At 63.5% G+C, this 57,671-nt stretch carries 49 protein-coding genes (1 of these 49 only partly in view); 30 read left to right on the top strand and 19 right to left on the bottom strand.

Annotated features, from left to right (window positions below; translation table 11 throughout):
* Together ASG39_RS20600 and ASG39_RS20595 are read left to right on the top strand one after the other, a co-directional pair.
* A protein-coding gene (locus tag ASG39_RS20600) for a MupA/Atu3671 family FMN-dependent luciferase-like monooxygenase (RefSeq protein ID WP_062596829.1) crosses the window boundary here: on the top strand, positions 1-3,267 show its 3' portion. The gene continues 1,380 nt to the left of window position 1, outside the view; the window shows 3,267 of its 4,647 coding nt (coding positions 1,381-4,647); the start codon falls outside the window, past its left edge; it ends in the stop codon at positions 3,265-3,267.
* A complete protein-coding gene (locus ASG39_RS20595) occupies positions 3,260-3,919 on the top strand; it encodes a 4'-phosphopantetheinyl transferase superfamily protein (RefSeq protein WP_062596828.1) in 660 nt (219 codons plus the stop codon). The genes ASG39_RS20600 and ASG39_RS20595 overlap by 8 nt, the downstream gene beginning before the upstream one ends.
* A 47-nt stretch (positions 3,920-3,966) precedes the next feature.
* Here ASG39_RS20595 and ASG39_RS20590 read toward each other — a convergent pair whose 3' ends face one another.
* Positions 3,967-4,761: a WecB/TagA/CpsF family glycosyltransferase gene (locus ASG39_RS20590; RefSeq protein ID WP_062596827.1), complete on the bottom strand. Its 795-nt coding sequence runs from the start codon at positions 4,759-4,761 to the stop codon at positions 3,967-3,969.
* Positions 4,762-5,070: 309 nt separating this feature from the next.
* Here ASG39_RS20590 and ASG39_RS20585 point away from each other — a divergent pair, with 309 nt between their 5' ends.
* From ASG39_RS20585 to ASG39_RS20575, 3 genes are all read left to right on the top strand, one after another.
* A complete protein-coding gene (locus ASG39_RS20585) occupies positions 5,071-6,273 on the top strand; it encodes a glycosyltransferase family 2 protein (protein WP_062596826.1) in 1,203 nt (400 codons plus the stop codon).
* A 176-nt stretch (positions 6,274-6,449) separates the two neighbouring features.
* Positions 6,450-7,877 carry an undecaprenyl-phosphate glucose phosphotransferase gene (locus ASG39_RS20580; protein WP_062597051.1) on the top strand — a complete coding sequence of 476 codons (1,428 nt, stop codon included), beginning with the start codon at positions 6,450-6,452 and terminating at the stop codon, positions 7,875-7,877.
* 75 nt (positions 7,878-7,952) lie between these two features.
* The gene (locus ASG39_RS20575; protein ID WP_156468224.1) at positions 7,953-8,879 is read left to right on the top strand and encodes a hypothetical protein; all 927 of its coding nucleotides are present in this window, start codon (positions 7,953-7,955) and stop codon (positions 8,877-8,879) included.
* A 51-nt stretch (positions 8,880-8,930) separates the two neighbouring features.
* Here ASG39_RS20575 and ASG39_RS20570 read toward each other — a convergent pair whose 3' ends face one another.
* Positions 8,931-10,022: a glycosyltransferase gene (locus ASG39_RS20570; protein ID WP_082477399.1), complete on the bottom strand. Its 1,092-nt coding sequence runs from the start codon at positions 10,020-10,022 to the stop codon at positions 8,931-8,933.
* A 12-nt stretch (positions 10,023-10,034) separates the two neighbouring features.
* Positions 10,035-11,573, bottom strand: a complete 1,539-nt coding sequence (locus tag ASG39_RS20565) for a hypothetical protein (RefSeq protein ID WP_244481283.1) — start codon at positions 11,571-11,573, stop codon at positions 10,035-10,037.
* A gap of 249 nt (positions 11,574-11,822) precedes the next feature.
* Here ASG39_RS20565 and ASG39_RS20560 point away from each other — a divergent pair, with 249 nt between their 5' ends.
* Entirely contained in the window at positions 11,823-13,079 is a 1,257-nt protein-coding gene (locus ASG39_RS20560) for a glycosyltransferase (protein ID WP_082477398.1), read from the top strand.
* Positions 13,080-13,104: 25 nt separating this feature from the next.
* Here the strand turns inward: ASG39_RS20560 and ASG39_RS20555 are convergent, their stop codons facing one another.
* The 5 genes from ASG39_RS20555 to ASG39_RS20535 all read right to left on the bottom strand — a co-directional run bounded on the left by ASG39_RS20555 (position 13,105) and on the right by ASG39_RS20535 (position 18,690).
* A complete protein-coding gene (locus tag ASG39_RS20555) occupies positions 13,105-14,091 on the bottom strand; it encodes a glycosyltransferase family 2 protein (RefSeq protein ID WP_062596825.1) in 987 nt (328 codons plus the stop codon).
* Positions 14,092-14,105: 14 nt separating this feature from the next.
* Positions 14,106-14,969, bottom strand: coding sequence for an AAA family ATPase (locus ASG39_RS20550; RefSeq protein ID WP_062596824.1), 864 nt, complete (start codon positions 14,967-14,969; stop codon positions 14,106-14,108).
* Positions 14,970-15,041: 72 nt separating this feature from the next.
* A complete protein-coding gene (locus ASG39_RS20545) occupies positions 15,042-15,842 on the bottom strand; it encodes a hypothetical protein (RefSeq protein ID WP_062596823.1) in 801 nt (266 codons plus the stop codon).
* Between the two features lie 76 nt (positions 15,843-15,918).
* Positions 15,919-17,370 (bottom strand): hypothetical protein, encoded by a 1,452-nt coding sequence (locus ASG39_RS20540; RefSeq protein WP_156468223.1) that lies wholly within the window; start codon positions 17,368-17,370, stop codon positions 15,919-15,921.
* A 66-nt stretch (positions 17,371-17,436) separates the two neighbouring features.
* Positions 17,437-18,690: a polysaccharide biosynthesis/export family protein gene (locus ASG39_RS20535; protein WP_062596821.1), complete on the bottom strand. Its 1,254-nt coding sequence runs from the start codon at positions 18,688-18,690 to the stop codon at positions 17,437-17,439.
* Between the two features lie 202 nt (positions 18,691-18,892).
* Between ASG39_RS20535 and ASG39_RS20530 the strand changes: the two genes are divergently transcribed.
* Positions 18,893-20,164 (top strand): glycosyltransferase, encoded by a 1,272-nt coding sequence (locus tag ASG39_RS20530; protein WP_162242464.1) that lies wholly within the window; start codon positions 18,893-18,895, stop codon positions 20,162-20,164.
* Between the two features lie 77 nt (positions 20,165-20,241).
* Here ASG39_RS20530 and ASG39_RS20525 read toward each other — a convergent pair whose 3' ends face one another.
* The 3 genes from ASG39_RS20525 to ASG39_RS20515 form a co-directional block, all read right to left on the bottom strand.
* Positions 20,242-21,054 carry an SDR family oxidoreductase gene (locus ASG39_RS20525; protein WP_062596819.1) on the bottom strand — a complete coding sequence of 271 codons (813 nt, stop codon included), beginning with the start codon at positions 21,052-21,054 and terminating at the stop codon, positions 20,242-20,244.
* Positions 21,055-21,166: 112 nt separating this feature from the next.
* Positions 21,167-22,759, bottom strand: coding sequence for a GMC family oxidoreductase (locus ASG39_RS20520; protein ID WP_062596818.1), 1,593 nt, complete (start codon positions 22,757-22,759; stop codon positions 21,167-21,169).
* Positions 22,756-24,894: an acyltransferase family protein gene (locus tag ASG39_RS20515; protein ID WP_277995977.1), complete on the bottom strand. Its 2,139-nt coding sequence runs from the start codon at positions 24,892-24,894 to the stop codon at positions 22,756-22,758. Before ASG39_RS20515 ends, ASG39_RS20520 begins: the two co-directional genes overlap by 4 nt.
* A gap of 1,137 nt (positions 24,895-26,031) precedes the next feature.
* Here ASG39_RS20515 and ASG39_RS20510 point away from each other — a divergent pair.
* From ASG39_RS20510 to ASG39_RS20450, 13 genes are all read left to right on the top strand, one after another.
* Positions 26,032-27,900, top strand: a complete 1,869-nt coding sequence (locus tag ASG39_RS20510; protein ID WP_062596817.1) for a TRAP transporter large permease subunit — start codon at positions 26,032-26,034, stop codon at positions 27,898-27,900.
* A gap of 41 nt (positions 27,901-27,941) precedes the next feature.
* Positions 27,942-28,952, top strand: coding sequence for a TRAP transporter substrate-binding protein (locus tag ASG39_RS20505; RefSeq protein ID WP_062597046.1), 1,011 nt, complete (start codon positions 27,942-27,944; stop codon positions 28,950-28,952).
* 135 nt (positions 28,953-29,087) lie between these two features.
* Positions 29,088-29,954: an SDR family oxidoreductase gene (locus tag ASG39_RS20500; protein WP_062596816.1), complete on the top strand. Its 867-nt coding sequence runs from the start codon at positions 29,088-29,090 to the stop codon at positions 29,952-29,954.
* Between the two features lie 3 nt (positions 29,955-29,957).
* A complete protein-coding gene (locus ASG39_RS20495) occupies positions 29,958-30,824 on the top strand; it encodes an IclR family transcriptional regulator (protein WP_062596815.1) in 867 nt (288 codons plus the stop codon).
* Complete coding sequence (locus ASG39_RS20490) at positions 30,821-31,990, top strand: acetyl-CoA acetyltransferase (protein WP_062596814.1); 1,170 nt, start codon at positions 30,821-30,823, stop codon at positions 31,988-31,990. The genes ASG39_RS20495 and ASG39_RS20490 overlap by 4 nt, the downstream gene beginning before the upstream one ends.
* Positions 31,987-33,648 (top strand): acyl-CoA synthetase, encoded by a 1,662-nt coding sequence (locus ASG39_RS20485; RefSeq protein WP_062596813.1) that lies wholly within the window; start codon positions 31,987-31,989, stop codon positions 33,646-33,648. Before ASG39_RS20490 ends, ASG39_RS20485 begins: the two co-directional genes overlap by 4 nt.
* Positions 33,645-34,403 (top strand): SDR family oxidoreductase, encoded by a 759-nt coding sequence (locus tag ASG39_RS20480; protein ID WP_062596812.1) that lies wholly within the window; start codon positions 33,645-33,647, stop codon positions 34,401-34,403. Before ASG39_RS20485 ends, ASG39_RS20480 begins: the two co-directional genes overlap by 4 nt.
* A gap of 2 nt (positions 34,404-34,405) precedes the next feature.
* Positions 34,406-35,266, top strand: a complete 861-nt coding sequence (locus tag ASG39_RS20475; protein ID WP_062596811.1) for a DUF296 domain-containing protein — start codon at positions 34,406-34,408, stop codon at positions 35,264-35,266.
* Positions 35,267-35,338: 72 nt separating this feature from the next.
* Positions 35,339-36,199, top strand: coding sequence for an alpha/beta hydrolase (locus ASG39_RS20470; protein ID WP_062596810.1), 861 nt, complete (start codon positions 35,339-35,341; stop codon positions 36,197-36,199).
* A gap of 474 nt (positions 36,200-36,673) precedes the next feature.
* A complete protein-coding gene (locus ASG39_RS20465) occupies positions 36,674-36,874 on the top strand; it encodes a type II toxin-antitoxin system VapB family antitoxin (RefSeq protein WP_062597045.1) in 201 nt (66 codons plus the stop codon).
* A complete protein-coding gene (locus ASG39_RS20460) occupies positions 36,871-37,254 on the top strand; it encodes a type II toxin-antitoxin system VapC family toxin (RefSeq protein WP_062596809.1) in 384 nt (127 codons plus the stop codon). The genes ASG39_RS20465 and ASG39_RS20460 overlap by 4 nt, the downstream gene beginning before the upstream one ends.
* 296 nt (positions 37,255-37,550) lie before the next feature.
* Positions 37,551-39,923 carry a methyl-accepting chemotaxis protein gene (locus ASG39_RS20455; RefSeq protein ID WP_062596808.1) on the top strand — a complete coding sequence of 791 codons (2,373 nt, stop codon included), beginning with the start codon at positions 37,551-37,553 and terminating at the stop codon, positions 39,921-39,923.
* A gap of 161 nt (positions 39,924-40,084) precedes the next feature.
* The gene (locus ASG39_RS20450; RefSeq protein ID WP_062596807.1) at positions 40,085-40,465 is read left to right on the top strand and encodes a DUF6180 family protein; all 381 of its coding nucleotides are present in this window, start codon (positions 40,085-40,087) and stop codon (positions 40,463-40,465) included.
* 297 nt (positions 40,466-40,762) lie between these two features.
* On the opposite strand, the gene ASG39_RS20445 is transcribed toward ASG39_RS20450, so the two are convergent.
* Positions 40,763-41,548, bottom strand: coding sequence for an alpha/beta hydrolase (locus ASG39_RS20445; RefSeq protein ID WP_062597044.1), 786 nt, complete (start codon positions 41,546-41,548; stop codon positions 40,763-40,765).
* Between the two features lie 142 nt (positions 41,549-41,690).
* Here ASG39_RS20445 and ASG39_RS20440 point away from each other — a divergent pair, with 142 nt between their 5' ends.
* Positions 41,691-42,158, top strand: a complete 468-nt coding sequence (locus tag ASG39_RS20440) for a MarR family transcriptional regulator (protein WP_062596806.1) — start codon at positions 41,691-41,693, stop codon at positions 42,156-42,158.
* Positions 42,159-42,214: 56 nt separating this feature from the next.
* On the opposite strand, the gene ASG39_RS20435 is transcribed toward ASG39_RS20440, so the two are convergent.
* A complete protein-coding gene (locus tag ASG39_RS20435; RefSeq protein ID WP_062596805.1) occupies positions 42,215-43,225 on the bottom strand; it encodes an AraC family transcriptional regulator in 1,011 nt (336 codons plus the stop codon).
* A gap of 218 nt (positions 43,226-43,443) precedes the next feature.
* On the opposite strand from ASG39_RS20435, the gene ASG39_RS20430 reads away from it, so the two are divergent.
* From ASG39_RS20430 to ASG39_RS20410, 5 genes are all read left to right on the top strand, one after another.
* Positions 43,444-44,535, top strand: coding sequence for a zinc-binding dehydrogenase (locus ASG39_RS20430; protein ID WP_082477397.1), 1,092 nt, complete (start codon positions 43,444-43,446; stop codon positions 44,533-44,535).
* A 72-nt stretch (positions 44,536-44,607) separates the two neighbouring features.
* On the top strand, positions 44,608-45,147 hold the full coding sequence (locus tag ASG39_RS20425; RefSeq protein WP_062596804.1) for a 2,4'-dihydroxyacetophenone dioxygenase family protein: 540 nt from the start codon (positions 44,608-44,610) through the stop codon (positions 45,145-45,147).
* 140 nt (positions 45,148-45,287) lie between these two features.
* Positions 45,288-46,355 carry an alpha/beta hydrolase gene (locus tag ASG39_RS20420; protein ID WP_062596803.1) on the top strand — a complete coding sequence of 356 codons (1,068 nt, stop codon included), beginning with the start codon at positions 45,288-45,290 and terminating at the stop codon, positions 46,353-46,355.
* 97 nt (positions 46,356-46,452) lie between these two features.
* Entirely contained in the window at positions 46,453-48,048 is a 1,596-nt protein-coding gene (locus ASG39_RS20415) for a long-chain-fatty-acid--CoA ligase (RefSeq protein WP_062596802.1), read from the top strand.
* 245 nt (positions 48,049-48,293) lie between these two features.
* Complete coding sequence (locus tag ASG39_RS20410) at positions 48,294-49,148, top strand: transporter (RefSeq protein WP_162242463.1); 855 nt, start codon at positions 48,294-48,296, stop codon at positions 49,146-49,148.
* A gap of 59 nt (positions 49,149-49,207) precedes the next feature.
* On the opposite strand, the gene ASG39_RS20405 is transcribed toward ASG39_RS20410, so the two are convergent.
* Positions 49,208-49,996 carry a WYL domain-containing protein gene (locus ASG39_RS20405; protein WP_244481282.1) on the bottom strand — a complete coding sequence of 263 codons (789 nt, stop codon included), beginning with the start codon at positions 49,994-49,996 and terminating at the stop codon, positions 49,208-49,210.
* Between the two features lie 14 nt (positions 49,997-50,010).
* Between ASG39_RS20405 and ASG39_RS20400 the strand changes: the two genes are divergently transcribed.
* Positions 50,011-50,451, top strand: a complete 441-nt coding sequence (locus ASG39_RS20400) for a RidA family protein (RefSeq protein ID WP_062596799.1) — start codon at positions 50,011-50,013, stop codon at positions 50,449-50,451.
* Between the two features lie 110 nt (positions 50,452-50,561).
* Here the strand turns inward: ASG39_RS20400 and ASG39_RS20395 are convergent, their stop codons facing one another.
* The gene (locus tag ASG39_RS20395; RefSeq protein ID WP_062596798.1) at positions 50,562-51,107 is read right to left on the bottom strand and encodes a helix-turn-helix transcriptional regulator; all 546 of its coding nucleotides are present in this window, start codon (positions 51,105-51,107) and stop codon (positions 50,562-50,564) included.
* Between the two features lie 109 nt (positions 51,108-51,216).
* On the opposite strand from ASG39_RS20395, the gene ASG39_RS20390 reads away from it, so the two are divergent.
* Both ASG39_RS20390 and ASG39_RS20385 read left to right on the top strand, forming a co-directional pair.
* Positions 51,217-51,939 carry a CoA transferase subunit A gene (locus tag ASG39_RS20390; protein ID WP_062596797.1) on the top strand — a complete coding sequence of 241 codons (723 nt, stop codon included), beginning with the start codon at positions 51,217-51,219 and terminating at the stop codon, positions 51,937-51,939.
* A complete protein-coding gene (locus tag ASG39_RS20385) occupies positions 51,939-52,583 on the top strand; it encodes a 3-oxoacid CoA-transferase subunit B (RefSeq protein ID WP_062596796.1) in 645 nt (214 codons plus the stop codon). Before ASG39_RS20390 ends, ASG39_RS20385 begins: the two co-directional genes overlap by 1 nt.
* A gap of 62 nt (positions 52,584-52,645) precedes the next feature.
* Here the strand turns inward: ASG39_RS20385 and ASG39_RS20380 are convergent, their stop codons facing one another.
* The 4 genes from ASG39_RS20380 to ASG39_RS20365 all read right to left on the bottom strand — a co-directional run bounded on the left by ASG39_RS20380 (position 52,646) and on the right by ASG39_RS20365 (position 56,003).
* Positions 52,646-54,007 (bottom strand): MATE family efflux transporter, encoded by a 1,362-nt coding sequence (locus ASG39_RS20380; RefSeq protein ID WP_062597042.1) that lies wholly within the window; start codon positions 54,005-54,007, stop codon positions 52,646-52,648.
* A gap of 8 nt (positions 54,008-54,015) precedes the next feature.
* Positions 54,016-54,498, bottom strand: a complete 483-nt coding sequence (locus ASG39_RS20375) for a helix-turn-helix domain-containing protein (RefSeq protein ID WP_062596795.1) — start codon at positions 54,496-54,498, stop codon at positions 54,016-54,018.
* A gap of 214 nt (positions 54,499-54,712) precedes the next feature.
* Positions 54,713-55,420 (bottom strand): L,D-transpeptidase, encoded by a 708-nt coding sequence (locus ASG39_RS20370; RefSeq protein ID WP_062596794.1) that lies wholly within the window; start codon positions 55,418-55,420, stop codon positions 54,713-54,715.
* A 133-nt stretch (positions 55,421-55,553) separates the two neighbouring features.
* A complete protein-coding gene (locus ASG39_RS20365; RefSeq protein ID WP_062596793.1) occupies positions 55,554-56,003 on the bottom strand; it encodes a response regulator in 450 nt (149 codons plus the stop codon).
* 314 nt (positions 56,004-56,317) lie between these two features.
* Here ASG39_RS20365 and ugpB point away from each other — a divergent pair, with 314 nt between their 5' ends.
* A complete protein-coding gene (gene ugpB / locus ASG39_RS20360) occupies positions 56,318-57,640 on the top strand; it encodes a sn-glycerol-3-phosphate ABC transporter substrate-binding protein UgpB (RefSeq protein WP_062596792.1) in 1,323 nt (440 codons plus the stop codon).
* Positions 57,641-57,671: the final 31 nt, after the last annotated feature.

Raw genomic sequence — 57,671 nt, 5'->3', positions numbered from 1 at the left:
GAGATCGAGCCGGCAGCGGCCGTGACACCGATCGAGGCCTGCGCGGTCACCTTCGTCGTCTCCGAAGGCACGCTGCGGCTGCTGCACGACCGCAACCGCGTGAGCGATGCCACCGCGGCGCAGCTCGCCGCGCGGTTTGCGATCTTCGCCGAAGCCTTTGAGGGCAGCACCGGCCCCGTAGGCGCGTTGCCGCTGATGTCGAAAGAGGAACAGCACGAGATCGTGACGCGCTGGAACCGGACAGAGCGCGATTACGACCGGGATGTCTGCGTTCACCACCTGATCGAACGGCAGGTCGATGCGCAGCCGGACGCGGAAGCGATCGCATTTCGCGGCCGGTCGCTCACGTTCCGCCAGATGGATCAACGCGCAAACCGCATCGCGCATGCGCTCGCCGCCTGTGGCGTCGGGCCGGACGTTCTGGTCGGCCTCCATGTTTCACGCTCGCTCGATCTCGTGGTCGCGGCCCTTGCCGTGCTCAAGGCCGGCGGCGCCTACGTCCCGCTCGACCCGGATTTCCCGATCGAGCGCCTGGCCGATATGGTGGAAGACAGCAAGGCGAAGGTCATTCTGACAGAGCGAAGCGTTGCCGGCACCTTCTCGGACGCCCTCACCCCGGAGCGCCACAAGACGCTGTTCATCGAGGATTGCCTGGCCGAACGGCAGGAGACAGGCGACGACGGACGGCTCGCGTCCGGGGTCACGGCAGGCGACCTTGCCTATGTGATTTATACCTCCGGTTCGACAGGCAAGCCCAAGGGGGTCATGGTCGAGCATCGCAACGTCGTCAACTTCTTTGCCGGCATGGACGATGTCATCCCGCGGTCGGGACGCGACCGCGACGTCTGGCTCGCGGTCACGAGCCTGTCCTTCGACATTTCCGTGCTGGAACTCTTCTGGACGCTGGCGACCGGCTTCAAGGTGGTCGTGCATGCGAACCGTCGACAAAAGGGCACGGCCGCGAAGACGCGGCGTTCGCGCGCCGGCCGGCCGCTGGATTTCGGCCTGTTCTACTGGGGCCACGATGCCGGCGTGGACGGAGAGCGCTACCGGCTGCTGCTGGAGGGCTCCAAATTTGCCGACCGAAACGGCTTTCAGTCGGTCTGGACGCCGGAGCGGCATTTTCATGCCTTCGGCGGCTCGTATCCGAACCCGGCCGTGACGGGCGCGGCCGTGGCCGCCGTGACGGAAAACCTGTCCATCCGGGCGGGAAGCTGCGTCTTTCCGCTGCATCACCCCGCCCGCATCGCCGAGGATTGGGCCGTCGTGGACAATCTCAGCCGGGGACGGGTTGCACTCGCCGCGGCTTCGGGATGGATGCCGGAGGATTTCGTTCTGCGCCCCGAGAACGCGCCGCCGCACAACAAGGCCGCGCTGCTGCGCAGCATCGACGAGGTCCGCCGGCTCTGGCGCGGCGAGAGCGTCGAATTCCCCCTTGGTGACACGAAAGTTGCCGTCACGACGCATCCGAGACCGTTGCAGAAGGAGCTGCCGGTGTGGCTGACGACTGCCGGCAATCCGGAAAGCTACCGCGAGGCAGCGCGTGTCGGCGCGAATGTCCTGACCCATCTTCTCGGCCAGACGGTGGAGGAACTGGCGGACAAGATCGTCATCTATCGCGAGGAGCTGGTCAAATCCGGCCGTAATCCCGACGATTACAAGGTCACCCTCATGCTTCACACGCTTCTCGGCGAAGACCGGGAAGAGGTCCGGGCGCAGGCGCGCCAACCGATGAAGGACTATCTGCGAAGTGCGGCGGCGCTGATCAAGCAGTATGCCTGGGCGTTCCCGGCCTTCAAGAAGCCGCAGGGCGTTTCGCAGCCGGCCGATATCGACCTGCAATCGGTGTCGCCGGACGAACTCGACGCCATTCTTGAGTTTGCCTTCCTCCGATATTTCGAGGACAGCGGCCTCTTCGGCACCGTGGACGATGCCCTGCTGCGCATCGATCAACTGCTTGCCATCGGCGTGGACGACATTGCATGCCTTGTGGATTTCGGGGTCGAGCAGCAGGTCGTGCTCGACCGGCTGCAGCCCTTGGCGGCGCTGGTCTCGATCGTTCGCGGCGCGGCACAGGAAGACGACATCGGCGAGGGATTTGCCGCGGAGATCGCGGCGCATGCGGTAACCCACATGCAGTGCACCCCGTCGATGGCGCGGATGTTCCTGATGAGCGAGGAGGATCGCACGGCCTTCGCCAGCCTTCGCCATCTCTTCATCGGCGGCGAGGCGCTGAAGGGATCGCTGCTCAGAGACCTGGCGGCCGAGACCGACGCGCCGGTGATCAACATGTACGGACCGACGGAAACGACGATCTGGTCCTCCACCTTCCCCGCCGCCGCGACGCAGGAAACCGTTCCGCTCGGCCATCCGATCGCAAACACCCAGCTCTACGTTCTCGATGCCGCCCGCCAGCCCGTGCCGGCAGGAACCGCCGGCGAACTCTATATCGGCGGCGATGGCGTCACACGCGGCTATCTCAACCGCGAGGCGCTCACAGGCGAGCGCTTCCTGTCGAACCCGTTCGAAAAGGGACGTATCTACCGGACGGGCGATCTCGTCCGCTTCGCAGAGGACGGCGTGCTGCACTTCATCGGCCGCGTCGATCATCAGGTCAAGGTTCGGGGCTACCGCATCGAGCTTGGCGAGATCGAGGCCCAGATCGGGCTTTTCCCCGGCGTGCTGGAAACGGTGGTCGTCACGCGGGAGGATACCGCCGACGATGTGCGCATCGTCGCCTACATGCGGACCTCGGTGCCGATTGCCGATGCCGCGCTACGCGCGCATCTGGCCCGGACACAGCCGGACTACATGATCCCCGCGCATTTCGTGACCCTGGACGCCTTTCCGCTGACGCCCAACGCCAAGATCGACCGCAAGCGCCTGCCGAAGCCCGATATAGCCCAGACCCCGGCCATCGCCGACCGGTTCGTTCCCCCGGCTGACGGGTTGCAGCAGGCGATCGCGGAGATCTTCCGGCGGGCGCTGAATATCGAGCGGGTCGGGACCACGGACAGCTTCTTCAAGCTCGGCGGGCATTCGCTGCTGGCGATCAAGGTTCATCGCGAGCTCAAGGCCGGCGTCGCGCCGGATCTGACGATCACCGATCTCTTCCGGTTTCCGACCGTCGCGGCCCTTGCCGAACATATCGGCGATCGGGGCGAGAAGACCAACGAGCGCCTCGGGGAGGCCGCCAGCCGGGCGGCCCGCCGGCGGATGGCCTTCGGCGGCGCGGCGGGCCGGAGCCACGTGAGGGATCTTGTCTGAACCGTTCTTCCGCAGTCTCTTCGACCCCCGGATCGCGACGTCCGAGGGTCTGATCGGCGAATACTCTTTCGGGGATTTTCCCGAGGAGGCCGCTCTCATGCGCAACGCCGCGCCGAAACGCCGGGCGGAGTTCTTTGCAGGCCGAGCCTGTGCGCGACATGCTCTCGGGCAGCTCGGACTTCGCCCGGTCGCCATCCCCTCAGACGCGGACCGGGCACCGGTCTGGCCGGACGGGATCGTCGGAAGCCTCAGCCATTCGCAGACCCTTGCCGGCGTCGCGCTCGCCTCAAAGGCCGACGGCTTTCGCTCGATCGGCCTCGACATCGAGGAGGCGACCCCGCTCGATGAATCCTATGCTGAGGAGATCTGCATCGCGAGCGAGCGCGACTGGCTCGCGCGCATGCCGGCGGAGCGCCGGGGCCTGTTGCTCAAGGTGATCTTCAGCGCCAAGGAATGCGCCTACAAATGCCAGTACCCCCTCACCCGGACGTTTCTCGGGTTCGAGGCATTTCGTATCGATCTGGATTGTGACAACGGAAGCTTCGTGGCGGAAACGACGGCCGCTGTCGGGCCGTTTCCAGACGGTTACAGACTGGCTGGACGCTTCCTGATCGCGCGCGATCACATCGCCACGGCCATCACGCTCCGCTGAAGCTGGAACTGCGATGGCCGATATCGGGCAAGTGCGTCGATGGCGCGTCAGTTCCGCGTCGGCAGTCGGCCTGAGACTTCGCCCCAGAACAGCCCGGCCAGCGGCACGACGGCATAGACGTAGCGGCGCCACAGACGCTTCGGATCGGAGGCCATGCGGTGGAGCCATTCCAGGCCCGCCCGCTGCATCCAGAGGGGAGCGCGCCTTTTCCGCCCGACGAGAAATTCCAGTGCCGCGCCGACACAGAACCCGATTCCCATTGCCTCGCTCCGGCTGGCCAAAGCGTGCGCGATCTTCTCGGACTGGGGTGAGCCGATGGCGATGAACACGAACCGCGCATCTCCGGCAGCGACGAAATCGACGCAGGCATCGAGCGCGGCGGTATCCGTCCAGACGTCCGGCGGCGGCACGAGCGAACGAAAACGCACGTTGGGATAGGCCGCCGCGAGATCGACCATGATGGCCTCGTTGGCGGCTATGACCGAGATGAGATCGCCTGGCTCGATGACGGACTTGAACAGGTGCACCGTCAGATCCGAACCGGTCATCAGGGGCAGCTTCAGAAAGGTTGCGTGCGCCATGGCCTGGATCGGCCTGCTATCGCACAGAGACAACCATGCCTGATCGTAAAACGACCCGAGCGCCCTTTCGCGGTTCAATCGCACGACATGATCGACATTGGGCGTAACCACATAGCGAAATCTGGAGGTGGGATCTGCGCTGCGGATGAGATCCAGGATCCTGTCGCGGGGCACGAGATCGAACGGCGCGCCAAGAAACCGGCATCGTCGTCCCAGAGGGCCGCGCAAGGGTCTTAGCTCCGTATGCTCCACGATTGCCATGCCTTACTCCTCCCAGAGATCGAGGGCTCGACGCTCCCTTTAGAGGATGTCACCGATAAAACCCTGTTATCGTTAGCTTTTGAATGTGCGCGGAAAATTACAGGCATAGCAATTGATCGCTCGGCATCCCTAGGGTGTATGGCCGGCCCTCCGGGTGGTCTTATGGTTACGAAAGGATTAACGGGCGCCTATCCGAAGGCGGTAGACGGCGACATTGAGCATTTTCGAGATCCGACCCTAGTCTTGCAGACGTCATCGGAGGCCAGGGTGAACCCACGGGCCGGGGTGATTCTACGGGGAGGACCGTCCATGCTGCACTATCCGTTCTGGTCGGCGGCCATGTTCATGGCGGCGCTCGCCTGCGTGCCGGCCGTGATCTTCGCGGTGGAATGCATCACGGGCAGCCTTCGCCCGGCGCGCAAACGCGCACCGGGCGAACAGGAGGCCGGCAAGAGAGAGGTCGCCCTCGCGGTCCTCGTTCCCGCGCATGACGAGGAAGACGGCCTGGCCGCTACGCTTGCCAGCATCGGCCGGCAGCTTCAGGCCGGCGACCGGCTCGTGGTCGTCGCGGACAATTGCACCGACAGGACCGCCGCCATTGCGCAGCAGGCCGGCGCCGAGGTGGTCGAGCGGCACGATGCGACGCGGCGTGGAAAGGGCTATGCGCTCAGTGCGGGCATCGCCCACCTCTCCGCCGCACCGCCGCCGGTCGTCATCATCGTCGATGCGGATTGCACGCTTGCCCCGCATGCTCTCGATCGGCTTGCAGAGGCGGCCGCGACGTCTGGAGGACCGATACAGGGCCGCTACCTCATGCAGGCACCCGTCCTCGGCAAACTCGATCTGGCCGTCTCCGAATTCGCTTTCACCGTCAAGAACCACGTCAGGCCCCTCGGCCTGTCGAGACTGGGCCTGCCCTGCCAGCTGACGGGAAGCGGCATGGCATTTCCCTGGGCGGTGCTCGCTAAGGCCGACCTTGCGAACGGGCATCTGGTGGAAGACATGAAGCTGGGTCTGGATCTGGCAAGGCAGGGCTCTGCGCCGCGCTTCTGCCGCGATGCCGTCATTCTCAGCCAGTTTCCCCAGACGCGACGCGGCCTCGACAGCCAGAGACGGCGCTGGGAGGGCGGGCATCTCGCCATCATCGGGACGGCCGTCGGTTCGTTCCGGAACGTCCGCCTTGTCTTGCAGCGGGCCTATGTCGCCATGGTGCTCGACGTGTTGGTTCCGCCGCTGACACTCCTGGTGCTGGTGCTGGCGATGGTGTGGGCCGCGTGTGCCGTCGTGGCGCTTTCCGGAAGCGGCCTGTTGCCGTTGACGCTGGCCACAGTGAACGTCGCCTTGCTGTGCGCGGCGACCCTGGCAGCCTGGCAGGCGCACGGGCAAAGGGCCCTGCCGGCGCGCGCCCTCGGCAGGCTTCCCGTCTATGTCGTCCGCAAGATGGCCAGCTATCCCGGCGCGCTTCTGGGAAGACGCCCCACGGACTGGGTGCGAACGGACCGCAAGTCCTGAGACATATCGAGCGGCGCGGTCTCACGCAGGGTTACGCCGCTCGAAAAAGAACGCCTTCGCATCCGTGTCGATCACATCGCCCGACACCAAGACGCAGCAGAACCCGGGCATCAGCGCGACGTCTGGTCCTTCGTCCCGATCCTGCTGCGAAAAACAAAATGGGAATGGAGTCCGTCATGACCTTACCGCACGAGCATATGATCCCGTATCATTCGACATCGCGGAAACGGCGGAGCCTCGGCTTCGGGGCCATCGAATACATGGCCGCGGCCGTCGATTTCGCCATCGTGCTCATCTCGAGCACGCTCGGGTTCATGCTGTACGAGCATGTCGTGTTCGGTGCCTACAACGATCCCTCTCCCTATGTCGGCATCGGATTGGTGGCCTCCACCATGTTCGTGCTCGCGATGAGCGGCGTGCATGCCTACAGCGCGCAGCAGATCCTGCAGTTGCGACGACAGGTCATGCTGGTCGTGCTTTTGATCACGACGGTGCTCTGCTTCCTTCTGACCGTGATCTTCTTCCTGAAACTCGGCGACACCATTTCGCGCGGCGCCATCATCACCATCGCCTTCATTTCCACGGTCGGCCTGCTCGGCACGCGCTATCTCTGGTATGCGCATGCCGCTCGCTCGATCGCCCATGGGATGTTCCGCCGCAGACGCGTTCTGCTGATCTGCCCGAAGTCCTACCAGGTCGATCAGCTTCGCGGGCATGCCGGCCTGTCGGGCATGGAGATCACCCATGTCCTGCCCGTCTGCGAGGAAGCCTCGATCGGCGGCCTGACCGGCGACGTTCTCCGGCGCAACGGCATCGGCAACGTCGACGAGGTGCTGGTGGTCTGGAAACGCGCCACCGTTGCCGACATGGAATCCAACCTCTCGGCGTTGCGGCGCTTTCCGCTTGCGGTCAACGTCATCTTCGACAGTTTCGTCGGCGGCATCGTTTCCGGGGAATCGCAGAAGATCGGCGGCGTGCATGCCTTCCAGACGCAGCGCCCACCGCTTGCGGCATGGGAGCGCGGCCTGAAGCGGTGCTTCGACATCGTCTTCTCTCTCAGTGCGCTGATCCTGCTTCTGCCCGTGCTGATCCTCATCGCGATCGCCATCAAGATGGAAAGCAAAGGCCCCGTGCTGTTCGTGCAGTCGAGAAAGGGTTACGGCGGCGACGCCTTCCGGATTCTCAAGTTCCGCAGCATGCGGGTCATGGAAGACGGCGCCGGCATCCGCCAGGCGACCCGCAACGATCCCCGCATCACCCGGATCGGCGCCTTTCTCCGGGCGGCGAGCCTTGACGAACTTCCCCAGTTCTGGAACGTGCTCCGGGGCGAGATGTCGATCGTCGGGCCCCGTCCGCATGCCATCGCGCATGACGATCTCTACGACGCCCTGATCAGCGAATATGCGATGCGGCAGCATGTGAAGCCGGGCGTCACCGGCTGGGCGCAGGTCAGCGGCTGCCGGGGCGAGACACCGACGGTCGAAAAGATGCGGGAGCGTGTCCTGCACGATCTCTGGTACATCAACAACTGGTCGATCTGGCTGGATCTGTGGGTCATCCTCAAGACGGTGATCGTCGTTCCCGACCTGACAAAAGCCTATTGAGAGCGATCTCGATCGACCCTCGGCCGCAGCACAGTCCCGTCGCGGCGTTTCCCCACACATGTCCAAGAGGGTTCCATGAGATTAAGCGACTTTCCGCGGCGGATCGCTCTCGTCGTGTTCATGGCAACGGGCCTTCTCGGGCGCAGCGACGCGGCGGCGCGCCTGAGTCTCGGGGAGTTCGAGGCGCTCTACGCCGAGCCGCTCGCACCGCCGCAGACGCCGCTGCGCGTCTACCATCTCGGTCACAGTCTGGTCGGCCGCGATATGCCCGCCATGCTGGCGCAGCTCGCGCCGGAGGGACATCGCTACGAGAGCCAGATCGGATGGGGAACCACCCTGAAGGCGCATTGGGACCCGCAGGGCACGATCGCCGGCTTCCAGGAGAACGACCCGAATCGCCACCGCGCGCCGCACGAGGCTCTCGCGAGCGGCGAATACGATGCCTTCGTCATGACCGAGATGGTCGAGATCCGCGATGCCATCCGCTACTTCGATAGCCCGGACTACGCGCGCCGCTGGGCGATGGCGGCGCGTGCCGGAAACGAGCGGATCCGCGTCTACCTCTACGAGACATGGCACGCGCTGAGCGATCCGGACGGCTGGCTGATGCGCCTCGATACGGATCTCCACCGCCAGTGGGAGGGCGAGATCCTGCGGCGTGCGCTTGTTGCAGCGGACACCGACGCCGCCATCTACATCATCCCGGCCGGCCAGGTCATGGCAAAGGTCGTGCGTGAGATCGAGGCGGGGCGCATTTCCGGCCTGACCAACCGCAAGCAACTGTTTTCCGACGATATCCACGTCAACGATGCCGGAGCCTACCTCGTCGCGCTCACCCATTATGCCGTGCTCTACCATCGCGACCCGACCGGGTTGGCATACCAGCTCAACCGGCATGACGGCACGCCTGCGGAAGCGCTGCCGCCCGAGGCCGCGCGGCGGATGCAGGAGATCGTGTGGGAGGTCGTCTCGGCCATGCCTCGGACGGGTATCGCCCGATAGCGGCGACGCCAAGCGCGGGCGGGGCGCTTGCCCGGCCAACGTGGCCGGGCGCTATTTGTATTCGATGATCGCCTGCCGGCGACGGCGCGCCGTGTTGATGTAGAAGGTCATCGCGCCCTGGAACTCGGGAAACTTGCCGAGCATGTCGAACAGGGCATTGCGCCAGGGCACCCGCGCCCAGGGCCCCCTTGGCGTTCCCCCCGAAGAGCGCCTCACCGCTTCCTGACGCAAGGCCATGCGCGCGATCTGGGCCGGGTAGAGCGCGAGCAGCAGGATCGCCGGCGGAAAGGCGAACGCGCCGATCAGCGCCGAACCCGGGAGGACGCCGCCCCACAGGATCGCGCGGCCGAGACTGCGGCCCCAGATACGGCTTTCGGCGTGCCGGTGAAGGCCGGCGACTTCGGCAAAGGCATGGCCGCTGCGCACGGCCCGGCGCCACCACTGGCCGAACCGGTGGATATCGGCGTCATGCTGCGTCATCTCGCAGTCGAGCCGCCAGATGCTCCAGCCCGCGGCGCGCAGGCGCACGCAAAGCTCCGGCTCCTCCCCGGCAATCAGGTCGGAGCGATAGCCGCCCATCTGGCGGAACAGATCGGCCCGGATGAGGATGTCGCCGCCACATTCCAAGGCCTTGCCCGGCGGGCCGCTCCACTCGCGGTCGCAGAGCGCGTTGAAGACGGATGTTTCTGGAAAACGCTCCCGGCGGCGTCCGAAGACGAGCGCGACCGACGGGCGATCGCGCAGAAAGTCTCGCGCTGTCCCGATCCAGCCCGCGTCGAGCGTGCAATCGCCATCGATGAACTGGACGACGGCGGTGTCCGGCCAGCGCGCCATCGCGGCTTGAAAGCCCGCATTGCGCGCGCGCGCGGCCGTGAAGGGTGTGGTGATGTCGAGCTGCACGACGGTGGCGCCGAGGTCGCGCGCCGCGGCCACGCTCCCGTCGGACGAGCCGGAATCGACATAGACCGTCCGCGTGATGCAGGCCCCGAGCGAGCGCAGGCAGGCGATAAGGCGCGCGCCCTCGTTTCGCCCGATCACGACCACGGCGACATCGGTCGGGACGGTTGCGGCATCGGGTCCGGGTCCGTCCTGCAAACCCGTTTGCTCCTTATCCCAATCGGCGACAAAGCCGGCTGTGGTCATGGCGTCGATCTCCTACCCCTCAAGAAAGGTCCTGACCGTTTCCCATTTGGGAGAGTCCGCGGCGGAGGATTCGGTTTCGAGCAGACCCCAGCTACCCCATTTGCTGTAGCTGCCCATGGAATTGTAGAGGACGTAGGTTTGACCCCCGGCCGCCCACCAGTTGTTCAGATGCTTCCGGTAGAGTCCGGCCATCCGTCGATCCCGGTTGGCGCTGCGAAACAGCTGGTCGATCTTCTCGTTGTTTTCGACGCCCGAATGGCCCGCGAGATGCTGCCCGCCCTCATAGGCGACGAGGCCGACGCCGAAGGTTTTGGCAATGCTTGCCTGCGTCTCGATCATCACCTTGTTCGCGCCGTCGATATCGGCATCCAGCGCCTCGAAGAGTTCGTCCAGCGTCCAGCGCGAGACGGCGGCAGCCTGTTCGGGCGAGCCGATGGAGCCGCCGAAATAGGGGGCGACGGCCAGCACGTCGGCATGTTTCCGGGCGTTGCCCCAGGACAGGATCGTCTCGCTTGCCCATCCGATCCCCGCCTGGGAGGCGTAGACGCCGAGCACCCTGTCCTTGTCGCTGCCGAACGCCTTTTCCCAGATGTCGATGACCTCGCTCGACCGTTGCGCATAGAAGCGCAACTGGGCTTCGAAATCGTGGACCGACAGATTTCGGCGCAGACCCTCCTGCCGCGCATAGGCGGCCTGTTCGAACATTCCGTTCCAGACCTCGTTGGAATATTCGACGTAGACCGGCAGCGCCGGGTCGAGATCGCGTCGCACCTGCTCGGCAAATCGGCGCACGTGATCGTCATCGGCCCTGTGCGGCAGAGTGAACCAGGGCGCAATCCGCAGCGTGTTGGCAAGCTCCACCATGTATTCGAGCGCGACGCCGCCTTCCGACTGGCCGAAGCGGGCATAGGCGGGCCTGTCCGACCAGCTGACGATCTTGGAATTGTTGGTGTCCATCCAGTCCATGAAGCGCAGGGCCGACATCGGCTTCCAGCGGTCGAGAAACGGCTGTCGAAACGTCTCGGATGCCTGCGGCACCGCATTTTTCGGATAGAGCCGCAGGTTGCGCAACGGGTCGCGGGCATCGGTGGCAACCAGCCGGGCGGAGATCGCGCCGCCCTGACGCAGGTCCCGGATGACGTCCTCGCCCCGGCGCCGCTTCGTCACGGCCGCACCGGTATAGTCGAGGCGACCGTCTCCGTCATACTGCACGACGAGATCAATGGGCAGGTGATCGCGATGCGGCGTGTGGATGAGAAACGTTTCCAGATAGCTGCCGCGCGGCACCGAGAGGGGATATTTCTCCGCCGTCATCGGCGGCAGCGGATAGGTCCAGCTGAAGGGCGCCGTCTCCGGCTGCATCCGCCAGGGGGAAGCCGCCATGGACAGGTTCGAGAACGGCTGCTCGTTGCCCCAGTAGGAAAGCCCCGCCAGATTGATCCCGATCTGCCGGCCGGCCGGCGGCGCGCTTTTGGCGAAGGCCTCGACACCGCGCACGGATGGCAGCAAGGCAAGGCCGGACAGGATTTTCAGGGCGGTTCGGCGATGCATCGATCAGCTCCGGGAACGTTCGCTTGCAGGATCGCGTCTCCGCAGCCTTCTTGCAGGGACGGGGTCCACCATTCTCCTATGGCAGCACCGCGCGCCTTGTAAACGGCGCCTTTCGATGGAGCCTGCGGACGTCAACCTCCCCTTTTGTCTAGTTCGTCGGATAACCGCCGCTGATCCTATACTGGGCGCTTAACGTGTCTCTTCCCTCTCCGGCTCTCCCCGTCCCGGGTCTCAAGGATCGTGGTCTCCATGCGCATCGGATATTTCACCAACCAGTATCCCGCGCCGAGCCATACCTTCATCCGCCGGGAGATCGCGGCGCTTGAGGCGCGCGGACATGAGGTCGACCGGTATGCGATCCGCCCGTCGGCCGTTGCGTTGAAGGACGCGGACGATCTTTCGGAGGCGCGGCTGACGCGCCATCTTCTCCGGGCGGGCATTGTCGCATTCCTGACCGCGGGCCTTCAGGCACTGTTCTATCATCCCAGAGGTCTGGTCGCAGCGTTCGGATCGGCGCTTCGCCTCGCCCGAAGCGCGCGAAACGGCTATGTGAAGCACCTGATCTGTCTGGGCGAGGCCATCCTTCTGGCGCGCTGGTGCCGGGACGACGGGATCGCCCATCTTCACGTCCATTTCGGCACGAACCCGGCCGCGGTTGCAGCCATCGCCCACGAGATCAGCGGCACGCCCTTCAGTTTCACGGTCCACGGGCCGGAGGAATTCGACAGGCCGGAGGAACTCGGCCTGTCGCGAAAGGCCGAAAAGGCCGCCTTCGTCGTGGCCATCAGCTCGTTCGGCCGCAGCCAGCTCATGCGCTGGATTCCGGCAAAGGATTGGCAGAAGATCCACATCGTTCCCTGCGGCATCGACGAAGATTATCGCCGCGAACCGGCAAGCGAACCGTCCACCGAGTTTCGCCTCGTCAATATCGGCCGGCTCTGCGAACAGAAGGGGCAGATGCTGCTGGTCGAGGCGGCCGCGCGCCTGCGCGATGCGGGCGTTGCATTCCAGCTCGTCCTCGTTGGCGGCGGGCCGTTGAAGGATGAGCTGGAACGCACGATCACCCGTCTGTCGCTCGAAAAGACCGTGATCCTGGCCGGCTGGCTTTCCCAGGACGAGGTCCGCCGTGAAATCACGCGGGCGAGGGTGATGGTGCTGCCGAGTTTTGCCGAAGGCCTCCCCGTCGTGCTGATGGAGACCATGGCGCTGATGCGGCCTGCGATCTCGACCTATGTCGCCGGCATTCCCGAACTTTTGACGCCGGAGACTGGCTGGCTTGTGCCGGCCGGGGACGTCGAGAGCCTCGCGGATGCCATGCGCACAGCCCTGACGGCGAGCGAGCAGGAGCTGGCCCGTATGGGCATGGCCGGTCGCCGCAGGGTGCTGGAACGCCACGACATCGCCGTGTCGGCGGAACGGCTCGAGGGGCTGTTTGCGATATCGCAGAAGACACGGTCGCCCGCGAAACGCCCCCTTCCCGCCGGCGCGACCGCGCAGGCGGTCTGACAGATCCGCTCCGCCCGGCACATCATCAGCGCCGGGGCTTGCCACCATCGATCGTCGTCACCGGGCTGGCGTGACGGATGAAATCGCCCAATAGTTTCGGCGGTCCGCCTGAGCGTTTCCCCTCCAGAAACATCCGCATCCGGCACAGAACATGGCCGACGACCCAGGCCGTGTCGGCCATCAACCGGTAGGCCGCACCGTGATGCTTCAGATAGTAGCGTTTGCGGGAATTGAACCAGTAAGACGGGCGACGGGCTGGACGACGATCGCGCAGGGTGACGCCGGTTGCCTGGCCGACCAGGTGAACGACCCGGCTCGCGGGGACATGCCAGCATTCCCAACCGGCCTTCGCCGCGCGCAGGCAGAAATCGACCTCTTCGTAATAGAGGAAGTAATCCTCATCGAGCCCGCCGATCTCTTCAAAAACATCGTAGCGCACGAGCATCGAAGCGCCAGAAACCCAGTCGATCCGCGCGGGCGTATCGGGCATCGGCGGGGCGACCTGCCAGCGGCGCAGGAGACGGGTGACCGGGCCGAACCGGACTTCGCTTTCGAAGTCCGCTGCCAAAGACGGAAACCGGAAGGCGCAGGCCTGGGGCGTCCCGTCGGGATCCTCCAGCCGGCTTCCGGCGATGCCTGCAGCCGGATGCCGTTCCATGAAGCTGACAAGGCTGCGGATGGACCCGGGCCGGGCCACGGTATCCGGATTGAGGAGCAGCACATAGTCCGGCCGCCCCGCCTCGAGCGCATGGTCGATGGCGCGATTGTTGCCGTAGGAAAAACCGCCATTGACGTCGAGCGCGCGGAAATCGACGTTTCCGGCCCAGCCCCGCTCCGCGATCGCAGCGGCGATTTTCTCCGCCGAACCGTCGCCTGAAACGGCGTCGACGATCACGATCCGGGTCTTTTCGGGAACGGTTCCCGGGACGGCCAGGGAGGCGAGGCAGTCGATCGCAAGATCGGCCGTCCGGAAGTTCACGATCACGACCGCCAATGTGGGCTCGACCTGCATCGGCGGGTGCCTCCTCACGTTTCCATCGGGTTGTAAGCGGCGGGAGCGAGGGGAAGGCGCGGAATACGCGCGGCAATCCCGTGCCGTTGCCGGTCGATCAGCACCTTGCGGACGATGCTGGAGCTGACGACCTTCGCCGATTTGGCATAGGCATAGACCAGGCAGCGATCGGCCAGAACGTTGATGATGCGGGGAACACCGCGCGCTTCCTCATGCAGCATCATCTTGGCCGGATTGGAGAAGAGCTCGGGACGGCCGCCGGCGACCCGTATCCGGTGATTGATGTATTTGCTGGCCTCCCTCGACTCCAGTTCCGGCAAATGGAAGTCCGAGGAGACACGCTGGGCAAACTGCACCATGCCCGAGGACTGCAGCATGTCGCGCAACTCGGGCTGTCCGACGAGGACGAGCTGCATCATCATCCTGTCACGGTTGATGTTGGACAGCATCCGCAGTTCCTCCAGCCGGTCGATCTGAAGGTTCTGCGCCTCGTCTATCACGAGGACGACGCGGCTGCCGGGCCTGTCGCCCGACGCCACGAAATCGCAGAAGCGCTTGTAGAGTGCCGGATAGGATGCCCCTTCGAACGGCTGTCCGAATGCCATGAGGATCCATTCCAGCAGATTGCCGAAATTGGCGGGCGTATGGGATATCAACCCGATCCGGGCTTCCCCCTGCATGCTTGCCAGGAGATGATTGACGAGCGTCGTCTTGCCCGATCCGATGGCGCCGGTGATGACGGTGAACCCGGCCTGATTGATGATCCCGTATTCCAGCATCGAAAAAGCCATCAGATGCGAAGGGCTGAAATAGAGAAATTTCGGATCGGGAATGATCGAAAACGGCTTCTCGTTCAGCCCATAGTAGCTTTCATACATTCAACCGCTCCGCAGCATGAGGCGTTTCGAAGATCGTGTCTCCGGCGCCGATGCGCCGTTAGGGGCGGATGATCAGAAGCCGTGTTTCCCGCATTTGTTCAGAACGAACATGGTCGCCTTGCCGGCACCGATATAGGTCTTGCAGACCTCGATATCGGAGAGTTTCGTTTCCCGGGTGGCAAGGACGAGCGTGACGGCATCGGCGTGCTGCACGAGCGCCGCGCTGCCGTCGTTCGTCAGCATCGCCGGCAGATCGACGATGACGACGCTCGGGCGCAGTCTCTCCCGCGCCTGGTCGATCATTTCCTCGACGCGAAACGTCTCCTCGGTTGCAACGCCGCCGCTCGGACGCTCTGCTGCCGGTATCGAGAGAATATGGAGATGGCTGCTGCCGACGCCGACCCTGCGCAGTCCGGCCGCCGGCGCTCCCATGGTGCCGTCCGGAGCGTGAATGGCCCGCAGGCCCATAAGCCGGCCGATCGCGTTCGATCCGACGTTCGCATCGATCAGAAGCACATTGGCGCCCGGCATCCGGGCGAAGCTTAGAGCAAGGTTGACGGCCGTGATCGTGGTGCCGCAACGCTTGGTCGGTGCGGCCACGGCCACCACCGGTTTTTTCGGTCCGATTCCCAGGCTCACGAGCTGATTGCGCAGCATGTCGTAGAGACGCGTGACGGGATCGCCGCTGTCGAAGGCGACGAGATGCTGCGACCGGAGACGATGGAGGGAGAGCAAGTCGGACTCCGCGTCCGGCATCGGCGCGCGCATCTCAGGCAGTCGTCCGTCGACGGACGCCGGCGACTTGAACAGGTTGAGATCGATCGCATCGGACGCTCTCTTCGTCCGTGCCAGCGCCTTGGTGATGGTGTCCATGAGTCCCGCCTCGCGTTGTCTGTTAAATTTTCATGCGAGCCCGGCGCTGTTCTTTCCGGGCCATTCTGCGTGGTCGTCAGGCGTATCCCTCGCCCGCCGCCGGGCGTCCGGACTGGTCGGGCCAGCGGGGTATCATCAGGAGGGTCTGCCCCTCCAGCACAGTGGTCAGGTCGAAGGCACCGCGGATGGTCGGGCTGAAAAGGTCGGCGACATAGACACCGGCTGCACCGGCGAGGAGCGCCGCAAAGGCAACGCCCAGAAGCATCTTCAGCCGCCGCGGTTCCGTCGGGTAACGGGGAACCTCGGGTGTCTCGATGATCTGGATGTTGACGGCGGAGTCGTCCTGTTCGATACGTTCGCCGCGCCGCGCGGCATCCACCTTGGCGTTCATCTCGTCGAGGTTGCGCTGCAGGCCCTCGCGCTCCACCTGTATGGCACCGAGGCGCGTTTCGACATCGGAACCGCGTGCGGCCGTCGCCTCCAATGCGGCAAGACGATCCGACAGCGTGCGGCGCTGCCCCTGCAGAGCGTCCAGTCGCGGCCGGGCAAGATCGATCTGATCTGCGGTCAAAGCCAGTTCGGGCGTCAGGCCCGACCGGTCGATCGACCGGATGTCGCCATCCGGCGCCACCGGCTGCAAGGCCTGCCGCTCCAGCGCGTCGAGACGCTGGCGCAGACCCCGCACCACAGGGTGGCTGTCCGAATAGGTCAGCAGGCGCTCGGTCAGCTCCGTCCGCAGCGCCGCGATCTGCGTACGCTGACGCGTCGTCACATCGGCCTGTCGGACGCCGAGGCGGAATTGGGCCTCCAGAAGGCTGAGATCGTCGCGCGACCGCGAGATCGTCGTGTCCAGCTCGGTCAGTTCGCGCTTCTTGTCCTGGATCTCACCGAGCAGTGTCGGCATCCTGCCGGGCATTGCGTCGCTATTGTCGGATACGAACTGCGCCCAGGCCCGCTCACGCGCCTGAAACTGCTCCGTCAGGCCGCCGACTTCCCGGACGAGGAAGCGGACCGTATCGGACGCACGCCCGACGCGGATGCGCTTGCCGTCATCGATGACCATGCGCACGAGTGCCTCTGCAACGGCCGCCGCGACGTCCGGATCGCTGTACTTGAAGCCGATCCTGGCCGACGTATTGCTGGCGAATTGCGTCGAAGGGTCCGACATGGTGCTGGCGAATGTGATCTGCTTGCGGATCAGGTCGGCAAGTTCGGTGTCGGTGATGGTGTCGCGAACCTGGGGAAAGAGATCGAAGCGCTTGGCCAGCGAAAGGAGATTTTCGCGCGCGAGCACCCGTTGTTCGATGAATTGCAGCCGCTCGTTGGAGACCGTGGGCGACAACAGGGCCGTGGGCGTCTGCTGGACCTCCATGACGATCAGGCCCTCGGCGTAATAGGCCCGATCCATCGTGAAGACGATGACGATGCCGAGGAACGCCGCGATCACGGCGGGGACGATCGCGTAAATCGGCTTCAACAGCAGAAGATCGAGATAATACTGGATATTGCGCACTATGAGTTTCGACATCACCCGTCTATCGCCCCCGAACCGTCCCATGAATGAAGTGTTTTTGTCGTCTGAAGAAATACCGGCTTATTGCGAGATCTCGTCGCCGCCGAGCGTGAGGAGCCCGACCCTGTCAGCCTCCGCGACGGACGGATCTGCCGGCGAACCGCTCAAGGCCGGCCTGTAGACGACGCGGACAAGGTCGTTGGCCAGGATCGGCGTCATCTCGGTCGCGGCGATTTCGCGCATCTCGCCGCCGGTTGCCCTGACGATGCTGTAAAGCGCCAGCTGCGGCACGACCGGCCCGTCGCGGACCTGCCGCTCGGCATAGATCGACAGGATCGAGCGGCTGTCGGCGAGCCGCGCCCGCGTTGCCGACTGTTCCCGCTGGGCGGCGACGATCTCCGCATGCAGCTGCGTGCGGCGTTCCTTCTGCTCCCGTTCGAATGTCGCGACCTCGGTCGTTGCCAGTTGCTCCGCCGTCAGCAGACCCGTGGTCAGCTCGCTGACGAGGCCGCGCAGGGTTGCGACTTCGCTCTCCTGCTCGAACTGGCGCACCGCCTGGGCGGCACCCTTGGCCACGAGCTCGGTCGTGCTGTCGAGCCGCTTCTGGGCAAGCACGACACGCTGCTGGACCGTTTCGAGTTCGCTGCGCGCCGAGGCGGCGATGCGTCCCTGCATGGCGACGGCCTCCTGCTGCCGTGCCTCCTGGTCGGACTGCAGGGAATGGCGATCGTCGAGAACTTTCTGCTCCTGCGCCAGGAGCGGGCTGTCGAGGGATACCTGATCGGTCACGACCACGGTCTTCCCGTCGAGCTCGGCCTGCAGGCGCGCCGTGAGAACGCCGAGCTCGTCGAGACGGTTTTCGGCAAGCTTGATGTCCCGTTCGACCAGAATGGCCCGGTCCTGATCCGCAGGCGGGATGGCCTGACGATAGAGGCCGCCGGCCAGGCTGACCGCATGAAGAACTGTCATGCCGTCGCGGAAACGATATTCGCCCGGGGTGGAGACCTCGCCCGCGATGAACACCGTGGGCTGCGCCGCCGTGTTGGCCTGCAGCATCGCCGTGAGGCTGAGGGCATCCTTGTAGTAGCCGGCCAGCCTTTGGCGCAGGGCGGTTTCCAGCTCCTCGACGGTCATGCCCTGGGCCTTCACGTGCCCGGCAAGCGGAAAGGAGAACGATCCATCAGGGCCGATCACCGCGGTACGCCGCAGATCTTCCTCTTCGGCCACCCAGATCTCGACAGTGTCGCCGGGCTGAAGGCGATAGGGCTCCTGCGCGACGACCGACGTCGCGACGAAGAGGGAGAGAAGACCGATGAATGTCGAAAGCCAACGCATGCCGCGCTCCGGATCAGAACCTTGGAAACCTCACCCAAGGGTGTAGGACCGGGATCATGGTAGGAACTTCTGCGACATCTGAAAATAACGCATAATGGCGTAGACGGAACGCACGGAAGAGCAAGGGCAGACCATGAACGAGCAGACGGCACATGCCCTTGACACATCCATGCCCGGTCACCCTGAACAGGTACATCCCAAGATGAAATCCTATGTCATCGCGCTTCAGGGTTCGGTCTACCGGATCGATGCAGATACATGGGCAGTCGAAAGCGCCTATTCCCATCATCTGATCGAACTCATATCGAGTATAGACAAAAGCTTTTCGGAGATCGTTGTTATCTGCCCGGCCATGAGCGACGAGGCCTATGCCCGGAATAGACTGTCTCTTTCTGAAATGAAGAGAACATCGGGGGTTTCCTTCATTACCGCATATCCGGAAAATGTCTCGCCGCGCGTGTTCTGGACGCGGCACGCAGCACGATTGCTGCGGGAAATCAAGTCCACGCTGCGGCATGCCGGCATCGTCCATTCGGGTATGTCCTCCGACATCTGGCGGCCGTTCATGGCCATGGTCAACGTCACGGCGTGGAGCATGGGAAAGCCCGTTCTCTTCATCGTCGATATCGATTTTCGCATGAACACCTGGCGCCTGCGGCGGCTCGGCGTCTGGAGCCGGAAAAATTACCTGACCAATCGCCTCTTTCACGATCCGATGCGCTGGACCCAATTGTGGCTGGCACCCCGGCTGTGCGACCTGGTTCTTCTGAAAAGCCCCGAACTGGTCAGGGATTTCGGCAAGGGCCGCGCGCATGTGAAGAACTTTCTGGATACGGTTCACGCCAGCGAGCACATCCTGTCCGATAACGCGTTGCAAAGGCGCCTTGAAAGCCTGCGTCAGCCCGGAACGCCGCTGAAGCTTGCCTATTTCGGCAGGCTTGTGCCCTATAAGGGTGTCGACAAGGCCATCGAAGCGGTCGGTATCCTGCGCGCGCGGGGCCTCGACATACGCCTTTCGATCATAGGAGACGGCCCGTGCCGCGAAGCGCTCTCCCGGCAGATCGCGGACGGCGGCCTGCAGACGGCCGTGACGATGCTGCCATCGGTCGCCTATGGCGAACCGCTGTTTGCGGCGCTGGCCGATTGCCATGCATCGATCGCGACGCCCTTGCGGGAAGACACGCCGCGCTCGGCCTTCGATTCCATGGCGCGCGGCCTGCCCATCATCGCTTTCGACATCGCCTATTTTACGGGTCTCGCCGAACAGAGCGGTGCGGTCGCGCTGGCGACGTGGCCGGATGCGCAGAGCCTTGCCGGCGAAATCGCGGCGCTTTCGGAGGACCGCGAGCGACTGGCGGAGATGACATCGAATGCGGTTGCGTTCGCGCGGGCGAACACGCAGCCCATCTGGCTTGCGCGCCGGCAGCAATGGACCCGGGAGCACGTCCGGGGGTACACCGAACAGGCCGTGTAGGCGGCCGAGTCCAGCAGGCTTCAACGCGTTTGAATGACGCCATCGCCCCCTCGTCCACTCTCAAGGGAGGATGCTGGTCAGGCGGTACGGGCGAGCACGCGAGGGCGCGGTGCCGGCCGCATCAGGAGTTTGTTGAGGAGGCGGCGCTTCAGCGATGGCCAGACCAGCACTTCGCGATCCTGCTCGAAGATCGCGCCATTCAGCGAGCGATCGCGCCACAAGGCCAGTTCCGCCCCCCACGCTGCTGCCGCTGCCGGATCGAGGCCATCTTTCAGGCCCATGTCGGTTGCGAGAATGCCGGGCATCCATGTCGAGATGACGATATCGGGAAAGCGATCCGAGAGATCGGCCACCAGCGCCTGCGAAAAAATCCGGGCAGCCCCCTTCGACACGCTGTAGGCCGCACTTGCTGGCTGCGGACTGAGATCGGCAAAGCTTCCGACATTCACGATCCGCCCGGTGCCCGTCCGGATCATCGAGGCGAGCGCCGCATTGGTGCAGGAGACGACGCCGCCCAGATTGACCAGAACGGAATCCATGAAGCTCTCATAGGTCTCCTGAAGGACATCCCGGCGCACATGGACGGCGGCATTGTTGATCAGGATCGTCACGTCGCCGAACCGGCGGGCGATATCGGCGAACGCCCGCGTGACGGCCGCATCGTCGCGGATATCGACGATCTCGGGCACGAACCGTCCCGCAACCACGAACCGCCCGGTTTCCTGCAGGGCTTGGCCGCGCCGTCCCATGCCGATCACGAGCACCCCGCGCCGTGCAAGCTCGATGCTCAAGGCGCGGCCGAGGCCCGACCCGGCGCCGGTCACGACGGCGATCTCGGTCGGGAGCCTCTCTTCAGCCCGGATCGTCGGTTCGGAATAGAGGTTCAGCATCGACGAGACCTGTCTCCCGGGTCGCCCCGGCCTCCTGCCTCGACACAAGACGGCCTCATCCGGCACCCTTCATTCTGCTTCATATCCACTCCACCCTCCCCTTCCCGCAGGCTCATGCCGTAACGAGAGCTTCTGTGGCGGCGATGTCTTCCGCCAGGCGGTCCGCGACCCGCAACGCATTGGCGGCGATGGTGAGGCTGGGATTGATGCCGAGCGAGGTCGGCATGAACGAGGCATCGACGACATAGAGGTTCCCCACGTCGTGGGCACGGCAATTGCGGTTGAGAATGCTGGTCGACGGGTCATCGCCGAAACGCAGGGTTCCGCAGGAATGGGCGAAGTTCAGCTCCGGGCGGAAGGTGAGGAAAACCGATCTGTTGCCGCGAAGCTTCCGTTTGATCAGCTTGCGAAAGGCGCGGCGGCGCTCCTGAAGCTCGGGGGTAACGGTGTAGGTAAACCGGATGCGCGCGGGATCGACGGGATCGAGAAGGACCCGGTTGAATGTGTAGGGCAGGTCTTCCACGATCCCCGCGAAAACCTTGGCCTTGCCGAACACTCGCGCCGCCAGAAATGCCGGAATGCGCAGCATCCCGCGCAGCGGCCTGATATTGCGCAAGGGAGAGCGATCGAAGATATTCTTGAGGTAATGGACGATTTCGCCATAGGCGGCATCCACGCCCATGGCCTGCAGAGACCCGAACCGCCGGCCTTTGTCGAAATAGAAATCCCGCATGGCAAGCGCGCGGCTCGGCCCCGCGAAGGACACGTGCCGGCCGGGCCAGATCGCGATCATCTCCGTCAGGTGGAACATCAGGTTGCGGCCGACGAGGCCCGAACTGTTCGCACATCCCTCCGGCCAGTCGGCCGATTTCGAGTTCAACAGGACGCGCGGAGAGCCGAGGCCACCCGCCGCGAGGACATATCGTCGGGCCCGCAGACGAAGCGCCTCGCCGTTGCGTACCGCATCGACATACTGGATTTCGGACGCGCTGCCGCGAAGAGCGTTGACCTCGCAATTGTCGAGGATCGCGGCATTTCCTGTTTCGAGCGCCGGTTCGACGCCGGCCGAGCGGCCGTCCATCTTGCAGGCCCGCGGGCATTTGCGACCGAAGCACATCTGGCAGCCGGGCAGAAACCGCACCGCCATGTGGATCTGGTAGGGATGCAAGCCCGACCGTTCGAAGTTCTCCATCATCGTCCGGTCGCCCGCGGTCAGAGCCGGGGGCTGGCGCAGATCGGAGGCCGCCTCGCGCGAGAGCGGATCGTCCGTTCCGCAGACATGATAGAGGCGCTCGGCGTCGGAGAAGTACGGCACGAAACTGTCGAAACCGACCGGCCAGCCGCCCGTCGGATGTGCCCGCCCGTCGGTCGTCTCCAGGTCGTGCCGTTCCGGCCGCTCCAGGGTCGCGGCATAGAAAGCCGAGGAGCCGCCGGCACCGGAGCCGACCGGTCCGAAGAACAGCGATTCCCGATCATCGATCCGCGCGCTGATCTGCGTCGGCCAGTAACCGCGAATATTGCGGGCCGCGGCATCCTCGACGTCGCTGCGCAGCGATTGCTGCTCCGCCCTCGGGCCCATCGGCCCCTTTTCCAGAAACAGGACGGACAATCCCTTTTCCGCAAGCCGGCGGCCGATCGTCCCGCCGCCAATCCCCGTCCCGATGACGATCACATCCCAGATCTTGCCGGCGACATCAGACGTCATTGCCCCTTCCCCCTCGCAACAGACGCCACGGTTTCCTCCAGAAGCGGATCGAACAGATGACGGATGCTGCGGGCCGCCTCGTTCGTGATGTGATTGTTATCGAAATAGAACGATCGGCCGTCGTGAAGCGCCGAGCAGATGGCGACCGAGCAGAAGCGATCGACCGGATCGAGCCACACGATCTTGCCCTCGCGGGCGAGCGCCTCGAACGGTCTCTCGGATACGCTGACACGCTCTGCGACCTCGGTTCTCGATATCGTCATGCGGGCTTCGGCCTGCGCCGCGGCATCCGCACCGCCAAGAACCATCCGGCGCGCCACGTCGCGGGAATCATACCGCGCGATCTCGGGGATCTGGCGAAGAACCAGGACCTGCCGGAACCATTTCCGGCTCTCGTCGATCGTGGCATCGAGCGCATCCGAAAAGAGCTGCCGCTGGTCGGACGATCCGGTCGCTGCCGTCGTTTCACCCGGCTTCAACGTGATCGTGTTCTGCGCATCGATGCCCGTGCCGCCGCCCTCGGTGTAGTAGGACCACCGACCGATCAACAGCAGGCTGGTCATCCCCTTCATCTGGCTCATCGCCTGGCGGATGCGGATGTTTGCGTCGGTGCAGTCGCGGTCCTGCTGCCGCGTGGTCGCGCTTTCCACCTTCTCGATACCGAACAGAGGCGGACAGCCTGCGCGCCAGATCAACAGGCCCGACTTGCCCCTTTCGTCCGCCAGAAGAGACAGGCCCTGGCTGAGCGCACGGGCATGGGAATCCCCCCAGACCAGGAATGTCGGCGGCCCATCCGGGCCGATCGGGCAGACGGAGACGCCCTGCAAGGGGCCATCCGCCGGAACGCTGCAACGGCTCCAGTCCTGGATGAAATCGGCCGAGGCGTCGATATGGATGCGCGCCGAGGCATCGAAGCGGTCGGGCATACCGTCGAGACGATAGGCCGTGCCCCCTGCGACAAGCAGCACGACGGACGCAAAGGCGGCCCCGGTGAGCACGCGTCCGCCCGATGGTGCGCCCCGGCGCCGGAAGGGTCGCTCGATCCAGAGATAGGTCGCGGTGGCCAGCAGGAGGGACGCGGCGAGATAGACGATCGTCTCCGTGAGCGTCTCGGCGCGTCCACCATTGGCGTAGCGCGCCAGCGTGAGGACCGGCCAATGCCAGAGATAAAGCGGATAGGAAATGGCACCGAGGAAAACGCAGACCGGCGCGGAGAGGCATCGGTTGACCGCGTTGTCGCGCGTGCCATTGGCCAGGACGAGCAGCGTTCCGACCGTGGGGATCAGCGCCAGGGCACCCGGAAAGGCCGGACCCGGCCGCAGGAACACGATGGAGGCGACAAGCATCGCAAGGCCGAGCCAGGAAACGGCCGGCAGGGCGCGCGCCGTGCCCAGCCCCCACGTATTCGGCCCTTTTGTGTGCAGCCCTTGGGCCTCACGCTGGTAGAGCGCAATGGCCAGCAGCACCCCGGCAAGCATCTGCCAGGCACGGAACGGAAACAGGTAGAAGGCTGCCGTGCTGGAGATCGGCGTGACGAGGATGCAGGCGACCAGCGACGCGGCAAAGATTGCGACCAGCGCCCATTTCAGCGCGTGGAGATGACGACGCATGAGGAACATCAAGACAGGGATCAGCAGATAGAACTGCTCTTCCAGCGAAAGCGACCAGGTGTGAAGCAGGATCTTCTGGTCCGCCGCGCCGTCGAAATAGCCTGCCGCGCGGAAGAAATTCACGTTGGAGAGATAGAGGACCGACGACACGAGCGACTTGCCGAGGTCGCGGAATTCGAACGGCAGCAGCACGACGTAGCCGACAGCCATCGTCGTCGCCATGACGACCACGAAGGCCGGCGCGAGGCGCCGGATGCGGCGTGTGTAGAACGCACCGAGCGCCAGTGTGCCGGTCTGCGTCATCTCCCGCCACAGAATGCCGCCGATCAGATATCCCGATATGACGAAGAAGATATCGACGCCGACGAACCCGCCCTCGAATCCGGGAATCGAGAAGTGGTAGAAAACCACGGCGAGGACGGCCAAAGCGCGAACGCCATCGATCTCCGCCCGATAGCCTGCATGGTCTCGACCGCTGTCACGGGTGTGGACGCCTTGGACGGGGGATGATCCCAGGCTACGCAAAAAATGCCTGTAGGTGAAGGGCGCGTCTGTCAATGGAATGTCGCCTAGATTTCGCGTCGTCGCACGGCTCCGTCCCGGCGCCAACCTTCGGGCATGAAGCAACGGCCGCGGTTTTTCTGTCAATGCGTCAGGCGCGTGCCAAAATGGGAGGACCTATCCTCCAATGGTGGAACGCCTACCTCTTTCGGATAGTCCGGTGACGGAGCGCATTGTCTGGGCAGGAGACGATTGCCACGCCGAATTTCGACAGGCTCTTGGCCGATGTCGGGAAATCCATCGCTGCCCTCATGCCATGAAGGCAGGGGCGGATCGACGTCGTGAAGGTCGAGGCTCTTGTTTAAGCTCGATCCGAAACGGACTGTAAAAGGGATATCGCGGCCGTTGCCGCAGGGCGGTTCCCGATGAGGGCGTCGCCCACACGCTTCGCGTCGCCCGTTGCGATCTCGCAAAGCGAGACTGCGAGGCGAAAAGCCGCCAGGGCCCCATCATCAGGTCCAGGATGCAGCGTTCCTGCTGACCGATCGCAGGGTCGTGGATCGGAGACCCGTTGTCGCGCTCGTCGGTCTTAGCGACGACGCTCGTTTGCCTGCAGGAGGAGGCGCGAGGCTTCGGTCGAACGGGCGCGAACGATTGCGTCCCAGACCTTGCGGAAAGATACAGAGCCGTTTTTCGTCTTCGCCAGCGTCATGACAAGGATCCTTGTTTGGGTTCTTCCAACAATACACTGGCTGCCCAATCCCGACACATCTCATTTTGCATTGCAGCATTGCGTCCGACGAGCGGCCTTCCCCAAAGTCCCTTGTGGAATACGCCAATGAGACCGTGCGTCTGGACGACACCCAGCGACGCGTTTCTTCACCTCGGATCATATGGTCTATAATATGGACCGATGAAATAAGGAAAAATCATGTTTTTTCATTGGCTTGAATATTATGTTTGCGGCTTATCCAGCGCTTGGCTAATAAAATGGACCGCTCTGGACACGATATCCAGCGTGGAACGGGATGCTTATGATGGCTTGGAGGGCTATCGGCATTTCGGACAGAGGAGGCGTGATCGTCCGAAGGACAGTGCATTGGCGTGACCCGACGGGGTCGGGCAATTGACGATCTAGACTGCAGGGGAGGAGAGCGAGACATGACGGTTTTGACCGAGGACGTTCCTGAGTATTCGGTGCTCGCGGAGACACTGGACGTGCGTCGGGGTTCGCCGTTGATGCGACCGGTCGAAGCCATCGCCGCCGTCCTGCTCATGGCGATCATCATCATGCTCCTGGCGAGCGTCTTCTTCCGCTATGGCCTCTCGCGCCCGATAGTCTGGATCGATGAAGCCGCCTCGACCGCCTTTCTGTGGCTGGTCATGCTGGGTGCCGCCATTGCCATCGACCGCAGCGAGCATCTGCGCCTGACCGTCGGCCTCAATCTCCTGCCTCCCCGTGCGCGCCGGTTCGTCGAGACATTCGGCATGATGGCCGTTCTCGGCTTTCTCGTCGCACTCCTGCCGGCTGCCTACGCCTATGCGCTCGGCGAGATGGATATCACCACCTCGGCCCTCGATGTTCCCGCCGGCTATCGTGCCTCGGCCATTGCCTGCGGCATGCTGCTGATGGCGCTTCTGGCCGTTGCGGACTTGATCCGGAGTTCCAGACGGGTCGATGTCGTGGCGTCCGCGTTGATCGTTGCGGCGATTCTCGGCACGCTCTGGTTTCTGTCACCGACCCTTGAGGAGCTCGGCAACGTCAACATCTTCATCTTTCTCGTCTTCGGCGGCATGATCTGCCTTGCCATGGGCATCCCGATCGCCTTCTGTTTCGGCATCGCCACGCTTCTGTTCCTGAACTTCACCACGTCCATGCCGCTCGAGGTTCTGATTGGTCGGATGGACGAGGGCATGTCGAGCCTCATCCTGTTGTCGGTTCCGGTTTTCGTGCTGCTCGGCTGCATTCTCGATGCGACAGGCATGGGAAAGGCGATCGTGGATTTCCTTGCGTCCATGCTCGGCCACGTCAAGGCCGGCATGTCCTACGTGCTGTTGGGATCGCTGTTCCTGGTGTCCGGCATTTCCGGCTCCAAGGTCTCCGACATGGCGACGGTGGCACCGGCGCTGTTCCCGGAGATGAAACGGCGCGGCCACAAGCCGAAGGAGATGATCGCGCTTCTGGCGACCGGTGCGGCCATGGCGGATACGGTGCCGCCCAGCATCGTGCTGATCGTGCTCGGATCGGTGGCCGGCGTGTCCATCGCGGGGCTTTTCACCAGCGGCTTTGCCATCGCCATGGTCCTTTTGCTGGCTTTGGCCATCCTTGCCCGCATCAAGGGTCGGCATGAGAACGTCGATGGCGTGACGCGCCCGTCAATGAAGCGGGTCGGCACGGCGGCGCTGGTGGCCGCGCCTGCGCTGGTCCTGCCGTTCCTGATCCGCAGCGCGGTGGCGAGCGGCGCGGCGACGGCGACCGAGGTTTCCACCATCGCCGTCGTCTATGCCTTCATCATCGGCGCCATCCTCTATGGCGGCATCAGCGCCCGGCGCTGCTACAAGATGCTCGTGGAAACGGCGGCGATGAGCGGCGCCATTCTGCTCATTCTCGGCACGGCCGCCGCCATGGCCTGGGCGCTGACCCAGACCGGCTTCGCCTTCGAACTGAGCGAGATGCTGCGCGCCCTGCCCGGCGGCTGGTTCACCTTCATGCTGGTGTCGATCGCCGTCTTCATGCTGCTCGGCTGCGTGCTCGAAGGGCTTCCCGCCATCGTCCTTCTGGCACCGATCATGTTTCCGATCGCGCGTGCCGCCGGCATCCACGACATCCACTACGCCATGGTCATCGTCACCGCCATGAACATCGGTCTCATGGCGCCGCCGATCGGCGTCGGCTTCTACATCGCCTGCAAGATCGGCAACGTCTCGCCCGATGAGGCGATGGGCGCGATCTGGCCCTATATCGGTGCGATGTTCGCCGGCCTGCTGCTCATCGCCGCGGTGCCGTATTTCTCGCTGGCTTTGCTTTAAAACACGAAACGATCATCGAACATCAAGAGGAGAGAATGACGATGACAACCACCCGCAGGACAATGTTGCTGGGCACCGGGACGCTTGCACTGTGTGCAGCGTTTCACACGAGGGTTCACGCCGCCGACTTCACCTACAAGCTGGCCAACAACCTTCCGCTCACGCATCCGCTCAACATCCGCCTGGCGGAGGCCGCTGCCGGAATTCTGGAGGACTCCGGCGGGCGCATGAAGATCAATATCTTCCCGAGCAGCCAGCTCGGCAACGATACGGAGACGCTGTCGCAGGTGCGCAACGGCGCGACGGAGTTCTTCTCCCTGTCGCCGCTCATTCTGTCGACACTGGTTCCCCAGGCCGCGATCAGCGGCATCGGCTTTGCGTTTCCCGATTACGCCACCGTCTGGAAGGCCATGGACGGCGAGCTTGGCGCCTATGCGCGTGCCGAGATCGAAAAGAAGGGCCTCGTGCCCATGGAAAAGATCTGGGACAACGGCTTCCGCCAGATCACCAGCTCGAACCTCGCCATCAACACGCCGGAGGACCTGAAGGGCTTCAAGATCCGCGTCCCCCCGAGCAAGCTCTGGCAGTCGATGTTCTCCGCCTTCGGCGCCGCGCCGACCACCATCAACTTTGCCGAAGTCTACACGGCGCTGAGCACCGGGATCGTCGACGGGCAGGAGAATCCCCTCGCCATCGCCTCCACCGCCAAGCTCTACGAAGTCCAGAAGAACTGCGCGATGACCAACCATATGTGGGATGGTTTCTGGATGCTGGCCAACAAGAAGGCCTGGGAAAAGCTCCCGGACGATCTTCGCGAAATTACGGCGAAGCACCTGAACACCAGCGCCCTATCGCAGCGCACGGATGTGGCCAAGGTGAACGACACGGTCCGTGAAGAACTGACCAAGAGCGGCATGACCTTCACCGATCCCGACAAGACGGCCTTCCGCGACACGCTGCGCCAGGCCGGCTTCTATGAAGAGTGGAAGGGCAAGTTCGGCGACGAAGCCTGGGCGATCCTCGAGAAAGCCGTCGGCGTTAGCCTGACCTAACCTTTCCATACCAAGGCGGCCGCCCGCTCTCAGGGGCGGCGGCCCTCCGCGTCTCATCTCTCTGCCCGCTTTCCCGGGCGCCTTGGGTTGCCGAGGCGTCAGGTGCGGATGCTATTGCCCCGAGGTTCTCAGCCCATGATCGAAGAGACCAACCAGACCGCCAGCCAGAGCGACCATCGGAATGGCGCAAGGCTTCGCCTCGCTGGAAAAACGGCCCTCGTCTTCGGTGCGGGCTCCGATGGCCCCGGCTGGGGCAACGGCAAGGCAGCGGCCGTGGTCTACGCTCGCGAAGGCGCGAAGGTCGCCTGCGTGGACCGGAACGTCGCGGCGGCCGAAGAGACTGCCGGGATCATCGCAAGCGAGGGCGGCAGTGCGATTGCCGTCGAGGCCGATGTCACGCAGCTGGCCTCGGTCGAGGCTTCCGTTGCCAAGGTCATCGCGGCCTTCGGCACGATTTCCGTGCTGCACAACAATGTGGGCGTGACCCATATGGCAGGCCCGGTCGAACTGACCGAGGAGCAGTTCCAGCAGTCGATCGATCTCAATCTCGGATCCGTCTACCGCACCGCCAAGGTCGTCATTCCCCATATGATCGAGGCAGGCGGCGGGTGCGTCATCAACATCTCGTCGCTCGCCGGTATCCGGTGGGTCGGCTATCCCTATTTCGCCTATTACGCCACGAAAGCCGCCGTCAACCAGGCGACCGTCGCGATCGCCATGCAATATGCCCGTCAGGGCATCCGCGCCAATTGCGTCATCCCCGGCATGATCGACACGCCGCTGATCTACCGGCAGATCTCGTCGCAATATGCGTCGCGGGAAGAGATGGTCGCTGCGCGCAACGCGGCGATACCGGGCGGGCGGATGGGGGATGCCTTCGATATCGCCTATGCCGCGCTGTTCCTGGCGTCCGACGAAGCCAAGTTCATCACCGGCGTCTGCCTGCCGGTCGATGGCGGTCAAAGCTGCACCGTGATGTCCTCCGCCACGGAGGCGCGCTGAACCATGGACATCGCGGTGGACAAGGATCTGACCGGTTCCCAGAGCGTCGATCGCGCCCTCAAACTCCTGTCGCTGGTCGGGCGGCAGGGCGAGCGGGGCATGGCGCTCAGCGAAATCGTTGAGCAGAGCGGCATCAACAAGCCGACGGCGCGGCGCCTGCTTCTGGCGCTGATCCGCTCCGGTCTCGTCGATCAGGATGCCGACGGTCGCCGGTATTTCATCGGCCAGGAAGCCTATATTCTCGGCATGCTCGCATCGCCGCGCTACGGGCTGCTGCGCATGTCCATGCCGAGCATCCATCGGATCGCGCTCAAGACCTGCGACTCGACCTTCGTGTCGGTCCGCAGAGACGCCGTTTCCGTCTGTCTTCACCGCGAGGAAGGCACGTTTCCCATTCGCACGCACGCGCTCCAGACGGGCTACGAGCATCCGCTGGGCGCCGGCGCCGGGTCTCTCGCCATGTTGGCGGCCCTGCCCGATGCCGAGGTCGAAAGCATGATGGCGAAGAATGCCGCCGTGCTGGAGAAAGACTATCCGACGCTGACCCCGGACGAACTTCGCCGCCAGGTCGCGCTCGCACGACAGCTCGGCTACTCGGTCAATCCGGGACTGGTGCTCGCAAATTCCTGGGGGATCGGCGTCGCGATACGCAATCCCGACGGCACGGTGGCCGGTGCGCTGAGCGTCGCCGCCATCGACAGCCGCATGCAGCCTCCGCGCCAGAAGGAACTGGGGCTGCTCCTGAAAGACGAGGCCGCTCAGATCGAGGCCATTCTGGCCGACCAGTTCGGCAGACAGACCAGGCTGCAGCCGGCCACGCACGCAAAAGCATCCACCCCGAAAGCCATGAAAAGGAGATCCTCCCCATGACGAAGGCTCAGATCGTGGGCTGGTCCCACAGTCCGTTCGGCAAGACAGAGCATCCCGATACCGAAGCGCTGATGGAGGCGGTGATCGGACCGGCGCTCGCTCATGCGGGCGTCGAGACCGGGGATGTCGACGGCATCTTCGTCGGCGTCATGAATGGCGGCTTCTCGCGCCAGGGTTTCGAGGCGGCACTTGTCGGCATGACCGACACAGCGCTTGCGAACGTTCCCTCCGTTCGTCTCGAGAATGCCTGCTCCACCGGGTCGGCGGCCGTTTACGCCGCGATGGACTTCATCGAAGCCGGACGCGGACGGATCACCCTCGTCGTCGGGGCGGAAAAGATGACCGCTCTGCCGACCGCTGCGGTCGGCGACATTCTTCTCGGCGCCTGCTACCGCAAGGAGGAGTCCGACGTCGAAGGCGGTTTTGCCGGCGTGTTCGGCGGGATCGCCCAAAGCTATTTTCAGCGTTACGGAGACCGGTCCGAGGAACTGGCGATGATCGCCGCCAAGAACCACGCCAACGGCGCCCTGAACCCGTACGCCCACATGCGCCGCGATTTCGGCTTCGAATTCTGCAACACGGTTTCCGACAAGAACCCGCTGGTCGCCGGCCCGCTTCGCCGGACGGACTGCTCGATGGTGTCGGACGGCGCGGCGGCGCTGGTTCTCGCCGATGCCGAGACGGCCGCCACGCTGCAGCGGGCCATCGCCTTCCGCGCACGCGTCCAGGTCAATGACGTCATGGCGCTCAGCCGCCGCGATATCCTGGCGTTCGACGGTGCTCGCCGCGCCTGGGCGGCTGCACTCCCAGCCGCAGGCGTGACGCTCGACGATCTCTCCTTCGTCGAAACCCATGACTGCTTCACCATCGCCGAGCTGATCGAATACGAGGCGATGGGCCTTGCCGCACCGGGAGAAGGCTATCGGGTTGTCCGGGACGGCACGACGACGAAAAGCGGTCGCCTTCCCGTCAATCCCTCGGGCGGACTGAAGGCCAAGGGGCACCCGGTCGGCGCGACCGGCGTCTCCATGCATGTGCTCTCGGCCATGCAGCTGATGGGCGAAGCCGGGGACATGCAGATCCCCGACGCAAAACTTGCCGGACTATTCAACATGGGCGGCGCAGCCGTGGCCAATTACGTGTCCATTCTGGAGCGCGCACGATGACCCGAACCGACCCCGCCGGCGGGATCGCCCCGCAGACGACGCGCGTGATGAACCTCTCCCATTTCCTGACGCAGGCAGCGCGGCGGTATCCCGCCGAGATCGCTCTGGTGCAGGGTGCGCGGGCGTGGAGCTGGAGCGAGATCGAGGCCCGCGTGGACGCCATGGCGCATGCGCTCGTCTCGGAATTCGGCGTGCAGAAAGGCGACCGCGTTCTCGTCCAGTCCGCCAATTGCCTGCAGCTGTTCGAGTCGATGTTTGCGGTGTTCCGCACCGGCGCCGTCTGGGTGCCGACGAACTACCGGCAGACCCCGGAGGACGTGGCCTATCTCGCGCAATCGAGCAATGCCTGCCTGATGATCTGCCAGTCGGCCTTTCCCGACCATGTGGAGGCCTGCCGGAAGGCGAGCCCCGACATCCGATCTGTCATCTCCATCGGCCCGGCCGGCTTCGGCGAGGACTACGATGCCGTGGTCGAGCGCCATCGCGGCGACAAGATCGCGGGCCCGCCGATCTATCGCGACGACCCGTGCTGGTACTTCTATACCTCCGGCACGACGGGGCGCCCCAAGGCGGCAGTGCTGACCCATGGGCAGATGACCTTCGTCGTCAACAACCACAATGGCGATCTGTTTCCCGGCACGACGCAGGAGGATCGCTCCATCGTGGTGGCGCCGCTGTCGCACGGCGCGGGCGTCCACCAGCTCTGCCAGGTCGCACGGGGCGCGACGACCATTCTGCTGCCGTCCGACAAGCTCGACATCCCCCAGTTCTGGGGACTGGTGGAAACGTGGAAGGTCAGCAATCTTTTCACGGTTCCCACGATCGTAAAAATGCTCGTCGAGGACCCGTCGGTCGATCAGCACGACCATTCCTCGCTGCGCTACGTCATCTATGCCGGCGCGCCGATGTATCGAGCCGACCAGAAAAAGGCGTTGCAGAAGCTCGGTGCCGTCATGGTGCAGTATTTCGGACTCGGCGAAGTCACCGGCGCGATCACCGTGTTGCCCCCGGCCTATCACAGCCTGGAGGACACGGAAGCGCGGATCGGCACCTGCGGCTTCGAACGCACGGGCATGCAGATCCAGATCCAGAACGATCGCGGCGACGAGGTGGAACAGGGCGCGACCGGAGAAATCTGCGTGATCGGCCCGGCGGTCTTTGCCGGATACTATCGCAACCCGGAAGCCAACGAAAAAGCGTTCCGGAACGGCTGGTTCCGCACCGGCGACCTGGGTCATGTCGATGCGCAAGGCTTTCTCTACATCACGGGGCGCGCCTCCGACATGTACATCTCCGGCGGATCGAACGTCTATCCGCGCGAGATCGAGGAGAAGCTGTTGATGCACCCCGACCTCAACGAGGTTGCCATCGTCGGCGTTCCCGATCCGATCTGGGGCGAAGTGGGCATCGCGGTCTGCGTGACCCGCAATGGTGCCGTCGTCACCGAAGCGGAGGTGAAGACCTGGCTCGACGGTAAGGTCGCCCGCTACAAGATGCCGAAGAAGGTGGTGTTCTGGAGCGAAATGCCGAAATCGGCCTATGGCAAGATCACCAAGAAGACCATTCGCGAGCAATTGGTACAACGCGGCGAACTCCCTGTCGAGCCGGCTCCAAAGCCTGCTCCCCAATCAGCCTCCAATCAGGGTGTTGCACGATGACCGCGTCCGATCGTTCCGTCCTCATCACAGGCGGCGCCTCGGGCATCGGTCTCGACATTGCCGGGCTCCTCAGCGAACGCGGCTGGAAGATCTATCTGATCGACCGGGACACGGAGGCACTGGCAAACGCCTGCCGGCTGCTGTCGCTCGAGCCCGAGCAATTGATTGCGTGCAGCGTGACCGACGAGGAGGCCATTACGGCCGCGGTCGAAACGGCTTGCGCCCAGGTGCCGATGCGGGCCGTCGTCAACTCGGCCGGTATCGCGATGGACCGACTGGCCGTGGACACCGGTCTCGATGATTTCCGGCGCATCATCGACATCAACCTGACGGGCACGTTTCTCGTCTGCCGCGAAGCCGCGCGCTACTGGCAGAAGGCATCCATTCCCGGCGCCATCGTCAACATCTCGTCCGTCTCCGGCATTCTCGGCAGCCGCGGACGCTCGGCCTATGGTGCATCGAAAGGCGCGGTGAACGTTCTCACCCACATCCTTTCGACCGAACTGGGCCCAAGCGGCATCCGCGTCAATGCGATTGCCCCGGGCGCGATCGATACGCCGCTGGCGCGCGCCATTCATACGAGCGATGTGCGTGCGCAATGGCATGCGCGCATTCCCCAGCAGCGATACGGCACGTCCCGCGAGATCGCGACCGCCGTCGCCTTCCTGATTTCGGATGATGCAACTTACGTCAATGGACAGGTTCTTGCCGTCGATGGTGGATTTTCGACCGCCGGACTGGCCGTGAAGGGATGACGATGCGACACAATCACCAACCGGGCACGGCTTTCACGCCGCGCACGCTTTCGCTCGGCTGCCATGCGGAGCCGATACAGCTGACGTTCCAGCCCGGAACAAGCGTTCTCGCGGCGATCGATGAGGCCCTTGCGGCCAAGGGCTTCCAGAGCGCCGTCATCGAAGTGACGCAGGGCGCCTTCCTGCCGCTCGTCTACGTGACGCCGATCATACCGGCCGATGGCCTGCACGCCGCCTGGTACAGCGACACCCACGCGCCGTCCGGTCGGGCGGAGATCGAGAGGCTGACCATTGTCTTCGGGCAACGGGACGGCCAGCCGTTTCTCCACTGCCATGGGGTCTGGCAGCACGCCGACGGGTATCGCGGGGCAGGACACCTGATGCCGAACGACGCGCAGTTCGCGGAACCCGTGGACGCCACGGTCTGGGGCATTTCCGGCGCGATCATGGACCAGTTGGACGACAGCGAAACGCGGTTCCGCCTGTTCACCCCCCTTCCCCATGCGGAAGCGCCGACGATCGCGCCACGGCGCGCCGTGCTTTGCCGCCTGAAGCCGAACGAGCCGCTGCACCGCGCCATCGAAGCGATCGCCGCGAGCCATGGCATCGTCCGGGCGTCCCTCCATGGCATCGGCAGCCTGATCGGCTGCACTTTCCAATCAGGAGAGACGATGACGGCAGCCGCGTCCGAACTCTTGATCCGATCGGGATGGCTTGCACCGGATGCCGCGGGAGATGCGCGCGTCGCGCTCGATCTCGTGATCGTCGATCCCGACCGCCGGATCTTCGAAGGCGTGATCGTCGAGGGGGCGGACCCTGTCTGCATCACCTTCGAACTTCTGATCGTCGAAGAGGACGACTGATCAAGGGCCTTTGGCTTTCGGCGCAATGAGGCTCCGGAAGCCCCATCACTTCAACATCCGGGAGGACGTCTTATGAGGAAAACATTCACGACAGCGGACGGGGCGACACTGAGCTACAGCGATAGCGGTTCGGGCGAGGTCCTGGTTCTGCTTCACGGCTGGTCGCAATCCGCAGCCATGTTCCGACATCAGATCGAAAGCTTCTCCAAGGAGCGCCGGGTTATCGCGCTCGACTTTCGCGGCCACGGCCTGTCTCCGCAGGCGCAGCACGGCTACCGCATCTATCGCTTCGCGGCCGATGTCGCCGAACTCCTGCGGCGTGAACGGATCGAGAAGGCCAGCGTGCTCGGCTGGTCGCTGGGTGCCTCGGTTCTCTGGGCCATGATCGACCTTTACGGGACCATCGGTCTCGACCGCCTCGTCTTCGTTGACGAGCCCGCCTCCGTCATGATCCAGCCCGGAATGTCGGAAGAGGATGTAAAGAACGCAGGCGCACTCTTCGACGGGACGACCATGCTGGCAGTCGCGGCCCAGATCGCGGGTCCCGAGGGACACGCCGCCCGCGAAGGCTTTCTCGGCAGCATGATAACGAAGGGTATTCCAAAGGATCTTCGCGACTGGTTGCTGGCAGAGAACCTTTTGGTAGACCCCCGCACTGTTGCCGAACTCTTCGTCAATCATTGTGCGATCGACTGGAGCGACCTCTTCAAACGGATCGACCGTCCGACGCTCGTCATCGGCGGCCGTGTCAGCCACGTCAACCCGCAGTCGCAGGAATGGATCCACGGGCAGGTAAAGGGCTCCGAACTCGTTATCTTCGACGAGAGCCAGTGTGGCGCGCATTTCCCGTTCATCGAGCAGCCTGAAACGTTCAACGCGGTCCTTGCCGCGTTTCTGGAAAAGGGCTCGGCAAAGCTCCCCTCGGCCAGCTGATCGACACGAGCCGTCCGGCACATCTGCATCGCACCGGACGGTTTTTGATCCGAACATTTTCCCAGAGGCAGCGCTTCCATGGCGCATATCGACACAGTGTCATGCGCGAAGACGTTGATCACCGAAAACAAGATCATCACGGACGGCTGTCTCGTCATGGGCGCTCCGGGTCGCGTGATGCGGAGTGCGGCGGCATGAACACATTGGCGCCCCTCTGACGATGAGACGAACTCAGCGCGGAACGGTGCTGCAGGCCTGAGTGGCTGCGGACAGATCGTCATCATCCAGGCAGCCACGACGGGGTTGCGCCTGAAAATCCTGCCCGACCACGTGAGCGACCGGCTGCTTCAGTTTGCCGTGGCTGACGCGGCCGTGCGCGACCCGCCATCCCTGGCGGAACGGGGGATCGGATCAACGCATGGATTTCCGCACCATATGGTGCTAATGAGGCTGCTCGGAACAGGGAGCCTCAGCATGCGATCCACGATCAATCTCGATGACACCCTCCTTGAGCGCGCGAGATCCTTGACCGGCACCAAGGAAACAGCGGCGCTTGTCCGTCAGGCCCTGGAAACGCTTGTGCGGGTCGAGTCCGGGAAACGCCTCATCGCGCTTGGCGGCACCATGCCGGACGCAGAGGCAGCCCCTCGCCGCCGGAGCGAAACGGCAAAATGATCTTGGTCGACACGTCGATCTGGATTGATCATTTTCGCCACGGCGACGCGGCGTTGGGCAAAATCATCGCGGACGACCGACTGCTCAGCCACCCTGTCGTTATCGGGGAACTGGCCCTCGGCAGTCTTCGCGACCGCGAGATGCTCATGGCGTTCTTTTCGGCCCAGCGCGAGGCTCTCGTCGCAACCCATGACGAGGTCATGGCGATGATCGAACGACATGCGATTTTCAGCATGGGCATCGGCTACACGGATGCGCAATTGCTGGCATCGACCCTGCTTGATCGGCGTTCACTATTATGGACCAGGGACAAGCGTTTGGCGGCAGCAGCACGGAAGGCTGGCGCTTCGCTCTATGCGCCCACCCCGGTGCCAAACTAGCGGCTCGGAACGGCATCCTCCCCCAGACGGCTCGCTCTGCAGGCGCAGGCCATAATGCAATACGTTTTCGCCAAAGGCACGGCCGTCGATCTCGCACTCTCCCCCTTTCCCGTCGGGCATGCGACGACGACCGATGGTGGTGCGCAGACCTTCGTTCGTATCCTATTTCGTAAGTGTTAGATAAATTTCAACCAAGACGCTTTAAACCTGTCACATCAGAGCAATTTGGTTCGTCTTGACTTTCCGACGATCCGGCTCTCGCCCGTTGGTGCCATGACATTGTTTGGAGACGTCGGATGTTGCCGAAAACCGCTACTGGTCGCAATATGTTCGCCATCGTCGCAACGGGCGTCGCCACGACGGTGGCTACGGCCGGCATTCTGCTCTACCTCGCCTATCACGAGGTCAGGAACCGCTCGATCTCCGAAATGACCAATGCGGCCGCGACCAGCGCGGCCAATGTCGAGACCCGCTTTGGCGCACTGAAGACGCTCAGCTTCAACATGCGCTCTTACCTGGTCTCCGCAATGCAGGCCGGCACGGCCTCCCGCTCGGCCGCAGACGCGTTTCTTCGGCAGATCCTGACCGACAATCCGGCAGCCATCGGCGTCAGCACCGGCTGGGAGCCGAACGCCTTCGACGGCAAGGATGCCGATTTCAAGGGTAAGCCGGGACATGACGCAACGGGGCGCTACGTGCCCTATTTCGCGCGCTCCGGCGACACGATCGTCCATGATCCGCTCATCGATTACGACAAGCCGGGCGCCGGAGACTACTATCAGGTGCCGAAACAGACAGGCAAGGACCTGTTCACCGAGCCTTACCTCTATGCCATCAACGGCAAGGAGGTGCTGATGACGTCCTTCATGGTGCCCTTACTCAAGGACGGGAAATTCATCGGTGTTACCGGCGTCGATACCGCACTCGACAGCCTGTCGAAAGATCTCGCCAGCCTGAAGCCGCTTGGAGCAGGCTTCGTTGCCCTGATCAGCCAGGGCGGCAGCATCGTCGCCTATCCCGATGCGTCTCTTCTCGGCAAATCGCTCAAGGACTCCGGGCTGGATGTGGACGCCTGGAACAAGGTGATCGGCAATCAGGGTGAGCCCGTGACCCTGGTGAATGCCGATGGTTCGCAGAACCTGGCCGTCGCCGTGCCGGTCAACATCATTCCCGGCACGACCTGGTACACGGTCGTCTCGGTTCCGATCCCCGCCCTCTTTGCCGGTTTGAAGAGCCTGGCGATCACCTCGTTGATCGTTGTCGGCATTGCGACCATCCTTCTCATCGCGGTCGCGACGTTTCTCGCCAACCGGTTCCGCACGCGTCTCGGCAAGGTCATCGCAGCGACGACCGCGATTGCGGCCGGTCGCATGGATGCGGACCTGCCGGACACGGCCCGCCAGGACGAGATCGGCGACATGGCACGCGCGCTGGAGGTGCTGCGCGACAGCAACCTTGCGCGGATGCGGCTCGAGCAGGAAGCGGCCGCCAACCGCAGCCTTTCGGAAGAAGAACGCCAGCGCAAGGCGGAGGCCGACCGCAGGCGTGCCGCGGACATGGCGAAGGCGACGGTGGGCCTCGGCAAGGGCCTGAAGCATCTGGCCGATGGCGACCTGACATTCCGGCTTGCCGAACCCTTCGCCACGGATTTCGAAACGCTCCGCGCCGATTTCAACGCTGCAGTGACACAGCTGTCCGAAACGCTGCGCGCCGTGTCACTGGCGACGGAAGCCATAGACAGCGGCAGCCGCGAGGTCAGCAGCGGCGCCGACGACCTGTCGAAGCGCACGGAGCAGCAGGCCGCATCGCTTGAGGAAACCGCAGCCGCCCTCGACCAGATCACCGTCAATGTCGGCAACTCTTCCAAGCGCGCGGACGAGGCCCGCAAGGTCGCAGCGATCGCCAATGAAAGTGCCGCCCAGTCTGGTCGCGTCGTCGCCCATGCGGTGGATGCCATGCAGAAGATCGAGGAATCCTCCAACCAGATCTCGTCCATCATCGGGGTGATCGACGAGATCGCCTTCCAGAAGATCGAGGAATCCTCCAACCAGATCTCGTCCATCATCGGGGTGATCGACGAGATCGCCTTCCAGACCAACCTTCTGGCGCTGAATGCCGGCGTCGAAGCGGCACGTGCCGGGGAAGCCGGCAAGGGCTTTGCCGTCGTCGCCCAGGAGGTGCGCGAACTCGCCCAGCGCTCGGCCAAGGCCGCCAAGGACATCAAGGAACTGATCCGCAATTCCTCCGTCGAGGTGCAGAACGGCGTCCGGCTGGTCAGCGAAACCGGCGACGCGCTGAAGACGATCGAAGGCTATATCGTCACCGTCAACCAACACATGGACTCAATCGCGACCTCCGCCCGCGAGCAGTCCGTCGGCCTTGCCGAGGTCAACACGGCCGTCAACCAGATGGACCAGGTGACCCAGCAGAACGCGGCCATGGTCGAGGAGACCAGCGCGGCCGGCGCGACGCTTGCGACCGAAAGTTCGCGCCTGCGTCAGCTCATCTCGCAGTTCCGGCTTGCCGGCGCGCTCCGCCAGACCGCCTCCGTCATGGCCGCCACCCCGTCCCACCAACCCATCGCCTCGCCGGCCAGAAAGCTGTCGGGGAAAGTCGCCAAGGCCTTCGTCGGCAATGCCGCGGTAAAGGAAAGCTGGGAGGAATTCTAACAAAGCGCGATATTGCGATCCATCCGTGGCGCACCATTTATGTCTCCGCGCCGACGGGAGCGGCCTTTGGCGGCCGCCCGGAAGGTACTCTGCGAGGTGGTGCCAAGTTCAGGCGCTGGGTCGCTTGAGAGCGCATACCCGGATTGACAAGGAGATTCCGAATGAAACCGTTCCCCCTTCTGCTATCTGCGATCGGCATGTTCAGCCTGCCGGCTGTGGCCGGAGCCCAGGATGCGGGCTTCGCTCTGACCTATCATGTGGAACGGATTCCCGCGGCGCAGTTCAGCATCGACACCTGCGGCAGCGTCGTCTCCGATGCCGCGCAACAGGCCGGCCTGAGTGTCGATCTCAAAAGCTTCCCGGATCAACTGGTGACTGTCCATGGTGGTGCGAGCGGCACAGGGGCCTATGTCGTCCAGTGCATCGCCGTTGGTGACACCACGGTGGCGGTCGTCCAGGGTTTCGACTACCGCGAGACGAAGGGAACCATGGGTGATTTTGCAGATCAGGCGATCGCTGCCGTGAAAGAGGCAGCGAAGTAAGCCGTCGGCACGTGAGCCGACAGGGCGTGTTGCCGTCTCGTCAGCATCGAACCGTCGGTTGCCTTCCTGCGGAAGGAAACTTGCTTCGATCACACGGATGGCCAAAGACCGAGGCGGCACCCGAGCGAGTGCCGCCTTTCTTTCGGTAAGTATTCTCCGGACTGCGCGCCGCTATCTGGCATGGCGGTCAGCCGGTCCCTTTCCTTCGCGCCCGCCCCGCTTGCGCCGGATTGACGGATGGGCTCGTGCCCTCGGGGCAGTGGAGGACTGTTCCTGCGACGGCGCTGGGTCTCTCCCCTACTTCTTTGCCGATACGGCCTTGGCGGCCTGGTCGATGGTATCTGCAACCACCTTCGGCTGCGTCATGAAGAGCGCGTGGCTCGCCGACACCTTGGTGATCTTGGCCTTGATGCGCTCTGCCATGTGGATCAGCATGGCCTGATCGAATGCCTTGTCCTCGGTGGCGATGACGGCCCAGCTCGGCTTGGTGCGCCAGGCAGCATTTTCCAGCTTCGTCCCGAATGACGACATGTTGATCGGCACCTGCGCATCCCTCATGAACGCAACATCGGCATCGCTGACGTCATGTGCGAAACCAGCCTTGAACTTTTCCGGACTGACATAGCCGAAACCATCCTTCGTGGTTTCGATGACGAATTCCGATGCGGGAGCAAATCCCTCATATTGCTGGGCCGTCGTCTCGCCAGCATCCGGGGAGAGAGCGGAGACATAGACGAGACCCGCAACGTTCGGATCGACGCCGGCTTCTGTGATCACCGTGCCGCCCCAGGAATGTCCGACGAGGATGACCGGACCATCCTGCCGCTCCAGCGCACGCTTGGTCGCAGCCACGTCGTCTGCAAGCGAGGTCAGGGGGTTCTGGACGACGGTGACCCGATAGCCGCGCTTCGTCAGATTGTCATAAACGCCCTTCCAGCCGGAGCCATCGGCAAAAGCCCCGTGGACGAGCACCACGTTTCTCACGGACTGATCCTTGGCAATCGTGTCGGCGGCAGCCGCCGGGATGGCGGCAGACAATGCGGCAGCGATTGCAGCAACGGCGGTCTTGGTCTTGGTCGTCATGGCTTTCTCCATCTTTTCCGCGATATTTGTTATCGCAATAACTATAACCTGGCAGGCTTTTGCGGTTCCGTCAACATAATATTTATTGCGATATCTGTTTTCGTGGTAGTGTCGGTTCGATCGATGCGTGCAGGAGCACAGAATGACCAAACCCCACAACGATCCACCACCTCTGCATGACCAGCTGTGCTACGCGATCTACACTGCGGGCATTGCCATCCAGCGCGCGTACAAACCCGTTCTCGACGAGTTGGGACTGACCTATCCCCAATATCTCGTGCTCAATGTGCTTTGGAGCAAAGACGGGCAAACGGTGGGCGCCATTGCCAAGGCTCTTGCCCTGGAATCCAGCACGCTGACGCCGTTGCTGAAACGTCTTGAGACGTCCGGCTTGTTGCGCCGGACCAGAAACCTCAGCAACGAGCGGCAGGTGATGATCGCGTTGACCGAAGACGGCCGAGCCTTGCGACACAGAGCGGGTTGTCTGAGCGATACCTTGCTTTCAGCATCGACCGAAACACCCCAGGAATTGGCCGCCTTGAATGGAGACGTGCGTCATCTCCGCGATGCGATCTATTCCCAGATCGGCGGCTGGGACACACCAGCCTGACCGGAGAATTGCGGCGGCGATCGCCGCAGTGCGTTCGCGTGCTGCGTCCGGTTTCCCTAACCGGCCAGTTGCCCATGCGCCGCCAGCTGGCTGTGCAGCTTGCGCGGCGACATGCCGTACCAGCGGCGGCAGGCGCGGGCGTAGCTGCTTTGTTCGGAGTAGCCGAGCACGGTCGCGATTTCCGACACATGCATGCCCGTTCCCGCGAGCTGCCGACAGAGATCCCGGCGCAGGTCGTCCAGGATCTCCTCGAATGTCGTGCCGCGTTCGAAGAGCCGCCTTTGCAGCACGCGAGGGTGCAGGTTCAGCGTGTCCGCCGCGATGACGAGGCTGGCGCGGTTCAGCTTCAAGAGCCTGTGGGTGATCTCGCGCACGGTATCGACCAGATCGAGGCCCGGCTTGGTATCGGTGAGATAGGATTGCGCCAGCGCGAGCGCCGCGGCATCGCGCCCGGGAATGGCCCCGTCCAGCGCCCGTGTCGGAAACTCCAGCGCATTGTCCTCCCGCCCGAACTCGACGGGACAGCCGAAGACCTCGCGGTAGCGCTCGGGCCGCGCGATCGGCTGGTGCTGCATCGTCACCCGGAGCGGCGTGAAATCGTTGCCGAGAAGCTGGCGAAACGCCGAAATGGTCACGGCCAGGCTTTTCTCGATCATCTGATCGCGATGGGCGACGTGGCGCAGCGCGATCGAATAGGTGAAGGCGCTGACCTGCGGGCCGCGCTTCAGGGCCGCGACATCCGGTGGCGCGAAGAGGTAAAGGTAGCGGCAGACGCTTTCGAGCGCATCGGCGACCGTTTCGGAATGCCGCAGGAAAACCGCGAGCGGCCCCAGGAAGTGGATCTCCTGACGAACGCCGAGCCTCATGCCGAAATCGGGACACTGCAGCTCGCGCACGGCTGCACCCACAAGCTCCAGAGCCTTGGAATACAGGAGAAAGCTGTCGAAGTCGCCGATGGCGGCCGGGTTGATGCCCTGCGCGCGGGCAATGGCCCCGGGATCTCCGCCGAGCTCTGTCACGAGCTCTGAGAAGTTAAAGAGAACCGCACCGCGAATGATATCCCCCATGGCAGCAAATGCTAAATAAATGTCGCGTAATGTCAAGTTTTTTTCAACGCAATTGGCTAATCTTCGGCGGTGATGGAGCGGTGGAGCGTTTCATCCGGGAGAGAAACAGATCCGATCCTCAGCGCCGAATGCCTGCAACTCGTGCCTTTCACGAGGCGTCTTGACGCGTCCTTGCATTGCCTCCTGCCGCCGGGTCGATCGCAAGGAGGAACACGTCAATGAACATGCGCGCCGTCGTGCTGCAACACGGAGCCCTCAGCCTTGCGGATGTTTCCGTACCGAAACCCGGAGCCGGCGAGGTTCTGGTCCGGACCCTGGCAACGGGCATTTGCGGAAGCGACCTGCACACCGTCAGCCATGGTGAAAAGCTGCTCGCCAGCGCGCGCGCCGTGGCCGGCGTCGAGATCTTCGATCCCGCCGAGCGGATCGTGCTCGGACATGAAATCTGCGCCGAAATCGTCGAATACGGCCCCGACTGTCGCAAGATCCATGCGATCGGGACACGGGTCGTGTCCGCGCCGTTCATCATCCGGCCGACGCCCGTGACGCTCGGCTTCGGGACACTGGAAACGCCGGGCGGGCTCGGCCAGTACATGGTTCTCTCCGAAGCCCTGCTCATTCCGGTGCCCGATCACGTTTCCAACGATCTGGCGACCCTTGCCGAGCCGCTCGCCGTTGCCGTCCATGCGGTCAATCGCGGCGCGGTCGCAGGCGACGCCGTACCGATCGTCATCGGATGCGGACCGATCGGACTCGCCATCATCGCGGTTCTGAAGTCGCGCGGCATCGGGCCGATCGTCGCTGCGGATTTCTCAAACGCCCGGCGCGAGATGGCAAAGACGCTCGGCGCCGATGTCGTCGTCGATCCGCGCGAGACCTCGCCCTACGATGCCTGGCGGGATGTCGCCGCCGTCAGCGAGCCCGAGCGTGTCGCCCGGCAGACGCCGATGTTTCCCGGCCATGCCTTCCGACCGTGCGTCGTGTTCGAATGCGTCGGCGCCCCCGGCATGATCCAGCGGATCCTCGCCGGAGCGCCCCCCTGCTCGAAGGTCGTGGTCGTCGGGCTCTGCATGGAAGAAGACAGGTTCCAGCCGACCTACGCCATCATGAAGGAAATCGATCTGGCGTTCTGCATCGCCTTCTCGATCGAGGAATTCATCGAAGCCTTCACGCATATCGCGTCCGGAAAATTGGACGTCCGTCCGCTGATCACCAGCCAGATCGGCCTGAAGGACGTGCCGGATGCGTTCACGCGTCTCGCCAATCCCGAGAACGACATCAAGATCATCGTTCACCCGCAGGACGCGTAACGCCTGCTCGTCGCGCAAGCGCGCGCCAGCAAAGCCAGTTCCACAATCCAGCCGATCCTTGAGGAGGATATCATGAACATTCAGGCACCCATCGAGCAGGTCAAACCGCCGGTCTTCTCTCTGCCGCAGGACGAACTCCTGACGACGAACATCGCCGATGTCCCGGTGATGAAGGACGCGCTCGGGCCGGGCATCCATTTTCAGCCGCTGCTGCTCGATCCGGAAATCGGCATCGCCGTCAACATCGCCACGTTCGAGCCCGGCGCCATCGTCGGCGCGCATCTGCACACCGGCGCGGTGCATGGCTACACGCTGCAGGGCAAGTGGCACTACAAGGAGTATCCCGACCAGCCGCAGGTCGCCGGCTCCTATCTCTACGAGCCCGCCTCGTCGGTGCATACCTTCGTCGTTCCCGAGGACAACACCGAGGACACGATCGTCCTCTTCATCGTCTACGGGGCCAACATCAACTTCGACGACAAGGGCAATTTCCACTCCGTCCTCGATGCCATCACCATCATCAATCTGGTCGAGATGTGTTCGAAGCGGCAGGGCATCGGCCCTGTCCGCTATCTGAAGGGCGGAACCGTCGCCTACTCCACGGGCGCCTGACACGACACGTCGATGCAGGGTGATTTCCGGAGGACGGCCCGTCGCCTCGTGCGCCGATGCCGCCCGCCGGATCTCGCTCGCCCCTTCCGGGCCGCGTTCATCGCGGCCCGTCCATAACAAGAACAGGTGAGGAAACAGGCATGACGACGGAAAACTGGACAGAGCGGACGGTCATTTCGAACGGGCAACGGATCCATATGAGGATCGCAGGAGAAATTGGTCCGCTCGTGCTTCTGTGTCATGGCTTCCCGGAATCCTGGTATTCCTGGCGTCACCAGCTGAAGGCCCTTTCGCAAGCCGGTTATCGCGCCGTTGCGATCGACATGCCGGGATACGGCCGCTCCTCCAAGCCCACGAACCCCGCCGCCTATGGAACGGTCGAACTCGTGGCCGTCTGCGTCGGCGTGGTGGAAGCCCTCGGAGAAACGACGGCCGTGATTATCGGCCATGACCTCGGCGCGCCCGTCGCCTGGACCGCTGCATGGACCCGGCCGGACATTTTCCGGGCCGTCGTCGGCATGAGCGTGCCTTTCGGGGCCGCGGGCCTCGGATGCCTGCCGGGCAGCCCGTTCGGGGAAACCCGCCCGAGCGAGGCGGCCGCCAAACTGGCCGGCCCGGACCGCATGTTCTACCACGAATACTTCGCGCTGCATCGAGAGGCGGCCGCCGCTGAAGCCGAACCCGACATGCGCAGCTGGCTGACGAGCGCGTTCTACAGCCTTTCGGGCGACAAGCCTCTGCCGGCCGAACTGGCCGCGTTCGACATGACGAAGCTGCCGGATCTGGTGCTGCGGGAGGTGGTGCGCGCCGCCATCTCCGTGCCGCGCACAGCGGGCGCCGGCATGTCCGGGCTGCTTGAGCTGCCCGCCACGCTGCCGGACTGGCTTCGCCCTGAAGATCTCGACTATTGCGTGGCCGAGCTCGAATCCACCGGCATTTACCACGCGCTGGGCTACTACATGAACGGCGATCGTGACTGGGAAGCGCTCGGTCCCCACCAGGGCAAGCCGCTTTCGGTACCCGCGCTCTATATCGGCGGCGACCGTGACATCGTGACCATCTGGAGCCAGGAGGCCATCGCGCGCGCGGAAGAGGTGGTAACCGATCTGCGCGGCAAGATCATCCTTCCCGGCTGCGGCCACTGGATCCCGCAGGAGGCGCCGGAGGCCGTCAACGACGCCCTCCTCACCTTCCTGCGTTCGCTCTAGGCCCGCTTTATCGCCCTGCAGCCGTGCCAAACCGGCGGCTCTCGCCGCCACAGCCGACATCGCCCGCCGCATTCCGCCAAGAGAGGGAGAGACCGACATGTCGAAACACAGGATCCTGGAAACCAGGTCTGACAGCGCCTATCACTATCCGCTTCTCATCCGGAAACTGCTCGCCAATGTCGCGCAGCAGTCGTCGCAGGAGATTGTCAGCGCCGGGCAGCGTTTCACCTATGCCGATCTCGTGGAGCGCATCCACAGACTCGCCTCGCTGCTGGCCGGCCACGGCGTCGAGGCCGGCGATACCGTCGCGGTCATGGACTGGGACAGCCACCGCTATCTCGAGGCCTATTTCGCGATCCCGATGATGGGCGCCGTGTTGCAGACGGTGAACGTGCGGCTCGTGCCCGATGTCATCGGCTTCACCCTGCGCCAGTCGCAGGCAAAGGTCATTCTCTACCATGACGACTTCGCGCCGGTGGTCGAGCGGCTAAGAGGTGGCCTTGCCGATCTGCGCCACGTCATCCGCCTCTCCGATACGCCCGAGCCGGGCACCTATGAAGACCTGATCGCTGCGGCATCGCCGGACTTCGTCTTCGAGGATTTCGACGAGAACGCCATCGCGACGACCTTTCACACGACGGGCACGACCGGCGATCCGAAGCAGGTGTTCTTCAGCCACCGGCAGATGGTTCTCCACGCGCTGGCGGCGGCCGTGACATTCGCCGGCAATCCGGACGGGCAATCCCTACGGCGGTCGGATGTCTATATGCCGATGACGCCGATGTTCCACGTCCATGCCTGGGGCCTGCCCTATGTCGCGACGATGCTCGGCCTGAAGCAGGTCTATCCCGGCCGCTACCAGGCCGAAACCATCCTCTCGCTGAAGAAGACGGAAGGCATCACCTTCTCGCACGGCGTGCCGACCCTGCTGCGGATGATCGTCGATGCCGCGAAGGTGTCGGGAGAGAACCTCGCGCCCTGGACCATGCTCGTCGGTGGATCGGCGCTTTCCGAGAGCCTTGCAGAAGAAGCGCTCGCGCTCGGGATCGATGCCTTCGTGGGCTACGGCATGTCCGAGACGGGCCCGATCCTCACGGTGTCGCGGTCGAAACCGGGCGACCCGACGGCCACGCGCCTGCGCGCCGGCCTTCCCATTCCGCTCGTCGAGACGCGGCTCGAACCGGATGGTCGCGGCGAACTTCTGGCCCGCGCACCATGGCTGACGCAGGGCTACGGCACCCAGGCGGCATCCGACGATCTCTGGGCCGGCGGCTGGCTGCACACGCAGGACATCGCCGAGATCGATGCGGACGGGGGCGTCCGCATCGTCGATCGCCTCAAAGACGTGATCAAGACAGGCGGAGAGTGGGTGTCCTCGATCGAGATCGAGAATATTCTCACGACCCATCCGGCCGTGACCGAAGCCGCCGTCATCGGAACGCCGTCGGCGACATGGGGCGAACGGCCGCTCGCCTTCGTGATCGCGGCGCAGGTCGTGCCGCCGCCGACCGAAAACCAGCTGAAGGCCTTCCTGGCCGAGCAGGTCGCGGCCGGGCGCATCAGCCGCTACGCGATGCCCGACAGCATCCATTTTCTGGCCGCCCTGCCGCGCACGAGTGTCGGCAAGATCGACAAGAAGGCGCTGCGCCGAGAGATCCAGAACTTTCCTGGGCTGAACGCACTTGGTGGCTGAGCGAAAAGCGGCGTGCGGGCGGGGGCTTGCGGGTTGCCAGATTTGAGGGGGGCTTCGCCGAAGGAGCGCAGCGCCGAACAGGAGAGATGATCCGCACGGCCCGGCGACGGGTTCGACGCGGACGAGGCTCGCGACCGGGCCATTCGGGGAGGAGGAACCCCGTCGAGGAACCGGCCGAGGCGAACGTGCAGAATTTCAACAAGCGATAGGAGGATATCGTGGGGGGATTGATGAGGAAGACACTGTTGGGGGCACTTGCTGCCCTGGCCGCCGGCTGTTGGGGCGAGAGCGCCATGGCGCTCGATCTGTCGCCGAACGATTATGTTCACCTGCCGGACGGCACCTTCGTTTTAGTGAACTACTTCAACTACGTGGAAGGCGATACATTCCGGGACAAGGACGGCAACAAGATACCGGGTTCCAAGGACAGACTGGCCTTCGGAATCGAGCGTCTGGTCTATTATGGCGAAACCGACAGTGGCTTCGAGTGGGCCATGCAGGCCGTCATGCCCTATGGCAGCATCAATGCGCGCATCGGCGGCGTCGATGCGGATACGGAAAACGGCACGAGCGACCTGACGCTCGGCACCGCCTTCTGGGCGATGAGTTCGAACGAGCCGACCGGCACGACGCTCGGTTCCTCGACCTACCTGATCCTGCCGGTCGGCCAGTACGATCCGTTGAAGCCGTCGATGGGTGCCGGCGCGGTCGGGATCGTCGAGCAGATCGGCCTCCAGCAGGGGCTCGGCAACGGGTTCGTGCTCGATCTGGCGGGCGACATCCACTATCGCTTCGATCACACCGACAACGGCATCGAGGTCAGCCAGAAGCCGATCTACCAGATCCAGGCCTTTCTTCGCTACAACATCAACGAAGCAGCCTCGATCTCCTTCGGCTATTCCGGATTGTTTGGCGGCAAACAGACCTATAACGGCTTCGATACCGGCCTGCGCACCCGCGAAGACCAGTTCCGCCTCTATGCAACGACCTTCGTCTCCCCGACGATCCAGCTTCAGGGGATGGTCGGCACGGACGTCTACGCCAAAGGCGGCTTCCAGCAGGACCTCGTGACGCAACTTCGCATCGTCAAGCTGTTCTAAATTAACAGGAGCAAGCGCGCCCGCCGGTGGAAGCGAGACGGGCCCCCGGCGACGGCCCGTCAAAGCGACATCTCGCTGAACGGGCAGACATCGTCTTCGAAGGGAACGTGCCTCCGGCGAAACTGTTTGCCTTCCACGATTTCGGGCAGGCTGATCCTATCCATACGGAAGTGTCGGAAGTCGTCCCGGGTGGCATCCCAGGCCACCAGATACCAAAGGGGCGGAAGGATAAGCATGGCCTGTGGCTCGACCTTGCGAATGGTCTCCACGCCCTGGGCGTCACGATAGCGAAACCGCAGGAACAACCTCTGGAGAAACGTCGTCTCGAAGGCCGGCAGCAGTTCGGATTCGATCGAGCCCAGGTTTGACACGTCCTGCATGGGCGACAAGTGCCCGACATAGAGACAGTCGAGAAGCCGGCGCAAATCGCGCACCTTGTCGGCGGGCAATGCCATTTCGATCTTCGCCAGTCCCTTGTCGGCAAGATCGGAAAAGGGAAGAGACCGGGCCGCACGCATCGACGCGACACTGACGATGAGCGCGAACACTTCCGTCACGGAGAGGCGAGCCGTGCTCCGCAGCGCTTCGGGATCGAGCTGAACGCCGCCGCCCGGCCCGGATTCGGAATGGATGACGAAACCCTGATCGCGCAAAGCGCTGATGTCGCGCAGTACAGTGCGTCTCGAAGCGCCGATCTCTCCGGCCAACTGGCTGATCGTGGCGGTTCCGTTACGTCGAAGAATGCGCACGATCGCGTCATGTCTGAGGCGGATGTTCATGGGGTAGCCGTAGCATATTCGGTGACAAAATTTGGCACCGATTTGCTTTAGGGGGTCATGGCAACCCAACAAGGAGCCTGTTCATGACATCCCAAGCCCCCACCGTTAGTGCGACGCCCCTTGCCGCACTGCCGATCATCGTCAATCCGTCCCACCTCAACGACCCGACACCGAACGGATACAGCACGGCGGTCATTACGCCTGTCGCGGGCCGTCTGGCGTTCATTTCCGGCCAAGGCGGACAGGATCGGACGGGCGCGCTGTCGTCCGATTTTGGGGAACAGGTGAAGCAGGCTTATGCAAACCTCGCCGCCGTGATGGACGCGCTCGGCGCTCGCCTGGAACAGGTCGTCAAGCTCACCGTTTTCGTCGTTGACCACGATATGTCGAAACTCGGCGTGCTGACCGAGAGTGTGACGCGGATGTTCGGTGCAAAGCTGCCGGCACAAACCCTGGTTCCGGTGCCGAAGCTCGCCATTGACCCCATGATGTTCGAGGTTGAGGCTGTCGTTCTTTTGGATTGAGCGCTTGCTAAAGACACTCTCCTGTCGATTTCGACGGGGTGAGCCGCCAGTCATGGTCGCTGTTCCGGGGAAGTCCGAACGATCGAGGAACCCCGTGCAGCGGCCATCCCTCAATCCTTCCGGGCTGGCCTTGAGGAGAACCAGGCCACCAATTCGGTCGAATTTTTCATGCCGGTCGCCTTCAGCATTCGTGCTCGGTGAGATTCGACCGTCCGCCGGGAAAGGTTCGTCTCCAGCGCGATGCTGGCATTGGTCTTGCCCTGGGCGATCATCGTCAAGATCTGCTTCTGACGCCCTGTGAGCATTTCGAGTTCCGCCGCGACCGGGCGTTCCATGGTTTGGAAGCAATAGATCGCGTCCGCGAAGGGATCGCCGGCATTGGCGCTTCGACCGTTGACGCGACACCAGAATTGCAGGCCATGCGACCCCGCCATGATCCGCTCGTCATAATAGGTTTTCCCGCCGCCTAGCTGAGACTGCCATAATTTTCCCGTGCGGATGAAGTCGGTGATCTGCGGATAAAGCCGTGAAAAGCTTTGGCCAACGAGCTCGTCGGTGGCGTAGCCGAAAAGCTCCGCGAAAGCGGAATTGCAATCCCGAATGATCCGGTAGGTCGCATGCACCAGGGGAACCGGCATATCGTCGAGCAGGAACATCCGGGATGCCTTCCAATTCTCACATATGCAGTAAAAATACGGCTCACATCTGCTTAACGCCGCCGATACGATGGCGTCAACGATTGACCGGCGCGTGGGAGGGGCAGGAATGAAGAAAAAGATCTACGAGGGTGCGGTCGCCAGTCTTGCGGGCCTTCTACGCGACGACATGACCATCATGAGCGGAGGCTTCGGCCTCTGTGGCATTCCGGAAGCTTTGATCGAAGCCGTTCAGCTTTCCGGCGTCACCGGACTGACCGTGATCTCGAACAATGCAGGCGTCGACGGGGTCGGCCTCGGCAAGTTGCTCGCCACGCGCCAGATCCGGAAAATGATCTCCTCCTATGTCGGGGAAAACAAGCTGTTCGCCGAGCAGTATCTCTCCGGGCAGTTGGAGCTTGAATTCACGCCGCAAGGGACGCTGGCCGAACGGATCCGCGCCGGCGGCGCCGGCATCCCCGCCTTCTTCACGAAGACCGGCGTCGGCACCATCATTGCCGAGGGCAAGGAGGAGGCTGAGTTCAATGGTGAGACCTTCATCATGGAGCGCGGCCTGTTTGCGGACCTTGCGCTGGTTCACGCCTACAAGGGCGACCCGGAAGGAAATCTGGTTTTCCGCAAGACGGCGCGGAACTTCAATCCCGTGATGGCGACGGCCGCCAAGGTAACGGTCGCGGAAGTCGAGCATCTCGTCTCCGCCGGCGACATCGATCCCGATACGATCCACACCCCGGGCATCTACGTCTCCCGCATCGTCGAGGTGCCCAATCCGATCAAGCATATCGAACAACGAACCGTCCGCAAAGCCGGCGCCATGGAAGGAAACCGATAATGGCATGGACACGCGAGCAGATGGCAGCCCGCGCGGCGCAGGAGTTGCGGGACGGATATTACGTGAACCTGGGGATCGGCATACCGACGCTTGTGGCGAACTTCATTGCCAAGGATATCTCGGTCCAGCTGCAAAGTGAGAACGGCATGCTCGGCATGGGCCCGTTTCCGCTGGAAGGCGAGGAAGATGCCGACCTGATCAATGCCGGAAAGCAGACGATCACGGAGCTTTCAAGCAGCAGCTATTTCTCGAGCGCCGAAAGCTTCGCGATGATCCGTGGGGGCCATATCGACCTGTCGATCCTCGGCGCGATGGAAGTCGCCCAGAATGGCGATCTGGCCAACTGGATGATCCCAGGCAAGATGGCCAAAGGCATGGGCGGCGCCATGGACCTGGTCAGCGGCGTCAACAAGGTCGTGGTCCTGATGGAGCACACCGCCAAAGGCGAACCGAAGCTTCGACGCGAATGCACCTTGCCGCTCACCGGGCGGCGGGTCGTCGACATGGTCATTACCGACCTCGGCGTCTTTACCTTGCAACGGCGCGGCGATGCGAGGATGACATTGATCGAGCTGGCAGACGGGGTGACCGTCTCCGATATCGAAAATGCGACGGAAGCCGCCTTCGACGTCGGACTGAGCTGAACCGGCCGTTCCCCACCGATCGGCCAATGTGCCATCGGTGGGCCGCTGACCGGATCCGTCTGTCACTTGAACCACGCACCCGAGCGCACCGCGACGAGAATGGTCAGCCCATAAACGACCAGCGCCAAGGCAATGGCATAGAACAAGCCATTGAGCGATCCGGTCCACCGCAAGGCGATCCATCCGCCACCGAGTGCTATGGCGATGCGGAGGAAGCCGCTTGCCAGCGGCCAGAACAGTCGCCCGGCGCCCTGTGACGCGAAGTACAGCGACAGGCCGAGACCAAAGAAGCCGTAGCTCGGCCCGACAATCCGCAGATAGGCGCTGCCCGTCTCGATCATTTCGGGATCGGCGCTGAAGAGGCTGAGCCAGTGTTCCGGCCAGATCGCTGCCGCCAGCCCGATAGCCTCCGTCAGAACGAATGCCAGCGCACCTCCCGTCAATGCGATCTGCAAGGCCCGTTGACGCTGCCCGGCACCGATATTCGTGCCGACCAAGGCGACCAGCGGTGCGCCTATTCCGAAGATCAGCGGGATCAGCAGATATTCGAGACGCGCTCCGGTCCCGAAACCGGCGACGGCGCTCACGGCGGTGAAGGAGGCGACCAGCGCGGTGGCCCCGCCGATGGTGACATTGGTCTGGATCGACGTGATGGCCGACATCGCCCCGACGCGCAGGATGCTCGTCATGCTGTCCCGCCGGAGTCGATCCCAGCGGAAACGCACCGCGCAGCGTCCGGCGAAAATGTACCAGGCCATCGCGATCGTGCCGCCAAGGTAGAAGATCAGCAGAGCCGCGCCACCGCCGGCAATTCCCATGGCCGGGATGGGGCCGAAGCCAAAGATCAGCAGGGGTGAGATCGGCACGAGGAAAACGATCCCAACGCAAATGACGATCGCCGGGTAGAGCATGTTTCCCGTGCCGCGAATAACGCTTGCGAGCCCGTTCATGAGCCAGATGAAGACGTTTCCGGCGAAGACGACGTTCGAATAGATCAGCGCCGCTTCGAGTTCGGCGCCTTCTCCGCCCAGCATGCGGTAGATCGGCTCGCCGAACGCCAGGAAGATCGCGGAGAAAACAAGCCCCAGAAGGATGTTGATCACGATCGCATGCAGGACAAGCGTATCCGCCTCTGCCCTCTGCCCGCCACCAAGCGCTCGCGCGACCGCTGAGGAAATCCCTCCCCCCATGGCCCCGGCGGAGATCATGGTCATCAACATGACCGGCGGAAAGACCAGCGCCATGCCGGCCAGCGCATCCGTGCCGAGTTTCGCCACCCACCAGGTCTCGATAAGTCCGGTCGAGGCTTGAGCCACCATGATCACGATATTCGGCCAGGCCATGCTGAGGAGCAGCGGGAGGACCGGAGCATTGAGGATACGGGAGGTCCGCGCTTCGGCCAGAGACGTTTTGGGTGGTGTCATGGGGTGGGTCATAGCCCGTCCTCGTACCGGCTGCGGATTCGCTCATTTGCCGCAGGGCCCGGCCTGTTGCGGAAGGCAGGATCGAGCACCGGGCGTCCGCTGATCGCGTCGATCACGATAGGCCGTGCCTCCAGTCCCGTCTCCGCATTGACGAGCGCGACGCTCTTGCCCTCCGGCGCGAAGTGCGTGTTGCCCCACGCCTGCAGCATCACGAGGACCTGACGAAAATCCCGGCCGCACTCTGTCAACAGGTAGGCGTTGCGGGCAGGCCGCTCGCTGTAGCGGCGCTTTTCCAGCAACCCGCTTTCGACGAGCGCCTTTAACCGTGCCGCCAGGATGTTGGGTGCGATGCCAAGGCTCTCCTCGAACTCGTCGAAGCGGCTGAGGCCGTTGAAGGCATCGCGGAGAATGAGGATCGTCCATTGATCGCCGACGCGCGCAAGGCTGCGCGCAATCGGGCACTGCATTTCGCCAAAACGTGTTCGGTCCATGTTCCGCGCTCCCGTGATGAACAATCATCACGGAGTAACTTGCAATTTGCAAGTTATAAGTCGCGAATGTTTCGGATCCGGGCAGATCCGAAGATGAGGAAGGTTATGCGCATTGCTCGGTTAGCGACTGAAATGGACGCGCGCACACGCGACCGATGTTCGATGGCGCCCCGCTCTGCCTGCGGGAACGGTCAGGCGGCAGGCACTGAAGCGTCTACTGCCGCACGACGATGCGCGCACCTTCCGGCACACGATCGTAAAGATCGATGATATCCTGATTGATGAAGCGCACGCAGCCGGAGGATTGCGCCTTGCCGATCGAGCGCCAGTCCGGATTGCCATGCAGCCGGTAGAGCGTGTCCTGACCGTTCTGGAAGATGTAGAGCGCGCGGGCGCCGAGCGGATTGTTGATCCCCGGCTCCTGCCCCCCATTGGCGATCGAGTAACGGGCAAGCTTTGGCTGGCGCGCGACCATCTCGTCGGGCGGCGTCCAGCGCGGCCATTTCTTGCGCCACTGGATGACCCCCTCGCCCTGCCAGGCGAATCCATCCTTGCCGATGCTGACGCCATAGCGCATTGCGGTTCCACCCTTCTCGACCAGATAGAGATAGCGGGCTTTCGTATCGACGACGACGGTACCGGGCGCTTCGCCGGTGGGATCGATGACGCGCTGGCGATAGAATCGCTGCGGAATATTCTTATATGGGATAGCCGGCAGACTAAAGCCTTCGTCGGTGCGGGCCGCGTAGATGACGGCGGGATCGGGTTGCTCGCCATCGTAAGTCTTCGGTGCGATGACGTTGACGACGGGCTCCAGAAACGAGCCAATGCTCTGTGTGGAGCAGCCCGTCAGGAGCGTCGCGGAGGCGACGCCCGCGCATCCGAGAAAGCGTCGGCGCGATAGCGAAACGGTGGTCGTCATCTCAAGGCCTTGGGGGTTGGACAGGCGCTTGGCGCCTCTGTCTGAGGGTTTGTTGTTTGAAGGGGACGCGCAAATGGCCGGGCTCGGAAAGCTCGACCATCGACGTCATGTCAAGGCAGAGATGTCGGGACCGTCAGCCGGCAAACAGCGTCAGCTCGGGCGGCACGATGGCAAGATCGCCACGACGGCGGGCGATGGCATAGGTCAGGGCGCCGCGGACGGCTTCCGCGCTGACAGGCTTTTTCAGAACGCCCATCGTGCCGGAAACGCCGGTGCCCAGCATGTCCGGATCCGACGTGGTGAAGATAACCGTGACGTCGTGATCCTGCGCCAGGATACGGCCGATTTCCGGACCGCTCGGCCCGTCGGCAAGGTTGACATCGACGAATGCGATGGCCGCGAGACCACCGATCCGCAACGCATGCTTCTTGCGGCTGGCAAAGCCAACGACGCCGGCATTGAGGCCTGCCGCAGAAACGGCATCTTCCAGGTCGAGCGCCAGCAAGAGATGATCTTCGATGATCACGACGGGATAGTCGATGATCGGACGGCTCTGCCACCGGCGGACTGTGTTCTCGGTCATGACGCTATACCCATTCGACGTTGAGACTGCAGCTGAAATGGGCGAGCAAAGCTTTTGTTCCAATTTTATTTGAATTGTCTCAAAATCCAGATTATTAACAAAGTATTAATGGAGAAGAGCGAGGTTTTTTACTTTGTCGATTTGATGGCCGCCGCGCCCTTCGGCGGTTGATTGGCCGTGGAAGAGGGGCGATTGAAGGTTGCCGCCCGAGAAAAAGCCCGGCATATGTAGCCGTCTAGCGACGGTCGAGGAGGATCGTCGCGCTGATATCGCGGAGCGGCACACCTTGCTTCGCCACAACCGGGAGGACGTTCATGTTCAAGACATTCCTGAAGGCATCGACCCTGAAGGCGACCGTCGCCGCACTTGCTTTGTCGGCTACCGGGCCGTTGGCCGCATCAGCGGCGACCGACCTGCAGTGGTGGCACGCGATGACCGGCGCCAACAATGAGGTCGTCAACCAGCTCGCCAAGGAATTCAACGAGAGCCAGAGCGAATACACCATCACGCCGGTGTTCAAGGGCACGTATCCGGAAACGCTGAACGCCGGCATCGCCGCCTTCCGCTCCAAGCAGCCGCCGGCGATCATTCAGGTCTTCGACGCCGGCAGCGGCGTGATGATGGGTGCCGAAGGCGCGATCATGCCGGCCGCCGAGGTGCTGCAGAAGGGTGGCTTCACTTTCGACAAGTCGCAATATCTTGCCGGCATCGCGGCCTATTATTCGAAGCCCGACGGCACCATGCTGTCTTTCCCCTACAACTCGTCCTCGCCGATCCTCTATTACAACAAGGATCTCTTCGCAAAGGCCGGCCTCGACGCCGAAGCGCCGCCAAAGACCTGGCCCGACGTCTTCGCGGCTGCCAAGAAGATCAAGTCGAGCGGTGCCGCATCCTGCGGTTTCACCTCGACCTGGCTCACCTGGATCCAGACCGAGAACCTGGCCGCCTGGAACAATGTCGCCTATGGCACCAATGAGAACGGTCTGGGCGGCACCGACGTCAAGCTCGAGTTCAATGCGCCACTCTTCGTCGAGCACTTCCAGGCGATTGCGGATCTGGCAAAGGACGGCACCTTCCGATATGGCGGCCGGACCTCGGAGGCCAAGCAGCTCTTCATGTCGGGCGAATGCGCGATCCTGACGGAATCCTCCGGCGGTCTCGGCGATATCGTCAAGTCGGGCGTGAAATACGGCATCGGCCAGTTGCCCTATTACGAAGGCCACGGACCGCAGAACACGATCCCGGGCGGCGCGAGCCTCTGGGTCTTCGGCGGCAAGAGCGACACGGAATATGCCGGCATCGCCCAGTTCTTCAACTTCCTGTCGCAGACCAAGATCCAGGCCCAGCTGCACCAGGTTTCCGGCTACATGCCGGTTACCAATGCGGCCTATGAGGAGACCAAGAAGTCCGGCTTCTACGACAAGAACCCGGGCCGCGAGACGCCGATCCTGCAGATGATGGGCAAGGCGCCGACCGAGAACTCCAAGGGCGTGCGTCTCGTCAACCTTCCGCAGGTTCGCGACATCATGAACGAAGAGTTCGAAGCGATGCTTGCCGGCAAGCAGGATGCGAAGGCTGCTCTCGACAAGGCCGTCGAGCGCGGCAACGCGGCCATCGCGGAAGCCAACGGCAACTGATCCGCACCTGACCGTCTCGCCGGCCCCCGCT

Origin of the sequence: Rhizobium sp. Leaf371, assembly GCF_001424045.1 — a bacterium.
Lineage (GTDB): Bacteria > Pseudomonadota > Alphaproteobacteria > Rhizobiales > Rhizobiaceae > Ferranicluibacter.
Note: the sequence above shows the minus strand (reverse complement) of the source record. Positions and strands in the feature narration are given on the sequence as shown.

Coding starts and splice junctions, on each gene's coding strand:
- ASG39_RS20590 (WP_062596827.1), bottom strand. CDS start 4,761: ATGGCAATCGTGGAGCATACGGAGCTAAGACCCTTGCGCGGCCCTCTG.
- ASG39_RS20585 (WP_062596826.1), top strand. CDS start 5,071: ATGCTGCACTATCCGTTCTGGTCGGCGGCCATGTTCATGGCGGCGCTC.
- ASG39_RS20580 (WP_062597051.1), top strand. CDS start 6,450: ATGACCTTACCGCACGAGCATATGATCCCGTATCATTCGACATCGCGG.
- ASG39_RS20575 (WP_156468224.1), top strand. CDS start 7,953: ATGAGATTAAGCGACTTTCCGCGGCGGATCGCTCTCGTCGTGTTCATG.
- ASG39_RS20570 (WP_082477399.1), bottom strand. CDS start 10,022: ATGACCACAGCCGGCTTTGTCGCCGATTGGGATAAGGAGCAAACGGGT.
- ASG39_RS20565 (WP_244481283.1), bottom strand. CDS start 11,573: ATGCATCGCCGAACCGCCCTGAAAATCCTGTCCGGCCTTGCCTTGCTG.
- ASG39_RS20560 (WP_082477398.1), top strand. CDS start 11,823: ATGCGCATCGGATATTTCACCAACCAGTATCCCGCGCCGAGCCATACC.
- ASG39_RS20555 (WP_062596825.1), bottom strand. CDS start 14,091: ATGCAGGTCGAGCCCACATTGGCGGTCGTGATCGTGAACTTCCGGACG.
- ASG39_RS20550 (WP_062596824.1), bottom strand. CDS start 14,969: ATGTATGAAAGCTACTATGGGCTGAACGAGAAGCCGTTTTCGATCATT.
- ASG39_RS20545 (WP_062596823.1), bottom strand. CDS start 15,842: ATGGACACCATCACCAAGGCGCTGGCACGGACGAAGAGAGCGTCCGAT.
- ASG39_RS20540 (WP_156468223.1), bottom strand. CDS start 17,370: ATGTCGAAACTCATAGTGCGCAATATCCAGTATTATCTCGATCTTCTG.
- ASG39_RS20535 (WP_062596821.1), bottom strand. CDS start 18,690: ATGCGTTGGCTTTCGACATTCATCGGTCTTCTCTCCCTCTTCGTCGCG.
- ASG39_RS20530 (WP_162242464.1), top strand. CDS start 18,893: ATGAAATCCTATGTCATCGCGCTTCAGGGTTCGGTCTACCGGATCGAT.
- ASG39_RS20525 (WP_062596819.1), bottom strand. CDS start 21,054: ATGCTGAACCTCTATTCCGAACCGACGATCCGGGCTGAAGAGAGGCTC.
- ASG39_RS20520 (WP_062596818.1), bottom strand. CDS start 22,759: ATGACGTCTGATGTCGCCGGCAAGATCTGGGATGTGATCGTCATCGGG.
- ASG39_RS20510 (WP_062596817.1), top strand. CDS start 26,032: ATGACGGTTTTGACCGAGGACGTTCCTGAGTATTCGGTGCTCGCGGAG.
- ASG39_RS20505 (WP_062597046.1), top strand. CDS start 27,942: ATGACAACCACCCGCAGGACAATGTTGCTGGGCACCGGGACGCTTGCA.
- ASG39_RS20500 (WP_062596816.1), top strand. CDS start 29,088: ATGATCGAAGAGACCAACCAGACCGCCAGCCAGAGCGACCATCGGAAT.
- ASG39_RS20495 (WP_062596815.1), top strand. CDS start 29,958: ATGGACATCGCGGTGGACAAGGATCTGACCGGTTCCCAGAGCGTCGAT.
- ASG39_RS20490 (WP_062596814.1), top strand. CDS start 30,821: ATGACGAAGGCTCAGATCGTGGGCTGGTCCCACAGTCCGTTCGGCAAG.
- ASG39_RS20485 (WP_062596813.1), top strand. CDS start 31,987: ATGACCCGAACCGACCCCGCCGGCGGGATCGCCCCGCAGACGACGCGC.
- ASG39_RS20480 (WP_062596812.1), top strand. CDS start 33,645: ATGACCGCGTCCGATCGTTCCGTCCTCATCACAGGCGGCGCCTCGGGC.
- ASG39_RS20475 (WP_062596811.1), top strand. CDS start 34,406: ATGCGACACAATCACCAACCGGGCACGGCTTTCACGCCGCGCACGCTT.
- ASG39_RS20470 (WP_062596810.1), top strand. CDS start 35,339: ATGAGGAAAACATTCACGACAGCGGACGGGGCGACACTGAGCTACAGC.
- ASG39_RS20465 (WP_062597045.1), top strand. CDS start 36,674: ATGCGATCCACGATCAATCTCGATGACACCCTCCTTGAGCGCGCGAGA.
- ASG39_RS20460 (WP_062596809.1), top strand. CDS start 36,871: ATGATCTTGGTCGACACGTCGATCTGGATTGATCATTTTCGCCACGGC.
- ASG39_RS20455 (WP_062596808.1), top strand. CDS start 37,551: ATGTTGCCGAAAACCGCTACTGGTCGCAATATGTTCGCCATCGTCGCA.
- ASG39_RS20450 (WP_062596807.1), top strand. CDS start 40,085: ATGAAACCGTTCCCCCTTCTGCTATCTGCGATCGGCATGTTCAGCCTG.
- ASG39_RS20445 (WP_062597044.1), bottom strand. CDS start 41,548: ATGACGACCAAGACCAAGACCGCCGTTGCTGCAATCGCTGCCGCATTG.
- ASG39_RS20440 (WP_062596806.1), top strand. CDS start 41,691: ATGACCAAACCCCACAACGATCCACCACCTCTGCATGACCAGCTGTGC.
- ASG39_RS20435 (WP_062596805.1), bottom strand. CDS start 43,225: ATGGGGGATATCATTCGCGGTGCGGTTCTCTTTAACTTCTCAGAGCTC.
- ASG39_RS20430 (WP_082477397.1), top strand. CDS start 43,444: ATGAACATGCGCGCCGTCGTGCTGCAACACGGAGCCCTCAGCCTTGCG.
- ASG39_RS20425 (WP_062596804.1), top strand. CDS start 44,608: ATGAACATTCAGGCACCCATCGAGCAGGTCAAACCGCCGGTCTTCTCT.
- ASG39_RS20420 (WP_062596803.1), top strand. CDS start 45,288: ATGACGACGGAAAACTGGACAGAGCGGACGGTCATTTCGAACGGGCAA.
- ASG39_RS20415 (WP_062596802.1), top strand. CDS start 46,453: ATGTCGAAACACAGGATCCTGGAAACCAGGTCTGACAGCGCCTATCAC.
- ASG39_RS20400 (WP_062596799.1), top strand. CDS start 50,011: ATGACATCCCAAGCCCCCACCGTTAGTGCGACGCCCCTTGCCGCACTG.
- ASG39_RS20395 (WP_062596798.1), bottom strand. CDS start 51,107: ATGTTCCTGCTCGACGATATGCCGGTTCCCCTGGTGCATGCGACCTAC.
- ASG39_RS20390 (WP_062596797.1), top strand. CDS start 51,217: ATGAAGAAAAAGATCTACGAGGGTGCGGTCGCCAGTCTTGCGGGCCTT.
- ASG39_RS20385 (WP_062596796.1), top strand. CDS start 51,939: ATGGCATGGACACGCGAGCAGATGGCAGCCCGCGCGGCGCAGGAGTTG.
- ASG39_RS20380 (WP_062597042.1), bottom strand. CDS start 54,007: ATGACACCACCCAAAACGTCTCTGGCCGAAGCGCGGACCTCCCGTATC.
- ASG39_RS20375 (WP_062596795.1), bottom strand. CDS start 54,498: ATGGACCGAACACGTTTTGGCGAAATGCAGTGCCCGATTGCGCGCAGC.
- ASG39_RS20370 (WP_062596794.1), bottom strand. CDS start 55,420: ATGACGACCACCGTTTCGCTATCGCGCCGACGCTTTCTCGGATGCGCG.
- ASG39_RS20365 (WP_062596793.1), bottom strand. CDS start 56,003: ATGACCGAGAACACAGTCCGCCGGTGGCAGAGCCGTCCGATCATCGAC.
- ugpB (WP_062596792.1), top strand. CDS start 56,318: ATGTTCAAGACATTCCTGAAGGCATCGACCCTGAAGGCGACCGTCGCC.